This is a genomic window from Bartonella sp. CL100XZDX (assembly GCF_042195375.1).
Lineage (GTDB): Bacteria > Pseudomonadota > Alphaproteobacteria > Rhizobiales > Rhizobiaceae > Bartonella.
In genome coordinates this window covers 1-57671 of the sequence record NZ_JBHIOH010000054.1, presented here as the reverse complement: position 1 = coordinate 57671, position 57671 = coordinate 1, and the positions used below count along the sequence as shown (strand labels likewise).

Here is a 57671-nt window from a genome sequence, read left to right as displayed (position 1 = left end):
CGTTGTTTTTTATCCTTGGGGCAATTTCATTGTTGGTAAGGGGGGCTATTGTTTCTGCGGGGATAAGCACTCCTTGCTGGTTTTGAATTTTTGGTGCTGTAAAGGAGAGGGCGTCACCGATTTTTAATGTCTGTATTTGCTCTGGGGTGAGATCTTTTTTATTTCCCAAGATGAAAATCCCGTTGGCATCAAGCATGAAGCCATTGGGTCCACTGCCTCTGTAAAAGCCTTTATAGGTATGACCTTCTTTCGCTGTTGTAACAAGATGATGATGAAGACTCTCAAATCCGATATGTTTCATATTATCCATGAATTCTTTTAAAATAAGTATTTTTTCTGGATTTGAGATATCCTCAAGCAGATGTTTCATCTCTTCCTTATCGTTATGTTTTAGCGATGCAATGCTGGCAAGATTCATGCGTTTTTCTGTTACAAGAGAAAAGTCGAGTGTGTGGCCAGCAACTTGCCCAAGTTTTTCAAAAAACATTCGTTGTGTGCGTCCATTACCTTCTCTGAAGGGATGCGTATAGTTGAGCTGTATCAACATTTCAGTGACATGTTCAATAAATGTTTCGCGGGTTAAGCCTTTTAAACTATTCGTTTCAGCAAGTATTTTATCTAAATTTTCTAGTCCCTCTTGTATCTGTTTTGCTGAGGCAAAAGAAATCCCAGCTTTTTTCATCATTGGCATATAAGCAACGGTACCATCTTCAAATGTAAATGGTTTTTCGCGTGTTTGTCCGGCCCATTCAAAAGTATTTTTAAATAGGGTGTGATGAATATATTGGAGATATGTGGAAGTTAGTTTTTGCGGTGGCGCTTCTTGGCGTAGATGAATGATTGCTTTTGTTGTATCATGGGCACATTGCACTTTTAATTTTTTATAGTCGTTTATTCCATATTTATTTTTTAAGGTGATACTATTAGGGCAAAAGAAATTATGGTACATTGTCTTATTTTCTTCGGTTTGAGGCGATGAGGATAATTTCTCCTGTAAGGTGAGAGGGACGGTGTCCGTTTTTTTTGTACCAGTGTCCCAGTATGCCATTGCTTTTTTTGGGGGCTGTTTCATTCTTTCTTGATGATCAGAGCGTTTTTCCTTTGTCATTTGGACAGATATTGGATTATTTGTCGCTGTATTGCTGGTCTGTAAAATGTTTTTTTGGAAATCTTTTTGCATTTGCCTCATAGAGGAAGCAGATTGAGCAATTGGTTTGGTCATTTGTTCTTGTTCTTGCAAATTTTCGGGCATAACTTCAATGCTGTCATGTAAAGCATGAGGGGCACTCCATGGTGAAAAATGGGCTTTTTCTTTTTTCTTTGTTTGAATGGATGCGTTGTCTTTGCTCTTTTCAGTTATTTCATCGTTTGTGAGAACGGCTCTTTTTTTTCTGGAAGCAATGTTTTTTTCTGGGTTTTGAGTTTTGGGCGCTGTAAAGGAGAGGGCGTCACCGATTTTTAATGTCTGTATTTGCTCTGGGGTGAGATCTTTTTTATTTCCTAAGATGAAAGTCCCGTTGGCATCAAGCATGAAGCCATTGGGTCCACTGCCTCTGTAGGTACCATGATAGGTTTCTCCTTCTTTTGCGACGACAGTGAGATAATAATTTTTTTCATCCAATCCAAGCTTTCTCATAGAGTTGGTAAATTCTTGTAAAATGAGCAATTTTTCTGGATTTGAGATATCCTCAAGCAGATGCTTCATAGGCTCTGGATCGCCATGTTCCATGGCAGCGGCGCGGACAAAGTCTTTACGTTTTTTGCTCACAAGAGAAAAGTCTAGCTCATGTCCTGCTGCTTGAGCGAGTTTTTCAACAAACAGTCTCTTTGTGCGCCTATTGCCCTCTCTGAAAGGATGCAAGTGGTGCAAATCTATCATTATTCCAGCGGCTTGTTCAACGAATTCTTCGCGCGTTAAGCCTTGTAAATTATTCTTTTCAGAAAGCGTTTTATCTAACTTTTCTAGTCCCTTCTGTATTTTTTTGCCAATCGCAAAAGGTTTTGTAAATTCTTTTCTTTTCAAAATGGGCATAGAAGCAACAGTACCATCTTCAAATGTAAAAGGCTCTTCGCGTGTTTGTCCGGACCATTCAAATGCACGGGAAAAGAGGCGTTGATGAAGATATTTTAGATAGGAGGAATTAAACTGCTCAGGTAGAGGTTCTTGACGCAGTTTTATCATTTCTTTCTTTACATCATCACAACATCGTTCTTTTAATATTTCTTGCTCTTTGATGTGGTATTTATTTTTAAGCACTTTGCTATTGGGATAAAAGAAATTCTGCGATGCTTTATTGATTTGCTTAGAAATGGCTGCACTAATTGCAGAGTGTTGTTCTTGCAATTTTTCCTGTGAGGAAGAGGCATAATGTTCTGTATTTTCTTTCATGCATATTTCCTTTCAAATGTTAACATTATTTTTTGAAAGCTTTTTTTATATTTTTTGCCTTTTATTATTTTATGGTGTTTTCTTTAAAGAAGAATGCCTATTTGAATGATTGAAAAAATTGACCTTATTCGCATGGAACAAAGTTAAAGTGTGTGATTTTTATGAAGTATTATCGTGAAATTTTATCAATGAATTCTGTAAAATAATGGGGTGTCTTATTCAAAGTTTTCTGTATTTCATACACCGTCTTTGATGCAATCTTGGCAAGATAATTGCACCAAAGTTTTGTATGAAAAGCCAACAATTGGGAGATTTATTACGACAAAGCTATAGCTTTTGATGCTTCGGCTCTGCGCTGTCGAATATGCGGCTGGTCTTCTTGTCTACAAGTTTCTGCAACTTCTTGATGCCGCTTTACTGTTGAGCGTTCAGGCAGCTTCGGGGGCTGCGATAAGCTTTGCTGCTTTTGTAATTTTTTATCGAGATCGGTAAGTGGTTGATGACGTTTTTGTTGTTCTTCCTGATGGTTTTGCACAATGGTTTCTCTTAACTGTTTTATTGTATCAGCATAGTCCTTAATGGCGGTACAAAGGGTAGGGATATTTTCTTCAGCGGCTTTGCGTGCTCCGTTTTTTATGCCAAGGGTTTTTCTACCAGCAAGTGGAGCAAAAGATGTAGAATCCTTTTCAATTTGAAATACAAGCTCTTCTCCCATCTCTGGAATTTTGTGCATATCTTCCATTCTATATTGTAAAATAAATGGATCATCATAAACAATTTGGCACCAATATTGGATCTCTCTTTGACCATATTGAACCGATGGATCTTGTTGAACTCTGCGGGCAATTTCCTGATTTGAGAGAGGCTTTATTTTCTTTTCTGAATTGAGCGAATTTTGTAAATGTTGATTTATTGGATCTTTCTCTTGTGCTTGTCGCTGATGTTGTTGTTCCGTGTGAAAACCTTGTGAAATATTTTCACTTTTTGTATATTTTGAAGTATACATATAACCGTTAATAGCAGCACATAGGGTAGGAAGAGTTTCTTCAGCTTGTTTGCGCGCGTTATTTTTTATGCCGAGAACTTTTCTACCAGCAAGCTTAGAAATAGACTTAGGCTGTTCTGTAATATCCCATAAGAGCTGTTCTCCCATATTGGGGTTTTCTTTGATTGCTTCTATTCTTTCTTCTAAAATAAGCCTGTTGCCATAAACCTTTTCGCACAAAAATCGTATTTCTTCTTGATATGCTACGAGTAACAGCTCTCTTTCCATTGTATTAATAGATGATTTTTGTCCGTGAGACGGTTTTGGTTGTTCAATTGCTGTGTGTGGAGAGGCAGGTTTTGGGACGATAGTATCGCTTTGTTTTCTGTTTTCCATACGGTGCGGTTTTCTTGAAGGAGGGACGGCATATGTTCCACTGTTTTGTGATGATGAACTGCTTTGCTGTCTGACTTTCATATGTGATGGTGTTTTGGGTCTAACACTTGGGTCGTATGTTTCAGGATTTTGGATTTTTGTACCGTTTTGCACTCTGTCTCTCATGCGTGGCGATGTTTGCGAAGTAGGCGTTGCATAGAGGTGTTCTCTCTCTTGAACCGTTGTTTTGTTTTGTCCTCTATCTTTTGCACGTGGTGGTCTTTGTGGAGCTGCTTTTGTGTGCGGAGAGGAGTTTTCTTGGATTTGTGAGCTGGGGATTTTTGTTCCGGTTTGTGCTTTTTCCCTCATGCGTGGGGGTGTTTGCGAAGTAGGCGTTGCATAGAGGTGTTCTCTCTCTTGAGCTGTTGTTTTGTTTTGTTCTCTATCTTTTGCACGTGGTGGTCTTTGTGGAGGCGTTTTTGTGTGCGGAGAGGAGTTTTCTTGGATTTGTGAGCTGGGGATTTTTGTTCCGGTTTGTGCTTTTTCCCTCATGCGTGGGGGTGTTTGCGAAGTAGGCGTTGCATAGAGGTGTTCTCTCTCTTGAGCCGTTGTTTTGTTTTGTTCTCTATCTTTTGCACGTGGTGGTCTTTGTGGAGGCGTTTTTGTGTGCGGAGAGGAGCGTTCTTGGATTTGTGAGCTGGGTTGTAGATTTTCTTTTGTGCGTGGGGGTTTGGGCGGAGCTACTTTTGTTTGTAGAGGAGGTATCTCTTGGGTTTTGGTGCTGGGGATTTTAGCGCTGGAGGGCATTGTGCTGGTTTGAGTGTTTGCTCTCATGCGGGGGGGGGGCGGTGGCGCAACCTTTGGGTGGTGTGATAAATTTTCTGGGCGTTTTTCTACAGTTGGTTTTGGCAAATTTTGAGAAACTTGGGAAGGAGGGGTTCTGGTGGGGGATTGTTCAGCCGGTTGTTGAAATTTTTCCATCATTTCGGTGATAAAAGGGGAGGGATTTCTTTTTTTCATGCATGTTCCTTTCAAACTCTTCCAATATTGTTTTTAAATACTATTTAAAAACGTACGTTGGTTTTTATTCTGTTTTATGCTTTTTTACTCGGTCTTTACGAGAGCAGATATGAAACTGAATGGTTTCACAAGATGGGGCTTTCTTGGCGCAAACACCTCTTTCCTGTGTTTCGCCAAGATATTGGATTCAATGTGAAAATTTATGTCTGTTTAGCTGGCAAAAGCCATCGCTTTTGGGGCGGCAGTTTTGCGAGGACGAATATCTGTTTCTCTTTGTTGAGTAGAAGTTGTTGCTTCTTCAAAAGTTACTGTTGAAGGCTCGGGGCGTTGAGCAGACTGTGAGACGCTTTGTTGTTGATGCAAGTTTTGCGCTCTCTCAGAAGGTGCTTCATTGTGTTCTTGTTTTGTCTGCTGAGTTTTTGAAAGGCTCTCTCTTACTTGTGCTACAGCTGTTGCATAATTGTCAGTGGCGTCAATGAGGTGAGAAAGACCCGCTTCAGCATGTCTGCGTGCTTTATTTTTAAAGCCACAAAAGTTACGACCAGCGTACTTGTGAAAAGATTGAGGATTTCCAGCAAGTTGTTGTGCGAGTGCTTCTATTGTTTCAGGGTTTTGGAAAAGTGTTTCCACCTGTGATTGCAAAATGTTTGTGTTGCCAAAAACAACAGTGCACCAATATTGGATTTGGGCATGGTGTCTTTTGACTTTTGAATGTTGGTGAATTTTGGTAGAAACTTCTGCCTCTGAAAGACTTTCTTTTTCACGATGATCTGGTTTTTGTAGCAGTTTAGTGACAGCTTCCTTCCCCATTAAGCGTTCATAGTTTTTGAGTTCTTGCTCTGGAGATTGTACGAGGCTCTCTCTTGCCTGTTTTACAGTTTCTGTATAACAATCAATGGTGATACTGAGAGCGGAAAAACTCTCTTCTGCTTGTCTACGTGCTCGATTTTTGAAGCCCAACATGCTGGTGCCTGAAAGTTTAGCGATACTTTCAGGATATGCTGCCATACGCCATGAGAGTTCTTCTCCTGCAGCAGGATTTCTTTGAATTTCCTGCATTTTTTCTTTCAAAATGTTTGGGTTGCCATAGGCACTTGCGGATAAACGTTGGATTTCTTCTTGATAGGTTCGAAGCAATGAATGGTGTGGAAGCAATTGAATGATTTCTTCCTCTGAGAGAATTTTTGCTGCCCTTTGGGTAACTTGTGAAGTAATTATTGAGTGTGTCGTTTCAGGTTTTTGCTGCATTTTAGTAGAGCCGCCTCTTGTTAACGAAGCTGTTGGATTTGTTGATGCATGTACAGTTTCTTCTCTTAAAAGAGATTGTCTTTCCTCACCTTCTTCCGGTATCGTTGATAGTCTTTTGCTTTTTGAAGACGTTTCTTTAGGGATGGGTTCTTCGCCTGAGACTTCTGCTGCTACTTTTTCATAGAGCGCTATAAGTTCTTGTATTGAAGAGGATGGAAAAGGGTGAGAGTGATCTTTTTTCATGCATGTTTCCTTTCAAAAATTGTTTTAGAAAACCTCTTTGGAGCACTCTTGCCTTTTATGTTTGGATCGCTTTGAGACAAAGGAAGATATCGAACTGAATGAGCTCCAAAGATCTGCGCTATTTGCAATCAGCCTAAGGGACATTTGTGTCTTTTATACAGTTTTTTTGTGAAATATTATCAATAAGTTATCAATAGTTATCGTGAACTACAGGCGCCATTTTTAGGACTATTTTTTGTAACATTCTAAAACAATTCTTGGCGCAATCGCGATGAAACGATTTGCGCCAAGAAACTCACTGAAAAAAAATTACATGAAAAACAAAAACTATCTGTTTTTACGTCTATGCCTCCTTACATGGCATAAGAAAATCCTTTTTCTCCTTGTCTTTGTCGTTGAGGGCTGTGCTCTGGACTATTGTGTTCTTGTCCTCTTGTGTGATGATGATGACGATGATGGTGTCTCTCAACTTGCTGAGAATTTTCTTGACGGCGTCTTTGTTCCGCTAGAGGGGTGTGCAATAGCTGTTCCGTTGCATTTTCTACAGCTTTCGTATAACCATCAATGGCATCAACGAGCAGTTTAAAACCGTCTTCAGCTGCTTTGCGTGCTTGATTTTTTAAGCCAAGTGTGGAGCGTCCAGCAAGCCTATGCATAGATTCAGGATTTTCAGCAAGTTGATTTGAAAGCTCTTTTCCTTTAGTGGGATCTTTAAGTATGTCTTGCAAGTGCTGTTGGAAAAGCGTGTCACTGTTATAAACAGTTGTACCCCAATGCACGACCTCTTGTGCATATGCTTGAACTTGTGGATTTTTTAAAAGTATGACACTTATTTGATCAGCTGTGAGGGAAGGTGAAGATCTTCCTCTTTGGTGCGAAGAAACCATTGTATAGTCGGTTTCAGATTCTTGTTGCCTTTGATTATGGTGTCTCCCTTTGGAAGGAGAAATACTGCTAACAGTTGCGTATGTAACTTCTTCTTCGCGTTTTGTGGGAGCAACCATTGTATAGTCGGTTTCAGATTCTTGTTGCCTTTGATTATGGTGTCTCCCTCTTGAAGGAGAAACACTGCTAACAGTTGCGTATGTAACTTCCTCTTCTGGGGTTGGACCGCGCTGGTTTCCTCTGGTTGGTTTCTTAACTTGTGCATAGAGGGCTTCTGGATTTGCAGAAGGGTGTGGATGATGTTTTTTCATGCATGTTTCCTTTCAATATTTTTAGAAAACCTCTTTGGTGCATTCCCCACTTTTAGTTTTGATAACTTTTGTACAAAGGAAGATATCCAACTGAATGACCTCCAAAGATTTTGCGCTATTCAGGGTTAGTGTAACGGACATTTGTGTCTTTTATACAGCTTTTTTATGAAATTTTATCAATAAGTTATGATAAATTATAGGATTCTTTTTAGGATTATTTTTTGTAATATTTTAAAACGATTCTTGGCGCAATCGCGATGAAAAGATTTGCGCCAAGAAACTCAATGAAAAATAAAAAATTATGTACTTTTACGGGGGCTCACTTACATGGCATAAGCCATTCCTTTTTCTCCATGTCTTTGTCGTTGTGGACTGCGCTCTGGACTATTTTGTTCTTGTCCTCTTGTGTGATGACGACGATGATGGTGGTGATGTCTGTGTTCTGGGTCTCTTTCTGGACCTTCGTGTTTTTGACCTCTTTCATGTTCATGTGTAAATTGTTGATGGAGTTTTTGTGCAGTCTTTACATGTCTCTCAAGAGCTGAGCAAAGGTGGGTAAACTCCTCTTCAGCTTCTCTGCGGCTTGGAGATTTTACACCAAGTATTTTGTGACCTGCAAGTTTACCAGCGCTTTGAGGATTTTCTGTAAGGTCCCATAAGACGTTCTCTCCTTCTCGAGGATCGTCAAGAACTTTAGCCAATTGTTGATTCAAAGCATGCTCGTTACCATAAACAACTTTGCATCGCTCTTGGATTTCTCTTACACCATATTGAAAGTCTACGTTTTGTAAAAGCCTTGTTGTAACCACATCTTTTGGGGTTCTGGGAGGGGACATTGCCCCTTCGCCAACACCTTGGTAGATAGGGTTTTCTAGTTGTTCAGATTCTTGTCCACCTTCAGCTCCCATGCCAACCGTTGCATAGACAGATTCGAGTGATCTTTGGGGAGAGCGCCCACCTTCTATACCAAATTCAAGTTCTGCATAGAGATGTTCTGGCTCTTGGGGATGTCGTCCACCCTGTGCACCTCCACCAACTGTGTCGTAGGGTGTTTGCCAACCTTGCGCTTCCAAATCCGTTACTTTATAGGGATCTACGAGTCTGTCGGTGCGTCGCCCATCACTTGGTTCCCCACCAAGTCTGTCATAGGGATTTCCTAGTGGCTTTTGGGGAGCATAGATCGTTTCTGCTGGTTGTTGAAGTGTGTATTGTTGTTGGTTGCGCTGTTCTTTGGGTGGTTTATTAACCTTTGCGTAGAGCTCTTCTAGATTAGAAGCTCCTAGATTTTGTTGCTCAAGTGGCTTTTTGGGAGCATAGACTGTTTCTGGTGGTTGTTGAAGTGTATAGTGTTGTGGGTTGCGCTGTTCTTTGGGTGGTTTATTAACCTTTGCGTAGAGCTCTTCTACATTAAAAACTCTTGGATTTTGTTGTTCAAGTGGCTTTTGGGGAGCATAGACTGTTTCTGGTGGTTGTTGAAGTGTGTATTGTTGTGGGTTGCGCTGTTCTTTGGGTGGTTTATTAACCTTGGCGTAGAGGTCTTCTAGATTAGAAGCACCTAGATTTTGTTGTTCAAATTGTCGGCTTAGTTCATCTACATTGCTAGAAGGGCTTGGGTGACTTTTTTTCATGGCTGTTTCCTTTCAATATTTTTAGAAAACCTCTTTGGCACATTCCCGCTTTTTGATAACTTCAAGACACAGGTAAGATATCGAGTTGAATGACCTCCAAAGATTTCGCGCTATTCATATTGATATATAGTGGACATTTATGTCTTTTATACAGTTTTTTTTATGAAATATTATCAATAAGTTACAACAAATTACAGGATTCATTTTTAGGACTATTTTTTGTAATATTTTAAAACAATTGGTGGGTGCAATGGAGGTAAAATGATTAGCGCCAAGAGTCAGTTGGAAGGCAAAAGTTCATGCGTTTTTAGCCGGTAAGAGCAAGCGATGAGAAACGACTAACTTTTAAGCTGCGGGCTTGATATTGTGCTTCTTTGGTGTTCTTTACAGTTTTTGCAATTTCTTTTGCTTTGCTTTCCGATGTCCCAAGGAGGCAAGCTAGTCTGGTATAATCTTTTTCTTGTATGGCTTTACGATCTTCTGAGGAGAGACGATTGTGTAGTTGTCGTGAAAAGTGATGGAGTTCTTGTCGCAGTGAATGAGAATGGAATAAAGCTTCCCTTTGTTGTTCTTCTGGTAAGGCAAAAAGGTTTTGTAAATTTTTTCCAGGTTTTTCGACAGTGTGGTTCAGGCGATTTTGTTCTCTTTGGTGTTGCTCTAGAATTGCATCTTTTGTTTGTTGTGTTATTGCGCCATAATTTTTAAGGGCTTGGCTGAGTTGTGGAACAGTCTGTTCCGCTTGTCTGCGATTTGAACTTTTCATGCCAAATATTTTACTCCCAGCAAATTTAGAAATTGATTGAGGGTTTTGTAAAGTTTCATCGGCAAACTGATTTCCTAAGTTTGGAGCTGCCGTTATGATATCTAATGTTGTCTTTAAGGCGTGGGCTTTACCATAAACAATCTTTGATAAATTTTCGATTTCTTTTCGGCTCCCTTCAACATAAGCGTCATTTGAAATCCTTTCAAATAACTCTTCATGGGTAAGAGGGGCTAATGTTTCTTTTGGGATCAGTGTTTCTTGTAAGCTTTGAACGTTGGTTTTTTGAAAGCAGAGGCGGGCACCGTTTTGTAATGTTTTGACGAGTTCTGGGGTGAGATCATCTTTGTGTCCGACGACGAAAGCCCTTTCTACTTCCATGACAAAACCTTCTGCTGAAAAACCTCTAAAGATACCTTCATAGGGGATCCCTTCTTTTGCGGCAACAACAATACGATTGTTAATTTCATCCAGTCCAGCATTTCTCATTTGGGAGATGAATTCTTTTAAAACAAGGGATTTTTGCGGATGCGTGATATCTTCAAAAATATCTTTCATCGGTTGGGGATTGTCATATTGCATGGCTTCAATACAAGCTGCTGTCATGCGTCTTTTTGTGATGAAAGAAAAGTCAATGGTATGTCCTGCTGCTTGTCCAAGTTTTTCCATAAACATTCGATTTACGCGCCCATTCCCTTTTCTGAAAGGATGTGCGTGCTCGAGCACCATAAAAACTTCAGCGGCATTTTTAGCAAATTCTTGGCGCGATAAACCTTTTAAACTGTTCTTCTCATTAAGTGTTTTTTCGAGTTGTTTTAGTTTTTTTTGAATCTGCGGTCCGATAGCAAAAGGAACTTCGTAACCTTTGGGACGCATCGCCGGCATATGAGCAGAGGTGCCGTCTTCAAATGTAAAGGATATATCGCGGGTTTTTCCAGCCCATTCAAAAGTTTTGTGGAAGAGGCTCCAGTGAATTAATTTTAAATAAGTGGAATCAAATTTTTGTGGAAGTGGTTCATGGCGAAAATTGACGACTTCTCTGGCGGTATCATGAGCACAGCGTTCATACAGTTTTTGGGGGTCTTTTATGCCATATTTATTTTTGAGTGTTAAGGTACCTTTGTATAGATAATTTTGCTCTAACATATAATCTCTCCTAGATAGGGTGGTGGTTGATGAGCGTCTTAAACGCTATATGTGAAAAATCCCCATTCGCGTGTTCTTTTGAAATTTTGGGTGTTATGAGAGGGAGTGCTTTTTCCTACAGTGTACGTGGTTGTATCGATCGTTTTGTGATACTTTTGGAAGTTTTTTGGTGTGAGAGATGCCAAATGTTCTGTTGTGATTGTTTTCGTGTATATTTTCTTTTTTCGTTTATTATCCTGTTGTGCTGTAAAATACTGGTATTGAGGGTGCTGATGTGAATCCCATTAGCGGTCAAAAAATGGATTTTCTACAAATTGACTCTGGAAAAAACCTTCATTCTTTGAGGTGTAAGGAAGAGGTCAAAAAGAAAAATATTGCTTAAAATTGTTGTCTTTTTCCTTTAATAAAGTTGTTTGCAAGAGCGCTTTGATGAGGGGCGTGGATATGGCGGGTGCAATCGCTCTTGGTTTGCGGATGGAGTTGGTACTTTTCATACACAGTACTCAGATTAGTGAATCTATGGGCAAAAGCAGTCATCAAGAATTTTTCTCCATTACGCTTTTCTTATCGCTCCATATGAACATCTTGTTTGTATTTGTTTGAAACAAAATGTTTTTTATTTTTGTATTGTTGCTTTTATTGTATTGCGCTGCTTTAAGCTTCATAAGAGAGGGAACTCTTTCTTTGGTTAGGGAGAAAAGCCTTTTTTCAGCGCTTTATCATTAAAATAGAACACTTTATGATATCGTAAAGGGGGAAAAGCTTGTATAAGAGTGATTTATTCATTTTGATGTATACCTTAAATGTTTTTTGCGAAAAATCGATATTCTTGAGTGGAGGTGTCTTGAGAGTTCTTGTCTCAAAGAACAAACTTTTGTTTTTCTTGAGTCTTGATATTGGTGATTAGCGTTGTGAAATGTTTTTGGTTGTTTGTAGGGGATAAATTATACACAAAAAGCTTTGTAGGAATGTATTTACAGGACTTTCTCAAGTGGAGTATGTCGGTTTAGTTATAGATGATTTGAGGGGATTGGTCTTTTTTATAAAGACGAAGGGCGCTGGTAAAATAATACATAAAATACAAAAAGGAAAAAATACGGATTTTTTTATCATGATTTCCTTATGTGTGTGAGGAAGTGGGCATAAGCTTTTTGTTAAGGGGCTTTTAAAAAACAAAAATGTATGTTGTTTTTGTTCTTTTCATAGTCAAGATCTCATAAATAGGGAGTTAGTTTTTCTTTTGTGGGGCAAAGCGGTTTTTTGCAGCAGCAGCTAACATTTCTTTTCTTCTGAAATAGATGGCGCGACCACATCGCAAAGGGGGGTGTCCTTGCATAAGAATAATTTGTTCATCTTGACGCATTTCTTGAATAACCTCATGGGGTAAAATCAGGGCTCTTTGTTGGTAATTGACGTTGTATGAACTCTTTCCTAAAGATAAGCCTCTTGATTTGCTTGTTCCGGTTACTTCAACGGTCATTTGCCCACAGCGTTCTGAAATGTCTTTGGCAGTTTGGAGGTCTTTAATGGCAGCATAGCTGACAAAGGAGCAGCTTTCAAACCATGAGCGTGCTCCGGCTTCTCCAAAGTGATTGACCAACTGACCAGAGGATTGGTAAAAAAGCATTAAGGATGTACCGTATTTACGTCCACGATCGCGCGCTTCTTCTAAAATATTCATATAGCCTAGAAGATCAACTTCATCTAAGACAAATAAAACACGCTTTTTATAGTTACCGTCTGCTGTAACCATGGCATTGAGAAAGGCGCCAATAATTACACGTCCAATAGCTGGATAACTGTTTAAAATGCTTGCGGGGAGATTGAGAAAAACATCTGTATTGCCATTTGCAATATCTGAGGAAAAAAAATCATCTCCGCAGACAAGATCTGCGTAATTGGACAAAGAAAGCCATTGGGTATCTTTTGAGGCGGTTGTATAGACTCCTGAAAAGGTTTGTTCTGCCATTTCTGTAAAAATACCAACCATTTCACGAATAAAAGGAGAAGGTGTTGTTTCTTGAATCATGCGTAATTGATTAACAACAGCTGTTTCTGATTGAGAGAGAATGCCACGCAATGTTTTTAAATTGCGCTCGCTGTCTTCATATTCATCAGAAAATACAACGTGAGCAAGAAGAGCTGTTAATAAATTATGGGCTTGTGTCGAGAAATATTCTGCTGAAGAATTGTCTGATTTTTTATCTGTAAGGAGCAACTTGGAAAAGCTTACAATATTCGCTTCGCGTTGTGTGCGTGGTACGCTGTCGTCTAAAAGCCAATCGATGACATTAAAATTTTTTGTTAAAAATGAATTGGGATCGAGAACAATGACATTTCTATTCCCCATCTTTTGACGCGCAAATTTGACCATTGGGGCAACTTCTGTTGAAGGATCAAGACAAACAATAGACCCTGGATAGGTTAAACACGTAGGAACTACTGTACTTGTGGTTTTATAGCCACCAGAACCAGCAAAAAAGATCATATGAGTTGAACCAAAATCAAGATTAAAGGTTAGCAAAGGGGCTGTTCCACCCTTTCCCCATGTTGTTTTATTGCCAGGCGCAAAGGGAATTTTGCACACATTATCTTGATCAACACGGTATCTTTCACCCACAACAATTTGCCCATTAGCAGGAAAGATTTTTGCTGCCTCTCTTAAATTCATCCAAGAGGCCTCACCAAAAACACCTTTTTTTGCACGCTTGACCTTATTTTTAGGTGGAGAGGTTGTTATGAATTGAATGATGGAAAGAAAACCACCAATGATGATGCCAAAGACAACCATGGGGTCCATGAATTGAAGCGCATAGCTCCACGTTATTCCTTGTTGGCCAACATAGGGACTTAAACGTTTTATTTCACCACCAATATAGTAAAGAGCGGTTGTTCCAAAAAAAACAACGGAGACAAAAGTGATTATTTTACGTAAGTGCAGTTTTTGCGACAGACTATACAACAATGAAACAGCAGCCGTTAGTGCTAAGACTAATAAAGGCTCAGAACGAAGAGTCCAATAAATTTGATCGCTCTTTAGTCCATTTGTTATTAACAGTAAAAAATGAGGGACAAGGAATATCGTTAAAGCACCTAAAGCGATTGGTGTTAAAATAAGTACCATTTGTGTTTTGGTATATTTCATTGTATTTTACTCTCAATTCTATCAGAATATGTTGCGAAATGCTCTTTTTCAGGTACGTGATATTAACTCTCATCTCTTTTTGCAAAGGTGCAGATAACGCCAAACAGTTTTCGTTTATGAGCCTTTCTCATCAAGGAGGAAGGTTTTATCCATTCTTAGCAGGCCATAGCGAATGCTTTGGAATGGCGCATTGTGCATATTTGTGCTTGCTGATGTACTTCTTTGGTTTGCTTAATAATTTGTGTAATTTGTTTGGCTTTATTTTCTGATACACCAATGCTTTGAGCCAGTGTTTCATAATCATTATTTTGAACTGCTTTATGTTCATTTGGTGAAAGACGGGTGTTGATCTTTTTTACAAAGTTGCTGAGCTCTTTTTGACATAAAGGATTTTTTGCTAAAGCTTCCTGCTGTAATTCTTTTGGCAAGGCGAAGAGATCTTGCAAGCTTTGACTTGGCATTTCTATTGTTTTTGCAAGGCGACTTTGTTCTGTTGCATGTTCTTGCGTGATTTCCTTTTCAGCATATTTTACAGCATACGCGAAATTTGCAACGGCAGTACAGAGCATACCAATATGATTTTTAGCGTTTGCACGTGCCTGATTTTGTAGTCCACATAAACTGAAACCTGCAAGACGAGAAACAGAGCTCGGTGCCCTTTCAATCTTGTTGGCGAGCTGTTGGCCTAAGCTTGGATTTTTGATGATTTCTACCATCTGTTTGTCTAATGTTTTTGTATTACCATAAACAATTTTTGACAGTTTCTGGACCTGTTTTAGGCTTACGTGGACACAGGCATCTTCTGCAACCATTTGGGCCGTTTCATTTTTTGTCAAAGGGGCTAATTTCTCTTCTGGAATGAGAATGCTTTCAAGCTCTTTTGTTTTGGGAACGGTAAAGGTAAATTTATCACCGGGTTTTAATGTTTTGAGTTGTTCTGGTGTGAGATGTTCTTTATTGCCGATAATGTAAGCTCCTTTTACATTGCAGGCAAAGCTGTTAAGACCAGCACCTCTATAGGTGCCCGTGTAGGTTTCACCTTCCTTTGTGACCATAACAGGGCGATCATTCACACTACGCCCAAGTTCTTTCGTGTTGCTCATGAATTCCTTTAAAAGAGGTATTTTATTGGGATTAGAGATATCGTCAAACAGATGTTGCATTGGTTCTAGATTGTCATTTTGTATTGCTGCAACACTAGCAACCAACATGCGTTCTTTTGTAACCAGTGAAAAATCAAGCTGATGCCCTGCGGCTTTGGCAAGATTTTCAAAAAAGATCCGTTGTGTACGTCCGTTGCCTTCTCTAAAGGGGTGTGTATAGTTGAGAGAGGCAAATATTTTGGCTGCTTCATAAGCAAATTCTTTGCATGATAAATCCTGCAAATTATTTTTTTCGGCAAGCGTTTGATCTAATTTTTGTAAACCTTCTTGTAATTCGCTACCGACTGCAAAATTTGTTATTTTTTTCATTACTGGAGCGACGGCAGTAGTACCATCTTCAAATGTAAAGGGAACATTGCGGGTTTGTCCAGCCCATTCAAAGGTATTTTCAAATAGACATTGATGAATAAGGCATAGATAGGAGCTATCAAACTTTTCTGGTAAGGGGGCTTCACGCAGATTAACCATCGCTTTTGCTGAATCATGCGCACATCTTGCCGTAAAAGCGTCAAGGTTTGTTATTCCATATTTATTTTTTAATGTTTTGCTTTTAGGATACATATAATATTCAGGGGAAGGCACTGTGGATGTCACATCTGTTTTTTTTAATTTTGCTTTTGGCATTGTAGCTTCCTTATAATGTCGTGTTGTCCATAAGAGTATTAAATTCCTCGAGTGAAATATTCCCCTTTGCGTATTCTTCTAAAATTTTCAACGTTTTGGAATGAAGCGCTATTCCCTCTATTGCATGGGTGCTGATGGCTGCTTCAACGGCTTCACGGCGTTTTTTCAATTCTTCTTCTGTCATCGATAAAAGATTTTCTCTGTTTTCTGTTTCTTTGGTTTTCACGCATTTTTCCTTTTATTTGCAATCGTTTCTTTAAAAGAGCCTTTAGCAGCCGGTGTGATCTTCCTTTAGTCCCCTCCAAAGATGTTTCGTTGTTTGAAGGGATCGTAATAAATTTCTGTGACTTTAAATTTTCCTTCAATCCGTTTGCATTGGATGATGATATCAATCATTGAAATCAACAGTCCTCGAATATCATCACGCTCTAAATCACCACCGCCTTCACTTTCTTTGACCAAAAGGGTCATCTGCTCAAAGGCTGCAAGGGCTGTTGAGGCATGAACCGTTGTAATGGAGCCTGGATGACCTGAATTGACATTGCGGATATAATAAAAGGCTGTACCATCTCGAAGTTCTTGCAAAAGAATACGATCAGGACGCATCCGTAAAGATGATTCAAGCAACTCTTTGGGGCCAACGGAGGCTAAGCCTTGTCCATCTTTTGAATAGAACATTGAGACATGGTTAGGGTGTGGTATCACCAATTCTTGTGTGTCTTCGATGGTGATAATACGCTCTTCTTGAGGGATTTTTGCGATTAATGCTTTTGATAATGTTGTTTTACCCGAACCGGTTTTTCCCGCAATTAAAATATTTTTTTGGCATTCTACAGCTTGATTTAAAAAGGAGACAAAGTCTTTATTACAGTAGGCATGAGCTAAGTTATGCTCGATGATTTTGAGTTCGTTAAAACGAGAATGATAGTCATGCAAGGGCGTGAAAGATACCCGTTCACATAGCGAGAAGAGGCCCTTATTTGCGAGCTCTTCGAGAGAAAAACTCTGCGATGACGGTTTACGAATTGTCATACTAATCGTGTCTTTTTCGACAGCGGGCGGAATGACAATTTGAATACGCTCATTGCCTGGTAGCGTTGCAGATAATATTGGGTTTTTGTCCGATATGTTTTGCTTGGAATAGGATGCGACAACTTTCGCAATCCCCATAAGCTCATTAAAAGAGAGAGCCGGAGCTTCTATTGTTTTCCATCCATCAAACCCTTCAGTCATTACTTGATAGGGACGATTGATAACAATTTCAAAGAGACTATCATCTTTCAAAAAAGTACTGATGGGTTCAAGTTTTGTGAGAACAATCGCAACGGTTTCATCGCTCATGGTATGTAAGTTTGAGTTCATTCTAAAGTTACCGCCGAATTTTTGTAAAAGTTTCTTGAAACAGCTCGATTGATAATCTGTTTTTTGTTTTCGATGACTTTCAATTTATAAACGCTGGAAAAATCTAAATCGCGGGCAACAAAGATATTCACCATTTCCCCTTGGTTTTTGGATAATGTTGGAGGAATATTGGCGTAATTTTCTACGAGAATGTTTGCGATGTTTTGTCCTGAAGAGACTGTTTCAGTTTCTTCTTTTTCCTGTTTTTTTGATAAACGTTTATTGGCATAGTGTGTTACATCTTTTATTAGTGATACAAGAAGCGCAGACCCAATCCTCTCAAGCCAATGGTTATCAATATCTCCATCCATACCAGAACGCCCTAAAGCATCCGTTGCCGGTGAAGCTAAGGATATAATGATACCATTGGGGGTTTTTGCTCTATTCCATAGTACAAAGAGACGTGTTTGGCCTTTTTTCAATCCGGCGCGATATTCACCAACAATTTGGGTGCCTTTATCAAGAAGGACAACACGACCATTGTCTGATAAGATATCTCTGGAAACAATACAACTGGCAAAACCTTGTTGATCACTGTTGATGGCTGTTTCTAAAATACAAGGGATAGACGTTCCCATCGCGATGATGTAGTTTCGATTGCCAAGGGTTGAAGCACGAATACCTTCAAGCACTGTGGGTTTAAGAAGATGATTAAAACGTTGTGTTATTTCATCAGGTTTGCTTTCAAGTTGGTGAGGCAAAACACCATTATTTGTTTGTGAATCTATTTTGCCTTGTTGTGTACTTGCATAAGCTAATACAGGAGCACGTTGTGCTGCTTCCAGCAGTGAGTTATCAGAATTTAATTGATTGATGTTTGGTGTTGGTAGTTCGACTTTTGGTAATAGAGCGTTATTTCGTTGAGGTTGTTCAAAGGGGGGAGGGGTAGGCTTTGCAGGGCGAAAAAGCTCTGTTTGTTTTATAACGTTTCCTTCTTTTGAAGATTCAATTGGTTGTTTTTTGTCTGTAACAAGTGTTGAATAGGCTAAATAAAGACAGACACTGAAAAGAATAATAAGAGCAATAGCTTTCCCCACATTGTTCTGTTGACTTTTCCCTTGAGCATTTTTTATTGTATCGCGATCATTAATGCTTTTTTCATCCACGGTGTTATTCATGGCTGCTTCCTAGGTTCATTTTACGTTGTACAGATGGTGATGTCGTACCTGTTTCAGGATTAATTCCTTCTGGTACGAACCTTTTATTAAAGATGCACAATACTTCATTCCCACGTCGTAACGTGAATTGTGCACCTGTTGCATGAACAATAACTTTGTTGCCTTTAATCGATTTGGGAATAAGCGCTTCTTGCCCATCAGGCGATACAATGTAAATGGCAGGGATTTCAATGTTGCCTAAAAAGATAAAGGTTGTTGTTTTCCCATTATCATAGACAGAAGCGGGTTCAATAAGGGAAGAGCCTTGGGCTTCATAAGCCCAATTGCGTGGTCCAAAATCTTCATGGATATTTAAAATATCATTGACAAAGTTTTCTTCACGTTGTTTTTCTTTTTCTGCTTCGGCTAATTTCTTACGTAATGCTTCATCTTCTGGGTAACGAAACTTTACCAAGAAATACGTCTCATTGCCGGCTGAAACATCACCTTCACGGACTTGTAGCTCGAATTGATAAGAGCGTTGTGTTCCATCTTGGCGGCTTGTGACAATTTGTAAATTGGTCACAGGTTGGACTTCGCGTGGTTTGAGAAAAACAAAGTGTCCAGCCGGAGCAACTTGCCAAGCAACCGAATTTCCAATTCCTACATAGGTTACTTCTTCATCAACGGCAAATTCTAGTTGAACCGAAGAGCGAATGGAGCCAATGATTTGTACGACGTTGTAGGGGTCATAATTGACAAATCTGATGCGGTTATCTTTACGTGCACTGACAGGCGCTGTTTCTGCAAGTGAGAGAACTGTGTGAAAGCTGAGAGTGATCGTAAAAATTAAAGAGATTGTTTGTAAAAGTCTGATCATTTTATCACCTCTGGATCAGATCTATATTCCGATACTTGAAAACCAAGAGGGTTGATAAGACGATCAGACGTTGAAATGTGTGCGTTCACGTAGGAAAAATTTAAGATTGAAATCCAATGGGAAATATTTTCTTTTTCATTAAAGTCTCTGATCGTTTTATAGTAACGAACTTGGATAAGATCTTTGCTTATAAAAGAGATTGATTTGATTGTGACCGTAGCAATCATGTTATGATAAATATTTTGCGGACTTTCTGGATTATTGCCCGCGTACCATTTTGCAAAACGGTTTTGTTCTTTTGGAGAAGATAAAAGAGAAACTAAGCGAAAATTGTTTTCTGCTTCGGATGCTTGAAAACCTTCACGAGCACGAACATATTGGCTGGCAAAATAACGCGTTATCGCTTCATCATAGTCGTTAGGGGATTCTTTTAGGGCGCTTACAGTATCAATAATGCCTGTTGAGTTATCAACGCGGATAACAAAAGGCTCTACTGTTTTCAAAGGCGTCAAAGCTGCGACAGCTAAAGCCAGCGCAATCGTCATCAATCCCAAAAGCACTGTTAAAGCCATGGAAATTTTCATCCGCACGCGCATGCTATGCATGCGATCAATGTCAAATGAGCGCGCTTCTTTTATATATTCTTCAAGGGCATCACTTTTCACGCATAACCTCCACTTTTTTATCAGATCGTGCTTCATGAATAACCGGCTTTAATAAAGCTGAATTGAGTGCCAAATTGGCTGTTACCTTTTCACTTTCCAAAGTATTGAGAATGATGGGAGTGGTAACAGGCTTTACGCTCTTTTCTGAGTGGACAACGTTTTTATTGTCCCAATTCCACTTATCTTTATTTAAAGCACGTGTATGTTTGCCATTACAGCGTGGTGGTTTTTTAGGGCCACTCAAAGAGGCACAACCAGTAAGAGCGATTGTTAGGACCATAACAAAAGTTATTTTTCGTTTCATTTTTTGAACTCACAAATATCTTGGAATACAATGCATGAGAGCCTTTATTCTGAACATTTTTACAAATTTATATGATGCAAGATTTTGATTGGTTTTGTTGTAAGACCCAAGATGCTAGATCTTTCATGGAACAAGATCATGGTGCGTGCGCCAAAGGGCGCACGCAAGGCAAAAACAAAAATGCTTATTCTTTTAAAGAGGTGCTTTATCTTAAAATCGACCACGTCCACCTCCGGATCTTCCTGCTTTTGCCGCCGCACCTGCCGCACCTTTACCGGCAGCTCCTGAGATTTGTAAAGTGGCACTTTTTATTGCATTCCCACTCGCTCTTGCACTATTGGCAAGCATTGTGAAAACCTGTCCTCCTGAAGAGACAGCAGTGTTAAAGTATGGTCCGCCAGAGGCCAGCGCTGTTGCAATACCGGGAAGCGCACGGAAGATAATAACCCCTATGATCGAAATGACGATGACAGGGGGGAAAAGAACATAGATTGATTCATATGAAACTTTGAGAACCTGTAGGATAACTTGACATATAATGGTTCCAAGCATGATCACGAGAACTTGTAAAATGGTAAAATTGATCAAAGTTGTAATCCATGCATCGGAGTATTTTCGCGTTGCATTGAACAAATACAAACTAATGAATAGAGGACCAAGACCTATAATCATGACGAGTGCAACTTGTGCAAACATTTGCACAATAAAACCACCTATACAAAAAAGAATAACCGCGAGAAGCATGATAGAACCAAGAAGACCCACAATGATCTTTTCAAAAAACCAAGCATTGTATAAGACTTCTTGATAGCGCGAACTTGCCTTTAACAAAATATAATCAAAAACATTGGAGCTTGCAGGATTGCTGTTAAGCGCATTCCCAATAGCGTTGGATAAATCTTTGAAGAAAATATCCTTGACGTAAGTATTAAATGTATCCGCATTCGTTGCCATTGTTGTAACAACAACGATTTTAACAACATTATTGAGAAGACTATGCATGGAAAGCGCAACGCGACCTGTCATAACATTATAGCCATAAAGAAAGATAAAAATGATTGCAGCGAGATTTAAGGGCGCTGAAATAGCAGAAGATAGCCCACTCACCGTTGTGTCCATCACATTATCTAAGGGTTTTAAAATATACCCAGAAACGCTTTCAAAGGGAGAAAAACTAAAGTCTGACATTTGTATTCGTACTTTCAAGTTTTTCTTTTAATTGTTTTTCTTTTTCTTTTAATTGTGCCTCAAGATGTTTATGCTTTTGTTGTTCCTTTTCTTCACGTAATTCATCTTTTGTTTTCGTATCTCTTGCTTGAATCATATCGAGAGACTGAAGTTTTAAAGAACTTACTTGAAGATCTGCTTGAAGAAGAGAAAGCTTTACTTGAATCTCTTGTCGAAGGGTTTGCAATTCTTCGGGTTTTGTGTCTGGTTTTGATTTAATATTTTCAAGTTGATTACTTATTTCTTTAATTTTTTTTGCAGTATCTGTTGCACTTTTATAAATGCTTTCAGCTGTTTCTGATTTTGCAGTATTTAATTTTTGTGTGTTCTCGAGTGCTTGTTTATAATATTCCTCCGCATCGGGTGTCGTTTGTGATATTGCATGAGAAATAAAAGAAAAAGATAACAGTGTAACTAAGCCATATTTTTTCATTGATTTTTTCTCCTTTGATAAAATATGGGCAGCCATTTGTCAGGGTCAGCTCCATATTCGTTGATAATTTCATTCATGAGTTCAATGTTTTTTGTTGTGCCGCTTAAAACGGCGATCTCATCATTCATTCCACGTAAGTTAAGTTCTGCAACAACGGAACTTTGCCCCTGTTTGACGAGAAAACGACGGGATTCTCTGCTTAATTCTGACTGTATCAGTTCAAATTCACGCTCAGTAAGTTTGAAAGCTTCGACATAATCATTATAATTTGCTTTTTGATTTGGAAAAAATATTTGAGTGGGGCACTGCTCAATAATTGTGTGCGCGATTGTTGAGTTCAAAGCGTCTTTAGGGCTTTGTGTTGCAAAGAGCATCATGCCATTTTGTTTACGGATTGTTTTTAGCCGATCTTGAGCAAAAGCTTTGAATGAATCATCTTCCAAAGCTTTCCAGAATTCATCAACGACAATAATGATGCGCCGCCCATCAATCAAATCAAGAATGCGGTGAAAGAGATACATCATTAAGGGACGCCGAATTTCTTCATTGTCTAAGAAATCGGTCATGTCATATCCAATGAATTGCGCATTTAAATTGAGATCATCTTGATCATTATCAAAAACCCATCCTAAATCATTGCCTCTAATCCAGCGTTGCAGCCGTATGGCAATCCCTTCTTTGGATGTGTTGTCAAAAAACAGTTGAAGTGCACCAAGAGAGCGCTGGGTTGGGGGTAAGTTTTCTAAGGAATCAATAGCTTTGGCGATATCTTGTCGCTCTTCTTCTGTTACGATTTGCCCTTCAGCGCTTACCAGCTTTAAGATCAAATTACGAAGAAAGATTTTATTTTTTTCGGTGTATTCCATGCCCTTTAAGGGAGCAATACCCGTGGGCTGCCCATTTTTTAAAGGTTTGTATTTCCCTCCTCCAGCCCGTACAAAAATCTCTGCTCCTTGATCTTTATCAAAAAAAACCATTGTTGGATTGTGTTTTTGTAATTGTGCAAGAAGAAAATTAACAATCACTGTTTTACCGGATCCCGATGGACCACAAACAAACGTGTTTCCAAGATCGCCATAATGAAAATTAAAATAGTAAGGTGAACCAGCCTGTGTTTTTAGCAATGCGACAGCAGCTCCCCAAACATTATCTTTCAGTTTGCCAACGGGAAAAGAATGGAAAGGCGATAAAGCGGCAAAGTTTCTGCTAGTAATGGCGCCTGAACGCGCCCGATAGCTAAAGTTTCCAGGAAGCTGTGCCCACCATGCTGCTTCCAATCCTAAATCTTCTCTGGCAATCACCGCTCCTCCATTGGTTAAATGGGAACGTGCTTTTGATAAGTTTTCAGACAATATTTTGGGATGATCAGCAAAAACAGCTAAAGAAATGTGGTGTTCTCCCAAAACAAAACGGTTTGATTCTAAATCATCTAGCGCTTCATCTAGTGCATCGATTTGTGAGCTAGCACGATCAGCTGCATTGATCATTTGATTTTGTTTGCGGCTCATAATTGCACTGGCGGCTGCCTTACTTTTAAAGACAAAGGATTGTGTTAAAATGAATTCAAATGGCACCGTAAGCAGACCATCAGTCATACCTGGGCGTGTTTTAGAAGGATACTCTTTCCATCCAAACATGCCCACAAAGCGTTCATTGCTTTCATGGCGAATTTCGATAATTTCTTTCCCAAAAATAACACGATCCGAGTAAATTGTTGAAGCAATAGTTCCAAATGTGAGAGGAATACGCTCACGTCTTCCCCCTACCAGCTGGTGGAGAAATTCACTTTGTTCGGAAAATAAAAGTCCTTCATGTTCATAGATTGATAGCAGACGGACTTCATATTCTTCCAAACCTTGCATAAGATCTTGACTTAACTCTTCGAGTTTACGAATAGCTTCCTCATCGGGTTCAGATTGTGTTTTCTTCGCTTTGCTCAAGCGCTGAAAAAATGAAACCAGCTTTTCTGTTTTATCCGCTGCCGGATTCCAAAGCAGTGAAATAAACAAATCATTTCTATACAGTTCTTGTGAAACCATTTTCTTTTTATATTTTTCATCTAATGTTGTTGCAAAAGATGAAAGAAAATGACCTTCTGGGTATATCGTTTCACGGCGGCGGATGATGTGAGAATATAAAGCAAGCCGTTCGTCTGCGATATTTTTTAAAAGGGTGTTTAATTGGTTGTGTAAAGAATTTAATTGATCAATATCCGCAGTGTCAAAATTTATACCCTCAACAGCCAACACAACCATTAAACAACGTGAATTTAAAGCAACGACATGTCGGTTGATGTAGCGTATATAGGGAATATATTCTTCAGGCAAAGTTTCCCGTTTCATTATTGACATCTGTTTCACCGGCTTCGTTCCTTCAGCTTAGTTCCTTATAAGTGCGGATAAGGCGTAAAGGGGAGGTCGAACCTCCTCCCCATCTGTTGAGGTTTTTTTGTTTTCCTCGGGTATTGAGCCATGCAAATAATACGCGAAATTGGTTGTGATCATACTTTGTCACTTCTCGCAAAATAAAGTGCATCCCAATCCCAAGACCAAACATGGTAAAATCACTGGTCAAAATGAAAAGAATGGATGTCGCCATGACATTAAGCGCCATCGCTTCCATTGTAACACCAGCAAACATGGCTGGGCGCGTACAGGCAAGGAAAAGAGTATCTTCGTTCATTTATGTTGTGCCCGCTAATTTACCAACGAGAGCAGGGGCACCAAAAACAATAGCAATCCCCAGAACACAGTAAGCTGCTTTGCGTAAGTCAATAAAGCCGTACATCCAACCAATCCCCACAGCAGCAACACATATAATTGCAATAAGCTTTGCCGTTGCACCCGTCATCATTGCGACAATGTTGCCTAAAACACCATCAAGATTCCCGAAACCACCTTCACTAGCAGCAGGAGCAGCATAAGAAAGATCAGATACAAAAACTGCCGTAAAAAGCAGCATGGTCACGATAAAAATGATGTTTTGGAATCTATTATCTGTCATTTTACCTCTCTTTAACAAATAATATTTGTTCATATGTCGACATTCCATTGCCTCTAACAAACTGGAGAGTGTTGTCATTTGATGACAGTTTAATTCTCCTCATTTGTTTGTTTTTAAAGCCTTGATCGTGGATCTGTTCACTCTCAAGCTCTTCTTCTTAAAGAGACAGAAGTCTTTTCAAATTGAGATTGTGCTACATGAAAATGGCAATTTTAAGTTGTACTCGTTTGTAAAAACAACAATATTAAAACAATGCAAGAAGGAATATTATTCTTTACAAAGTGTAGTTAATATGCAACACAGATATTTGAATTTTTTCTTTAAAAACAAGGGGATTGCTGATAAATAATGTGAAAGGATAGAAAAACAATGAATTTTTTGAGCGAGCGTGTTAAGAAATGCTATTTAAATTGATTGTTATTGTTTACATTATGGGTTCCATAGTGTGGGGATTAAGCCAATATAAAGATAAAATGGATTTCAGCATTCTTAAAACATTTGAGACGCAAGATATACAAGATATTGTCGATCTCTATCGAGAAGAAAAAAAGTTGGGTAAATCTATCACCAAACAGCAATTAGAAAAAAATGAATCAGCTCTCGATTTGCAGAAGAGTGTTTCATTAAATGATGTTGCAAATAATGCTGTTGTTTTTCATGGTAAGGCTTCTGTTACAAGTGGGGTTACATTTAAATTACTGACGCCTTCTGCACAATCTTGGCGATCACATATCATCCGTGATATTCATCTTTATGGTGTAGACACATGTGCACCCCGTCAAAAAGCAAGATTAAATGATCAAGAATGGCCCTGTGGTGTGGTTACAACGGCTTGGCTTGTCACCAAAACACTTGGGCAGGATTTATCCTGTAAACAGGCTTTGATGCACAATGGTGTTTATTATGCGCAATGTTTTGTTCAAGGGGTTGATTTAGCTGAGGCAGGTCTTACAGAAGGTATGTTGGTACTCTCAAAAGAGGGAAAAAATCCTATTCCAGCCCAGTATCATCATGCGGAAGAAAAAGCACGTGGCAACAAGATTGGTCTTTGGTCAAGTGATTTCACTGAACCTTTAAAATGGCGGAGAGATAATGGATCTTACAACCCCTTTGCAAGTCCGTGATTGGTTTTAACGAACATATTTACTTAAATCTTTATAGAGAAAGCTTTATCAATAAAATTGTACCAAACCATAGAGCAAATGTGAATAAACCGTGAGATTATTTTCGTTTATGAAGTAAATGGATGATACTTCCTTTTTCAGGGAGGTTTGCTCTCAAAATCGCTCTTCTATTTTTACTTATGTGTTTTATACAAGCAGGAAAACTTCATTGTTGGTGGCAAAGCATTTTTGAGTATTTGTGTTTGAAGGAGAAAGTGAGACGATAAAAAACGCTCAAGAAACGGATTTCTAGAGCGAAGTTGAAAAAGTGAAAAATGAACAGCCCCCAAAATGGGATAACGTTTGATATAACTGATAGAATATTTTACAATGCCTTAAAAGAATTCCTAGCAAAAGTTTTCTTCATCAGAATTTTATCTTCAGGATTGGATCACGTTTTTTACTTCTTTAAAAGTGATCAATCTGTTGCATTCCTTGAAAAACTTTCATAATTATCTGCTTCTAAATTCAGATTTCTAAAAGATGGATGGATTTCAAGTAGACTCTACACGAAGAAATCTTCGTAAAAATGATTTGCCTTGTTGATTGTTTTCTATGTACCATAAAACGTTTCTATTTAAGCATTCGATGGGGGAACAATAATCAACATACAAATAGGTAAAAAGAGCTCATACTTTTTTGTTATGGCTTTGTGGTTCAATGATCGTGAGACTTAAGTATTATAATGCTCATAGGCTTTCTATAGGGCTAGGGGCGATGCCTATTGCAATGTAACTATTTGAAATCAGTTGGACAAAAGCATTAATGCGCCTTCTGATTTCGTCATTTGTGTTCAGTTTTGGCCCTTTCCCTTCTCATTGTATTTTATGACAAACTCATATGATAGCTATTGTGAGCTCTTCTTTGCGTTATTTTACTCAGAGTGTTCACTTTGAAAGCAAGTCAGTGATAGTGAGGCTGTATTCTCATACAGTGTGAAAATTCAACCCTCATTTGGGGGGATGATATTAACAGATAAGATATTTAAAGAGGGATAAAATGAAAAAAAAATTATTTTATTATGCACGGCTCTATTATTCGTCGTGGGGTGTAAAAAAAACTATAGCGTAGAAGATTTTAAAAAAGATGCAAAATTAAAAGAAGAATGGGGAATGAAGTGTTTTTTTTCAGGACAAGCTGTTAAGGAATCTAAAAACTGTCAAAATGTCTTACAAGCAGATACTGAAATGTTTTTCTCGCCAAAGCTTGATGTTACAGACAGTGGTCATGCATCTCAACAGTAAAGTGTGATATAAAAATTCTAAAATAAAGAAGTTACGGCTCAACGAATACTCGCTTCTTCAATTGTTATAGCGGAATTTTTTATCATTTTTCATCTTTCAGATGAGCTCCCTAAATCATATTCGCAATCCTATTGTTTGTTTCAACTTTATCAGATTGAGGATTATGATCATGAGAGAACTAGATACATTGTCTTATAGAAATATCTCTCAAGGTATCCAAGCCTATTTTGCGACGCTGTTCGTAAAGGGTATAACGGTAAAGCCATTGAGCCCCCCATCTTTACGCTTCATAACGGAGTAAGCCTTGCACCATCACATAGTTTGCCAGCTCGTGGGTGTTGCTTACAGCTCTTGGTACTTGAGACGGTTCATTAGAGGCATTTTTAATTCTTACTTAATAGTTTTTATCCATACGCCTCTTCCCACTTGTAACCTGCAAGAGATATAGTTTTGGTTGTTTCAAGATAGACAGATTTGAAATGAAAGAATCTTACGATATTCTGGATTCTCATTTAACATGTACAATAATGAATACTCATTATAAATCAACATGTTGCCTTATGATAGAGTTGCTGTAGCATTGAGATTTTAGAGGAAAAATATGCCTTTAAAACTTTATAACAGATACTAAGTCTTTATAGCAGGTATATTAAATGCACATCATCTAAAATAAAGAGAGCGTCCATAGCGAAAAGGTAGCCCCCTTTAAATACGGATAAATGCTTATTCTGTTGTGCTGTAAAACGCTATCGTTTGCGGGTGTGGTGATATAAGACATAAGACTTTATACATGGGGTGTTTTGATGAGAGAGTGTGATGAATATTCAAGGGATGGCTTGCTTGTATAATTTTGTGAAAGGAACCATATGAAATGGGAATCTGAGAAGGAGCTATTTTTGAGAAGGCGGATTATTCATCAACCGGTTTAAGAAGGGGGTTGCATCCTTTGAAGGTGTGGGGAGAAAGCCAAGAATAGGGCATGTAGTACCCTATAGCTATGCTTTTAAAGCGTTTTAATTTTGATCACAAATTAAGTTTAAAATCGCTTTCTGTTTGACAGATGTGAGGACTCTAAAACTTTTTAAAAGCAAATATTCCTCTTTGCTCGAGGCGATTTCATCATAATGGTACGGGGTGTTGTCTTTTTTGATGATATCAGTGTAAAAAAAGGCAAGTGGAACATTCAAAATATCGGAAATTTCCTTTAAACGCCCTGCGCTCACGCGATTTAAGCTTTTTTCATATTTCTGGATTTGTTGGAAAGTGACACCTAAATAATGCCCTAATGTTTTTTGAGACATTTTTAGCATTTTTCCCCCACCGGTTGCGAGCGCCCTCGCATGAGTATTCCGGGAGTTAAAAGTACTGAACTCAAATCAGCATTTTTCTTTTAGTGCTGAGAAGCACTTGGACATAGCAAAATCTCCCGGAATTCCGGGATATCCGCAAAGCGGGGTCAATTCATGTTTGAGTTTTCAGGCTTTTAATCCCTATTGGTCGTTGCGTATGCGACCAAGACACTTTCTGACTCATAAAGTAATTTTAGGAGATTGGCAATAAAAATAGTTTTTCTTGAGACGGACAGATTTTTCCAAATGAGAGGTTGTTTGCCTTTCAAACTTTTAAGGTTTGCTTACTAAACGCATGACATCAGATATGCATTTTACGAAGGTAAACCTTGGTTTTTAAGCTCAAGGCACCGCTTACGGTGTTGCTCTTAACCAATAACCAAAATGGCTTGTTTTGATGCGTCTGAGATATCATGATGATAGGGGAAAGCTTTTATGAGTAAAGAGCCCTCATGCAAAATAAACTCAAAACATTATAGATCTGATTGTTGTATATTCACACATTTTTTTAAGAAGATATTTCTCAATGTTAGCGCCTATTTTACAATGGTGCTTCGTAAAGTATATAGCGTAAAAGCCTCTATGAATGGGATAAAAGCTATATTGAAAAAAAGATGCTCGGACGGCATATACTCTCGGCCAGTTCAAAATATTACGACAGTTTTTGCCTTTGAAAGGGAGCATAAGAGCTATTTTTTCTTTCTTCACGTGTTTTTATCTGTAGGCTCTCCGCTTATAATGTGTAAGTCAATAGTTTTGATTGATTCAATATAAACAGATTTGAAATGCGAAAATATATTGGGCTTTCTCATGATGCATGTTTTTAAGAGGGGGATACGTTTATTTTCTCAGTGAAGAATTTGAGTATTTTAGATCAAAAACTCTACCAACGTCGTTGTTGTTAGAATTAAAATTTTTATGAGAAAAATGAGCATTGGGGAATGATAAGCTTTTGTTATCAAGCATTTTAGAATTTTGCACAACTTAATGATAACTTAGTTATTTTATCATTTCTTATGATCTCTATAGACGATAAAAAGTTGGGATATGGTTTGAGAAAGCAGATGACACAAGTATTATCTTTCGGTAAGTAATTTTGAAGTAAAAGACAGCTTTAAATGACAAATAGAGATAGGTGCACCATGAATGAAGTTACCCATATTGAGACTATTATAGCGCATTATGATGCTGTTTTTTGTGATGTGTGGGGTGTTGTGCATAACGGTGTACATGCATTTGAACCAGCGTTGAAGGCGTTGTATAAAATCCGACAAATGGGAAAAACTGTCATTTTATTGACCAATTCTCCTCGGCTACGGGAAGATGTTGCTGCTCAATTACAAAGTATGAATGTTCATAGCGACTATTATGATGCCATTATCACTTCAGGGGATGTAACGCGCGATCTTATTCTGACTGCTCCGCGTAAAGTTTTTTTCATTGGTCCACAGCATGATTTGGTGCTGTTTGAAGGGTTAGAGTGTGAATTTGTTGAAGAATGGGAGGCTTCTGTTGTCGTCTGTAGCGGTTTTCTTGAAGATTTTGACGAAGAACCCTCTGCTTATGAGGAGATGTTTCGTCGCATGCGGTCGCGGAATTTACCTTTTATTTGTGCGAACCCAGATGTGATTGTCCATTATGGAAATAAAGAATTTTGGTGCGCTGGTGCATTGGCTCGTCTTTATCAACAATTAGGGGGGGAGGTGCGCATTGCTGGAAAACCTCACGCGCCTATTTATGAATGTGCCTTTGAAAAACTTCAAAAAATACGGGGAACAGTAGAAAAAAGTCAAGTTTTAGCTATTGGTGATGGTCTTTTAACGGATATTAAGGGGGCGGCTCATTTTGGTCTTGATGCCCTTTATATTATGGGGGGGATTCATCATTATGATTATACGCAAAATGGTGTGGTTGATAAGCAAGCTTTGCATTCTTTTCTTGAACGTCATGGTTATAAACCACAAGCAATCATGTGGGTACTTCAGTAATGACTAATTTTTTGCGTCTTCAGGGAATTCATATGTTTCCCTCGGCTTGGCGGGGAGCAGTGTTGGCACTTGGAAATTTTGATGGTGTTCATTGCGGACATCAGGTGGTGTTGCAAAAAGCGCTTGATTTCGCCCGTATAAAAAAGAAACCAGCAGTTGTTTTAACCTTTGAACCCCATCCAAGAAGTTTTTTTCAACATTCAGCTCCTGTCTATCGTTTGACAGAGGCAGCTGAAAAAGCTGAAATTTTTAAAACCCTTGGCTTTGACTGCGTGATTGAACAGCCGTTTGATGCACAGTTTGCCGCTCTTTCAGCGGACGAATTTATCAAGTCGTTTTTAAAGGAAGTTTTTGATGTTTCAGTTGTGGTGACAGGCGAAAATTTTCAATTTGGTCATCAGAAAAGCGGAAATGTACATCTTCTTTGCCAAAGGGGAGAGAAATATGGATTTGAGGTTGTGCAAGTTTCTTGCGTTTCTCGTTCTCAAGATTCACAACCTTTGATCATTTCTTCTAGTTTTATTCGGCAACTTCTCTCACAAGGGGAAGTGGACAAAGCAGCCCATTTATTAGGGTATCACTATCGGATACGCTCCAATATTATTCAAGGTGAAAAACTTGGACGTCTTTTGGGATTTCCTACCGCTAATCAAATGTTGCCTCCCCAAGTTCGTTTGGCTCATGGTGTTTATGCGGTACGTTTGCGTCGTGCGAACGGTGTTTTGTATGATGGTGTTGCAAGCTTTGGTTGTCGTCCAACGGTTGTTAAAGATGGTGCTCCCCTTTTGGAAACCTATTTGTTTGACTTTAACGACGACCTTTATGGGGAAAGCTGTACCGTTTCTTTTTTCCAGTTTTTGCGAGGACAAGAAAAATTTGATGGGCTTGAACCTTTGATTGCGCAAATGCATCGTGATGAAAAAAAAGCAAAAGAAATTTTAAAGACAGTACAACCATTATCAACGTTGGATAGGCTGCTTACTTTTAAAAATATGTCCTAAACTGATCTGAAAAAGAGAGAAGAGCTGTAAAAATAGCACTTAAAGTGATTATAATCACAAACATATATTCCAAAACATCGTGGAATATATGTTTTTTCCGTTGTTGAGAGGGAGAATCGAATATCTGAAGATCTGATTTTGGCATCATTTTTTTCAAAGTTAACTTTATGGTTTTTGTTGTCATTCAAAACTTTACTGCTTGTTTCTTTCTGATACGTTAAAACTCGTCATAAAAGATGCAGTAAAGAATAAGCAACCAGCCTATTTAGCAATAATAGACGTGAAGAAGGAGAAAGGCTGTTTTTAAAATTTCTTGCGATTTTAAGCTTATAGTTTGATAAAATTTAATTGATGACTTTTTTTATTTTAAAAGTTTATTGTTTCTTTTTTCTAATTTGGCTTATTATGTCATTTATGCCGTATCATCGTTTATGATGAGAGTTGGTTCGTGTAACCTTACGCATGTGATATTTTGTATTATGTAATGAATATTTTTACAAAAGTTTTGTTTGTCGAGTCTTGTGAAGAAGATTAGTGGTCAGCAGCAGTTTTCGTGCTAACCAATCACGTAAACGAGAATGAAGCTGCTGGAAAATGCTTTAAGTTTCGTTTCTCTTGTATATTGTGATGGGGAATTCACATTAAGGAGACTGCGATTGATTGCAGATAAAAAGAAATCATTGCGAGAAAGCAGGTATATTTGTTTCAAAATTTCTAATGCTTTTGATGGATAAAGGCACAATTTTGTTGTCGTAACACGTCAATCTTTCAGATTTTCAAGTTAAAAACTATCCATATACTTCCTTTGTCTTTCACAAATGTAACGCCTATAATGAAAAGGAAAGACAGTCTTGTAAGGATATGAAAACACAAAGCCAATAATGTTTTGTTGTTTTTTGATAGAAATATTGGATAAAAGTTAGAACATCTTTCCAATCTATGTTCGGTCTATTCATGACTTTATGGTGTTGTTTTTCTTATAAAACTTTTTCTTTAGTGTTCCTCAACGCGAGCAGTATGTTTGAGACAAAGATTAAAGCGCTTTAATGCTCTCTCTACTGTTACAGCTTTTGTATGCTAGATGAGGAGAGCCCTATTGCATTATCCATTTGCGTAATCTCTGAAACCGGTTTACAGCTTTATTGGGGAAAATATGAAGTTATAAAGGGGAAAATCAGTCCAGATGACAGTCTTTTTTAAATTCGGCTTTGCTACTTTCAAAAGGGTCCAGAGCAATATCTCTTAAATCATGAAAATAACAGCTTCAGGCTTTTGTTGTTCTTTGAATAGGATATCACGCCCCACAGGTAAAATAAAATGCTGGAATATCCTTGTTTTGCTAATTTATGCGCTTCTTTTGAAGAAATATCTCTCAACGCTTCCCATATTCATTTTCATGATGGCTCTCATGAATGGTATCGTGCAAGCTTCGTTGAGCGCTATCATCTTTATGCCTAATAAAAGAGCAATCCGACACCATCCGTTATATTGACAAGCCTTCAGTTTTGTACAGTCTTGGCTATTTGAGAGCGTTTATGAGAGTTTGTTCTTAACTCGTTTTATTTCACACGAATACTTCCTGCTTGTGACATGCAAGAAACACGCTTTTGATTGCTTCACTATAAATAGACTTGAGAGAATCTTACGGTATTAGGATTTATCATTCAACGTGCAAAATAATTAATTGTTATAAATCAATATGTTGTAGTTAATCATAGATTATGGCTTACGGCTTTTTTTATAAAATACTCTGCACGCCTTTTATTCGGAATATGGGGTTTTCTTAGTGGTTTTACTGTCGTTTTAGGTGTCTGTGGCGTACGAATGAGCTCGTATTGGTAAAGGAAGAGAAAAAGAAGGTGGAGCAGTGATAAAAAGTGAGGTGAAAATAATTTTCTTTGATCATCATATGAATTTTCACGCATTTTTATGGCGTCGGGTGTGCATGCTTGTTGTATATTGAGGAGCAAAGCTTGCTTGTAGAGTTTTATGAAGTGGCAAGCCAAGGGAAAGGCGCAAGACAAAGATTATTGACAGATTGTTTTTTACAAATCGATGTGTATTTAAGAATTTTCGTCTTTAAAGGCGAGGAGGAAGTGTGCGAACCCTCTGTTTAAAGACGCGCTAAACGATAAAGATGCAGCGAGCGTGATCCGTGATGACAATAGGCAAGAAGAGGCAGAGAGGCTGTTTTTAAAATTGTTTGCATGGCTTCAACAGCTGACTTTTCTATAGTTGGAGGAGAAATGGGAATGTGATAGGCTTTTATGCCATATTCATTTGCGACCGTTTTAATGCTAGAAAAGTCAGGTTGATGGAGCTCTTCGTGATCGGGGCGGTTACAGATAATTGTTTTAAAACCAGCTTGTGCCAATGTTTTGATATTTTCTATGCTAAGTTGGGCGCTGATAAAAATATCAGGTTCAATTTGTTGTAAATTCATTTTTGTTTATTCCCAATTGCATGATCTTCACGATACCCTCTGGTCTGGTATATAGAAAGAACATAATGAAGGTAAGTTTTTCAGTGGCATCTTAACAAAAATATTCTTTTTGTCGAGAAAATCTATTTGGGAAAAATGAGCTATAAGATGCAAAATATCTCACTCCGCAACATGTTCGTTATGCGATTTATGAAAGACGGATGTTTGGTCTTTATGGATAATCTATAGTGTTTACTAAACATAGACATTTCATTGTGTTGCTTGTTTACGCGCTTGCTAGAGGCACCCTTATTTCTCTTAAGCCCATTTTACTCTGTCGAGCGTCAAAGAGTATAAAATTCATGGATCACCACCCTTTTTACGCTTATGAAGAAGGAAGTCGGCACCTATTATATTTGCCAGCCCCCAATATTGTAATAGTTCTTGGTACTGGAGATTCTGCATAAGAAGCATTTTAAATCCTTTCTTGTACAGTTCTTGCCCACACGCCAATCCCGCTTGTAACGTACAAGAGATATGATTTTGATTAATTTAATATAAGAGGCATGAAATGAGAGAATCTTCCTGATTTCAGCTCTCTCATTCAACGCGTAAAACAATGAATTCTCCTTATAGTTTGTTGTATATTCAGAGTGGAGCTTGTTTGTAGAGTTGTATTAAGTGGATAGCATGAAGGGAGAAGCCCAAAAGGCCGGCGCAAAATAAGAAGCTGGATCATTTACAGCGCATTGTTTACAGATCGACATGGATTTAAGAATCTTCGTTTTAGGGAGGGGGAAGAAGAGCATGCCTCTTTTAAATTTATTTTGTTCTTTTCAAGAATATCATCTTCATAATGTTTTTGCTCATGCTAAAAGAATATTATAAAAAATTGCGGGCTATTGTTATTTATCCTAAAAATAGGAGAAATGGTTATTTTGCACGTATTGGATGCTTGTTTCTTTTATTACTTTCTGTATAATCGTAAAAACGATAATGCTGAAAGGCGTAATAAATGATTATTGGACTTTTGAATCAAAAGGGAGGTGTCGGAAAAACGACGTTGAGTGTTAATCTTGCGGCCAGTTTTGCCCGTACCGGTGCACGGGTATTGCTTATTGATGTTGATCCACAGGGAAGCGCATTGGATTGGGCTGCTGCGCGTGAAGATGCACCTTTGTTTTCGGTTATTGGTTTACCGCGTGCAACGGTTCACAAAGAGATTACACAGATTGGTCATGGTTATGATCATATTATTATCGATGGTCCTCCGCGTGTAACTGATCTTGCTCGTAGTGCTCTTATGGCTTCGGATTTGGTGCTTATACCTGTTTTGCCTAGTCCCTATGATATTTGGGCAGCGGATGGAATTGTAAAGCTGATTGACGAAGCACGTGTTTATAAAGAAAATCTCAAATCTGCTTTTGTTATTAATCGTAAAATAGTCAATACAGCGATAGGGCGTGATGTGAACGAAGCTCTTGGCATATACCCTGTGCATGTTCTTTCTTCTAGCGTTGCGCAGCGCGTGATTTTTGCAGAAGCAGCAGCACAGGGGAAGGCGGTTTATGAAGTTGATAAGCAAGGACCAGCAGCAGCAGAGATTGAAGCGGTTGCAGCCGAAATCAAGGAGTTAGCGCGATGAATAAAAAAATTAAAATCGGCACAAAACCAACGAATAAATCAATTCCTTTAACAGCGGATGCATGGGTAGGAAGCCACAAAGGGAGCATGAGTGGAGGTATGAAGCGCCTCACGATTGATATACCAGAAAGTTTGCATCGGTTGATTAAGGTCAGTTGTGCAAGTCGTGGAACTAAAATAGCTGATGAGGTCCGCGAATTGCTTTCACAAAAATACGGAAAAGTGTAAAAAATGATACGATAATTTCGTTGGTTTGAGTGCTCTTCCTTTTTCACGATGGTTGCTTCATTCAAGTTGTTTCTCATAAGGTTCTGTATCATCGCATGAAAGAGCTATGAGTTTGCGAAAAATTCTCCGTTTCAAACTTTTCCCTATAAGTGTGATAATCATCATACTACTTGTGATCTTATCCGCTAGATGAGTAGATAAGTTTATTCTTCCATAAAAATTATCTTGATAATGCTTTTAAACATCAGGTTATTTTTTTGTTTATTGTACTTAATACATGCGTAAATAATGTAATTAAGAGTAGCGTTGATTATTTTTTTCTGTTATGCAGCAATCCATTTTATTAAATTATATTCATGTTTATAAAAGGGGGGGGATAAAAATAAGTAAAATTTACTGATATTGATGCGCTATAAGTTATTCCTAATAAACAAAAGAAGTCATTGAGCATATTATAGACAATATTTCTTACATTTATATGATTTTATAGTCTTAAATAGTTAATGCCAGTCGTAATGGTACGCAAGGAAATAGGCTTTTTTCTTCAATTGGAATGTATAAGATCGCTTTTTTAGCATTTCTATTGGCTTTTAAAAAGTACAGGGGGGACTTAAAGCTTTCTTTCTTTTCCGGTGGTTTAGAAATGATAAGAGCGCAATCTGTTGATTAAAAGGTGTATTTTTTCGTTTGCAGGGAATTTGCAATGAATATAGGCATGACGAATTTTGGGTAAGATATCGTGCTGCTTCTCGTTACCAAGAGGTTCTTGAAGGAAAAGAAATGATTAAAAAGCTTTTTGAGAGTGTCAAGATATCAGAATTTTTGCTGAAGTTTTAACACTTCAAATACAAAGAGCTGCCGTGCAGATAATGTTACAAATGCAAGTCTGATAAATGAAAGGCAGTTTTCATGATTTAACATGTTTGTGTTGGAAGTGTACGTATTTGCAAAGGAACGTAGACGCAAGGTCACAATATAGGAGGGGATGTGAACCCAAAGATATTGTTAATAAAATATAAAACAAAGAGAGGGGTTAAATCATGAACAAGATCATTATAACAGCGCGGCTGCTTTGCGTGGGACTTGTCGTTTCTGGTTGTGAAAAAACTTATAGCGTAGCAGAATTTAAGAAAGATAAAAAATTGATGCAAGAATGGGGAAAGAAATGCGATAAAATGGGCCCCTCTGCTTTTGAAACCAAGAATTGTCAAAATGTCATGCAAGCCGATATGGAACTTTTTCAAGAGCATTATAGAAATCTTGCAAAGGAACTTCGTGAAAGTAGCAAAAAGGGGAATGAAACTGAAAAACAGCAGGACAACAATTAAATCATAAAAATATATTGATAGCGGTATTTTTCTTTGTACGCGATTTATCATCATAGATTGGGAAAAATCGCGCACAGAAGTGGATTTTAAAATTTTTGAAAATGCACAATGAACCGAATGTACAATTTTAATCGGGTGCTAAATTGTGTCCTAAACTTTGTAAATTTGAAAAAGGGGAATTTATTGATGAATAAAGCCATTATTATAGCATTGCTGGTTTGTACTGGACTTGTCGTTGCTGGTTGCGAAAAAACTTACAGCGTAGCGGAATTTAAGAAAGATAAAACATTACTCGAAGAGTGGGCAAAAAAATGTGAAAAGCTGGATCAATCTTCTATGGAGAAATCTAAAAATTGCCAACATGCCAGACAAGCATATATGGAACTTATGTTTGGCATTCATTAAAAACATACAGTTCAATAAGTAAGGAATTGTTTAGTTCTTGATTCTATTGCGTTTTTTAGGATCTCTCTAACTTTTAGAGAGTCTTTTTATGGCTTCAAGAATTAGTCGTTTACGATCTGTACTCTTTGTGTAAACGGATGCTATACTGTCATTTGTTCAGCCCAAAAGTGCTTTCAATTGTAGATAGTATTTCCTCCCAATGAGTTGTTACGTGTTACTACTAATTTTTTAATGTTTTGGTTACATGTATTTAAAATATGAGATTAAATCTATCTTTGGGGTGTTTTTTTGCCTTTATCACAAATAAATGTTTCATCACACTAAGATCGTCTTTAAGCGTTGCGGCTAATTTCGGAAAAATTGGGAGGAAACATTTGTTTGGAAATTACTTTTCTCTGTTTTAATAAAGAGAAAAACATTCTGAATGTAATTATTATCGTTTTATACTCAAATGTTTTTCTCAAACTATTTTAAAAAATTGCTTTTGATTTGAGAATATTATAACATTAGTTAAGATATGAGGCAGTTTTGCTAGGACGGTTTTGCCGGATTTGTGAGGAATTGAGCGCCTTCCACACCTTTTTATTTTTCCCCTCTCTTTTCTGAGTTTGCAAGGGTTTCCCTTGTTATTTTTTTATCTTGATTGTGTCGTGATATTATCATGTTGAGCGGTGGAGCTCATATAAAAATTTACGTATGAGGTGTTTTTTGTTCTCGAGTGTGTGATGAATATTTTTTTGAATAACACTTTTATTTATAAAAATAATTTAATTATTTTATACTGAATAATGATCTCGAATATAGTAAGATTCTCTTATTCCAAATCTGTTCTAGGTTGAATCAATTAAAACCATCTGCTTGCACGTTACAAGCATGGAGAGCCGTGTGGATAAAAACTGTTGAAGAAAGAAGTAAAAATGCCTCTTATGAACGATCTCAAGTGCTAAAGATTGTTGCAACATTTGGGGCTGGAAAAGTGTGTGATGCTGCTGGTTTATTTTCTCATAAGGGTAAAGATGGTGTTCAATAGATTTATTATAAGCTTCATGAAATATTATCCTTTAGAATTGTGATATGCCCTTGAAGGGGGGAGCAAGAGAAACTTACTCAATAAGGAGACAAATGATTTACAGATCGGATCTGGTAGAAAATTTCGTTTTTTAAGGTGGGAATGAAGTTGAGATTCAAGATAGCGTGAAAAGACGGACACTGATGGTTAAAAATGCATACAAAAAGCAGAGTTTACACTCAAATAGTTGCAAGCGATGTTTGAAATTGGGTGTGTGGTTTATCTGTAGAATTAAAATTTTGCTTTGCTCTTATGTGAAATTAAGATGCTTATTTGCGCAAATTACAATAAGCCAAGAGAGTATGCTTAGTATATTTCTATTACGAGAACTAAAATAACAACAAAAGCATTGATGGTGATAATCAAGGTTGAATAAAGCATAGCGGCTTTTACGAGATCAGCCATAAAAACCTCTTTCTGTTCTTTTTGAGGTGATTTTATGAATAACAATATGTTACATATCTGTAATATATGCTGCTACAATATATTCGGCAAGCTTAAAATCGTTCCTTTTTTATAAAAGCTTAAGGAGTGGGAGTATTGTGAATCCTAAAAAAGAAAGCTTTAAAAGGACTATTGATTGCTTTTGTAAGTTTTGTGTTGCTGGAAACTTTTTTTTCCTGTTATGCTATAAAGCACTGTCATTTATAACGGTAATATAAGGCATATAAGTTTTCTTGGAACGTTTAAGTATTTTTTAGTGTGCGATGAATATTTGTAGGTTTATTTATTGAGCCTTTCGTTTAAGTGAATCACAAGAGTGGAAGTCAAGAGAAGATCGTTTGACAAAAATTCGGACTGCGTACAGAGCCGATTGAGTTAAGATCTTGGTCCTTTAAAGTGAGCGGAGGAAGACAAAAATGTTTTTTGATCGTTTATCTCATAGCAAGATTGGTTAATGCTGTTCTAATGGGGCATGTTTTACACAAAAGTAAAGAACGTTCCAAACGAAATATACTTATGTTGTATATTAGTATTGCATATTTATGTACTTGTTTTAAAGAAACATCTCTCAACGCACACGACAGACATTTTACGATGACATTCGTAAATGGTATAACGGTAAATGTGACTAGTATAACAGTAAAGCTCTCGTGAAATAATATAAACTTTGAATAATATAAAAATCTGTAGAATGCTATCATCTTTATACTTATGAAAGAGCAAGTCACAATCATCGTACGCTTGCTTCCAATATTTATTATAGTTCTTGGCATTTGCTAAGGTTCATAAGAGGCATTTTTCTTTCAGCGTATTTTATCAACACATCAGGGCGTTGTTTGTGATGTGCAAGCAAGTGATGTTAATTTATTCAACATGGAATAGATTTGAAATGTGATGATTATGAAAGAGAAGAGCCGCATTTAGAAGGTTAAAAACGAGAGAAAGTTCGTAACAAAAATTGTACCTTGATTATAAAATGATTGTTTCTCTGTTTTTATACTAGTAGCGCATGTAAAGCCGCGATATTAAGAGCAAACTGTTTTATGGAGCGAAATAATCTATAGGAAGATACTGTGGAAATTCTGAAAATATCAATGTGGGGGAGCATTAAGCATTATGCATTGGATAATATTTTGATTTATAATGATAATCTATCGTTATTCAACTTGAATTAGAGCCCTGAATACTGGAATTTTTTTCATTCCAAATCTGTTTCGTGGTGAATTAACTAAAACAATGTCTTTTGCAGTTACAAGCAGGGAGCTCCCATGCGCAGAGAAATTGTACAAGAAAGGCCACGCTTTATGAACCATCTCAAGTGCCAAGGGTATCAGAATATAAGGGGTTAGCAAAATATATGATGGTGCTGGCTTGCTTCTTTTATTAAGCGTAAAGATGGAAAGTGCTCAATGGATTTTATACATGTCATGGAAGATTTATCATTATACCATTCATGGGCCGCGGCGCGAAATAGGCTTGGGTGCACTTACGAGATGTTTCTTTAAAACAAGCGCGTGAATATGCGATTGAAGACGTATCGAACTGATTGGCTAAGAAATTCTTGAAAAGGTTCAAAAAATCTTATATAGTCGTTCATTGCAAAGAAAAGCGAATGATAACTTAAAAAAGGAAGATTGATGGCTGTTTAGCTATTTTAAGATGTCTTTTTTTATATTGCTGTATGGCTGATCTGTTCAAAAGAGCATTCTTTTTGTGTTTTATGCGAAATACTGCATGTGTGCAGAAAGAGCATGGGAGAGGGGATGTCTTTTTGAATGGGTGCAAACTGATCTTGTAGGGTGCCATCTTATGGGACGCCAGAAGGTATACAGGTTTAGGTGCAGAGAGAGCCATACGGTTATGGAGGGTAAAATGCTGCTATCGGTAAAATGCTGAAATTTTTAATGGGCTTACGTTTTTATATGCTGCAAGATAGGCTGCGGGTTTTTGTCGGCAGATAGTTTTTGTGGCCGAAGTTTTCGTGAGAGCATTGTTGTTTTCTGTTGAAGACGTACTGGTGATAAAATAGGCAAAGATAAAATCGGTAAAGCGAAATAGACAGAACAAATATGGAAGTTTCGATATTATCGTAAGGTTTGAGTTTATAGCGTTTTGATGAATTAGTATAGCCGCAATGATGGTTTTGGAGCAAAGCAAGAAAAATATTTGAAGAGAATGCGTTGAAAGTTGAAGTGGTATACGCTTTGAAGGATTGTCGTGCTGTTGTTTGAGCAATGTTTGCACCACGAGCTTGGTTGAGTGTATCAGCATTGAAGAGAACCTGTTTAATCTCCCTCATTTGAAAGTAAGATTGAACAATAGTGTTGAAGGGGAAGTAAAAATGTCTGTAGTGCAATATGGTGATGATAGTTTTGCAGCAAAAGCAAAAGTTCTTGATAATAATCTTATTGATCGTGATTGGGCGATGACAAAATTTGTTGCTGCTGTTAAAGGATTAGCTCAAGTTGTTGATTATGAAAGCAATATGCTAGAGAGCAGTGGTGTTCCAGATTACGAAGAAATAAATTTGCGTAAAATACGTGGTTTGCGTGATCTTAATAAATCCATGAGTGATGTGAAGCGCTACATGAATCAAGATATTGAGCATGAGGTTGAAAGTTTGTTGTCTGATTTACAAGAAAAATTACAGCGTAATAGTGAATTACTTCAAACACATTTAAATGCAGTTAATGATCTTTCTAGAGCTATACAACTATCTGGACTTGCAAAAGAAATAGAGGAATGATTCAAATCTGCTTAATACGGGCTGTTCTAAGTCATGACAATGATTAGGTAGGGCAGTTGATTTGGATAAATAGTGCGTTTAGTGAGTAGACTTGTTTTAAGTGCATTTGGGTATTTAAATTATTATCCTGTTGTACTGTAAAATGCTGTTCTTAAAACAGTGTCTTTTAAGGTGTAGTGATGTGAACCGCATGTTTTGGGAAACTGGCTGAAAGAGAACTCAGAGAAGGCGGATTATTTACAGAGAATTGTTTGCAGACTAAGTTAATAGGGGGCTTCATTTTTTAGTTTAGGGAGAGGCGATCAAGAGGATATTTAGACCAGCCTGTGATGCTTTAAAAACAGCTTCCTTGGGGCTGTGGTAATGTAAGGTTTATACATTAGAGTCTTTTGCATGCGCATTTAGCAGACCTAGCGGCGACTTACTCTCCCGTGCCTTAAGGCAAAGTACCATCAGCGCTGGAGCGTTTCACGGCCGAGTTCGGGATGGGATCTGGTGCATTCACTCCGCCATAACCACAAAGTCAGCAAAAAGCATGAATGATGAAGAGTATGTGATGAATATTGCTTATAAGCCTCATGGAGTATTGTTCTTTGAAGTGTGGTGATATGAAGCGGTTCGTTGTTTAAATCTATATGTTTGAGACAAAAATTAAAGCGGTTTAATATTTTCTTTCTGCTGTTTTTAGTTTTTGTATGTCAGATTGGAGAGAGCATCCAGATTTGAGTGGATATATTGCGTATATCTTTGTTGGCGTAATATTTGAAATGGGGCGGCAATCTCATTGGGAAAGAATAAAGGGGGAGAAATCAGCTTCCCTCTGTCCTGCCGTCCTTTAATTTAGCTTTATGTCTTTCAAAAGTATCTAAAGCACTATCTGTTAAATAATGAAGATTACGTATTGTTTCACGCTTTTTTTATTGTATTTTTTACTGGGGGCACGTCCTTCATGCACGACAAAATGCTCAAAATAGAATGGATTTGTTATTCCTAATTCACGGCCTTGTTTTAAAGAGATATCTAAGCTCTCAAGTCTATTTCGTGATGGTGGTTGTGGGGCGCAACGACATCTTTGATGCAACGGCGCTTGTGAATGGTATAATAAAAAGTCCCCATGGAAATAATATAAAATCTATAGGGTACGACCATCTTTATGCTTAATAAAAGAGCAAGTTGATATTGTTATATTCTTTGCTTTCTTCCAATGTTGCTACAGCCCTTGGCACTTGAGATAGTTCATTAGAGGCATTTTTAATCCTTTCTTAATAGTTTTTTATCCCTATGGCTCTTCCCCCTTGTCACTTGCAAGAGATATGGTTTTTGTTGATTCAACATGGAACAGGTCTAAAATGAAAGAATCTTACGATATTCTGGATTCTCATTTAACATGCAAAACAATTAATTGTCTTTATAAATCAAATGCTTGTCTTATGATGGAGTTGCTGTAGCATTGAGATTTTAGAGGAAAAACATGCCTTTAAGAATTTATACCAGATACTAAGTCTTTATAGCAGGTATATTAAATGCACATCATTTAAAATAAATAGAGCGTCCACAGCGAAGAAGGGGCTGACTTTTTTAAAAATATGCATGAATGCTTATTCTGTTGTGCTGTAAAAACATCATCGCTTGAGGTGTGGTGATATAAGACATAAAACTTTATGGGGTATTTTGATGAGAGAATGCTAAGATATTCAGTTTTTTATTCAATATGCAAAAGAAATATTATAAGTCAAAATCTTCTTTGATGTGATAATGATTTTTGAGAATTTAAAAATATATATAAATTTAAATAAAAAAGCAGCACTTTGTGCTGCTTTTTTATTTAAGTTAAAATTAACTTCTGCTTTAGAAACGATAACGTATTCCGCCAGACAAATTGGTGCCAGATACACCGGCTTTTTGCAGTTTTTGCCGATAGCTGATATCGGCGTTTAGTACGATATTTTGAGAAAGATATGCGTTCACCCCCATGCCTCCCTCAACTGAAGAGCCGGTAGGATCAACATGAAAGGTATCAGCAATTTTTATTGTTTTACCATCGCCAAAAGTTCTGATAACATTCATTTTACCATAGAAGGAAACAGCCTTGTTTTCCTCAACAGCCATTATCGTTTTTGTTAAACGTCCACCAAAACGGATCAACCATTGATGTGGATTGCCCATGTCTACTTTTAAGCCATTGGTATCTGAGAAAATATCAAACATGAGATTTTGATAAATGAATTGAGCTTGTGGTTCAAAGACCAGCCCTTTTGTATTGGTTGCTAATTTCTGACCAATGGTTGCAGATATATTAAGCATCTCGGTACCATCCAATTTTGCGGCATTCCCAACAAGAGCCGTGGTAATATTTCCTTTTAAGGTTCCGTAAGAAAGAAGTGTGTTTAGATATATACCATTGCTATGTTGGATGCTGCTGTAAGCGGCAAAAGACCATTTATCAAGAGTTGTCTTTTCAGAATCTTGCATCTCTTTTGGCGTAAAGGCAAGTTTTCCGTATGTTCCTAAAAGACCAAAATGTGTGCTTATGTCTTTACCTTCCAAGGCGGCTAATATGACACCTATTTGTAAAGCAGTATAGTTTACATCAGCACCATAGCCATAATGTAATGGATCGCGGTTGGAAGATAAGGTGACTTTCTCGCCGTAGGAAGAGAAAAAGATACCATTTTTTTTATTGTCTTTTGCCCCAAATACTGTTGTGCGCATATTATCTAACAACGCGTTTTGATTGTTTACATCAGTAAATCCAGCAGAAAACAAAGTATTAGATATGGTTAAATAGTTTGCTACCTGTGGTAAAAGGGCTCGAACCTTTTTATCCTTATCAATGTAGGCATTCTGTAAGCGAAAATCCCAGAAATTACTGTTTTTACCAAAAAGATTTTGGCTCTCATGAGATGTTCCAGGTTTATAGCCTGTAATTACATACTTATAAGGTTGTTTCCCTATTGTCATATAGTTTCCTGCTAACGTGAAGGAATTTTCATTTGCTTGTCCGGAAACTTGAATGATTGAAATCCCATGTGTCCCTAAAGGAAGTGACGCCATGCGTTCTTCCCAAACAGCAGAGCTATCGGTTATTTTTTTATCTGTTTCTTGGAGATTGATGTGAACAACAGTACTCCCTGAGACATCACCATTAATCACAATGCGATCAGTCTGTTGCTCCGTGATAGGAGAATGTTTATTCCATTGAGTATTTACATAAATTTCTGCAACACCTGTTGCACTGTAAACCGCTGCTGTGTGGGTCGTTTCGTCTTCTTGCGAAAGATTAGGTCCTATAAACAGAGTTTGATAATGTCCCTCCATTGGCTTGTCAAACATAATGACACTGTCTGTAAGGTGCAATTCAGAAAGATTAGAGTATGATTTTTCATCAACATCAAACTGTCTATAGTCATTTAAAATATTATCATTATTTGTGGCATTTTTATTCGCCTTTAAAAGCCATTTCGTCCCCTCTTTTAGATCAAAAACTGTTCTATTATCTTTAGAAGTTCTTACCCGACCTTCTAAAGAAGAGTGGTCTGCAACTAATGTAATAGTGTTTGTGGAGGCACTTTCGTTCTTTATATTTTTTAATAAAATATCGGCATGGACTTCTGAATTTTTAAGGTTGACTTCTCCGTCTACGCCTGTTCCATAAAGGTTGATACCGCTACCATGTTCAACAAAAAGCTTTGTATTCTCTAGGGTTACTTTATCTTTATTAGGAATAGCTTGTTCTTGAACGACATTGTTATTCCTTTCAGCATTGCGTGTATATTGTTTTCTAGGGGTATAGTATTGATTATTGCGGAAAATAATACCGTCTGCTTCATAATTTCCCGTGACATGTACGCTTGAATCCTTAAGTTTGATTGTGCCCCTCATGTTTAGCAAACCAGCTGTTTCTGCTGTTGCAGTAATACCTGTAGCATCAATTTCTCCACCATCTGATACGCTTAGTGCAACAAAACGTGCATCAACTGTTCCCCCTATCATGTTGACTTTTGAATTATTTCCATCTGCATGTACAGCAAAACCATTGTCTTGAATTTTTTTGTTATGTAGCGTTATGGTCTGACCGTTTGTAGCCTCAACTCCAGAGCTTATATCCTCAGTTTGTGTAGACTTTTCAGGTTGTTTTGTTGGTGATATTGGTTTTTCAAGCTCTGATTTTGCAGATACCTTTTGTGTTGAGGCAGATTGCACGGGCGCTGGTTTTACAGATTTTGGCGGTACCGGTAATGCTGATTGTCCAGTTTCTAGTCTTAAAGATATTGGCTGTGCGAGTTCTGGTTCTTTAGGCGTTGGCGATAGCTCTGTTGTTAGTCTTGTAGCTTCCGTGCTTGTAGGTTCTGACTGTGAGGATACAGCAGAATTTTCGGGCGTTTTTTTTCTGGAAGAGTTTGTAGAAGAGGATGGCACCCCTGAACGTCTTCTAGATTTTGCTTCCATTTCTGTCGTTGAAGCTGTTCCTATCGCTGGAGATTGTGTAATAGTGTCTTGTGTGGCTGTAGGGGTAGATTGTACATCTTCTGTATTTCCTTCAAGTTGTGTTTTGGGAGGTAGAGTGCTCGTGGAAGTAGGCGTTGTAGATTCACTCCCTGTAGGAGAAGAGCTTCTGGTCGTTCTTGTAGACCTAGATGTTGAAGGTGGATACGAAGATGATGCATTTGAATAGGGATTAGAAGTTCTGGATGCACCTATTTGATGAGTGGGTTGCAGAGAAGAGAGAGCTATCGTAGGTTGTGTATTCGTATCATGAAGAGCATTAGACAAGCTGGTGGAAGAACAAAACAGAACTCCAGAAACTGTGTATAGTAAAAAACTTTTTTTCATATGGATGTATTCCTAAATGTTTCCCCTCTCTTAATAAAAGATAAAACCTTGGCCTCATTATGTTTATTTTGTAAGAGACAAAACGAAACATAATGAGAGCACGTTATATTTCAAGATAGGAATATAAGTATTTTTAAAAGTGATAGCGCATTCCAGCGGAAATATTTATTGCAGAGATGCCATCTTTTTTGAGTTTATGTTGATAGCTGAGATCACTATGAAGCTCGATATTTTGCGATAAGTGCGCCTGAAAACCAAAACCACCTTCGATTAAAGATTCCATAGCAGCAAACGGAAAGTTTTCACTAAAAGTGTTGATCATGTTCAGTTTGCCGTAGAAGGAAAAGGCATGGCCTTTGTTTTGTGTCAAACGTCCACCAATACGGAGCAACCATTGATGAGGTTTGCTTATGTCTATTTTAGAGTTATCGCCATCTGATTTAGAGTTATCGTCATCTGAGAAAGAGCTCCTATCTGATAAAGAACCAAGCATGAGACGTTGATACACAAGTTGTGCTTGCGGTTCTAGGATTACACCTTCCAAACTGGTTGACAGTTTTTGACCAATAGTTGCAGCGGCTCCTAATGTTTTACTATTCTTCACTTTTGAGGTATGTTTGATGAGAGCTGTGGCGTTATTTTCTTTGAAAATTCCATAAGAGAGAAATGCACTTGCATAGATGCCACTGTCATGCTGAATATTTCCATATGCGGTGAGTGACCATTTATCAAACATATTTTTTTGAAAGCTCTCCTTGTTTTTAGGAGTAAAAGATAATTTTCCGTATGTTCCGAAAAGGCCAAAGTTGCTGCTGCTATTTTTATCTTTTAGCGCTATTAATGTTGCTCCTGCTTGCAATGCAGCATAGCGAATATCTGCTTGGACACCATCTTGTTCTGCTTGAACCTTGGAAGAAAACGTGCTCTTATTGCCATAAGAGGATAAGAAAACGCTTCTTTCTGGATGATCTTTGGGTTCAAACATTGTTATTTGCATATTGTCTAACAAGATATTTTGATTGTTGACATCACTAAACCCAACAGCAAACATCGCGATAGGCATGACTAAAGAGCTTTCTTCTTGTGGTGTAAGAATTGTTCTTTTTGCTGTCCCTTCAAGAGAAGTAGAAGTTGCAGTTGCTTTATCATCATCTGTAAGTTTAAAGGTGCTCTCTGTAGCCGCGGTAGCGGTATTTCCAACTTTTGGGAGCAAATTCATATGCGCTTTTTCGGATGGAAGAGTCGTTTTCGATTCCGAGGAAGTGGTGTTTGTTTGGGGATTAATATCAGATTGCGAATTTTCATTTATTTTAGGCTGTCTCATTCCATGATCTGTTCTTGTGAATGAATTGTCCTTTGAATTATCCTTGTGTTGGGCAGCAACATGAGCGGGTGGTAATTTATCACTAGAGCGTCTTTGTCTTGTACTGGAGACAATAAGAGGTTGTCTATTCTCTTCAGATGAAGGAGAGGTTATATCTCCTTTTCTCTCCACGTTGGTTATTTCATTATTGTTCAAAGCTTCTAATACCGCTTTGCGTAAAGTATTGGAAAGTTCCTTGTTGTGTTCTTGTAAAGCACTATCTATTTGTACTGCTTTATTTTGCAGTTCAAACCAATTATGATTGTCTTGGCTCACCCATTGTTGGCGCGCGGTATTAAAACGCTGTTGATTATCAGCATCAAGAATTTTTTCTGCTTGCACGGCATCGGAAACTACTTTGTCGTAGCCACGTAATAAATTTTCTCTTGTTTTTAATCGGTTCTGACGTAATTGTTCAAGGTATGCTATGGCTTGGTCACGTATATTATCCATTTCGTGGTTCACCACGTTCATATGTGCATCAGAACCGTAACGACTTTCACCTGCAAAAGAGTTGTTAATCGTATCTCTTACACGATCCATATGATTTTCAAGTGCTTGGTTGAAGTGCGAATTATCTTCCATCATGGCGCCAGAGGCTATCTTCTCAAGATTTTTTTCTGCTTGTGTTGGTGTGTTTATTGAATCAATGGCATGGCGATATTGTTCAGGTAATTTCATGATCCCTTCAAGAGCATGGCGTTCCTGGTGGCTTAGACCAGAAGCGGTACTGGTAGACGTAAAATTAAAAGAAGAAAAAAACAAAGCACCAGCGGTTGTACATAATAAAAGATTCTTATGCATAGAGATGTTCCTTAAGATATTTTTCTTTGTTTTGCTAAAAATGAACCACTTTTTGACACACTACAATTTTTGTAATGTAGTAAAATATAAGCAGCACTGTTTTCATCTCAGCGCTGCTTATGCGTCAAAATAGAGAGCTAAGATTTCTAAAAGCGATAACGCATTCCACCGGAAAAGTTAATTCCAGAGAACCCAGCTTTTTGAAGTTTATGTTGGTAATTAACGTCAGCATGAAGTGCGATATTTTTAGAAAGTTGCGCGTTAATGCCAAGCCCACCTTCAAGGGAAGAGCCCATAGAATCGAGATGGAAAGATTCAATAACATCGATAGTACGCTTCTCACCAAAAGCTTTGATGACATTTAATTTACCATAAACAGAAAGAACACGATCTTTTTCAATGGGAAGCATTGTTTTCGTTAAACGCCCTCCAATACGGACCAACCATTGATGAGGGGTTTTTATATTAACTTGGAAGCCATCAATATCTGAAAGAAAGCCAAATGCAATATGTTGATAAATAAGTTGTGCTTGTGGTTCAAAGGATACTCCTTCAACACCAGTAGCTAGTTTTTGTCCAACGGTAGCTGATATATTTAATGTATCCGTATTATTTAACTCTGTAGTGTTGCCGATAAGGGCTGTTGTAATATGTCCGTTTAAAATGCCGTAAGAGAAAAGTGCATTAACATAGAGACCATTATCATGGTGGAGGTTCCCATATGCCGTAAAGGACCATTTATCCAGTATGCTTTTGTCAGAACCTTCCATACCCTTTGGCGCAAAAGCGAGCTTTCCATATGTGCCTAAAAGACCAAGATTCGCGGTCATATTTTGATTTTCTAACGTTGCTAATGTCATGCCTGCTTGTATAGCAGCATAGTGAACATCAGCACCATAACCATATTCCAATGGACTACGGCTGGAAGATAACGTCATCTTGTTGCCATAAGTTGTTAAAAATATCCCTTTCTGTTTATGACCTTCTAATCCAAAAATTGTTGAGTGCATATTATCTAACAGTGTATTTTGATTGTTTATATCAGCCAAGCCAGAGGAGAATATTGCATTATGCATAACCAAATAGCTTGCCATTTGAGGAACAAGAGCTTTGATCTTTCCTTCATCATCGAGAGTCGCACCTTGCAAACGGAAATCCCAGAAATTCTCATTTTCTTCCAAGGGAGCTTGTCCGTTATTTCCTTTTTCGAGGGATGATGCATTGGTGTTTTGTGCATCTTTCTGTTTTGATTCTTGTGATATTCCGCTTAAATGACTTTGTGCTCTATCGGCTTTTCCACGGCGGGACGTTGGTCCATAGGCATTTAAGACATATTTATAAGGCAAACCGCCCATTGTGGTGTAGCCATGGGCCAGTTTGAAGGAATCTTCATTTGCTTGCCCAGAAACTTGAACAAGTGAGAGCCCACGCATATTCAAAGGAATTGTATTTTCTTCATCATCGAATGGTTCTGCATGCTTTGAAAGATTATTGAAATAGATTGTTGTGGTGCCTGAGACATCACCATGAACGAGAACACGGTCAGTTTTTTGTTGTTCTTTTGTAAGACCATTACTCCATTCGGTATTAAAGTAAATCCTTGCGTTGCCCAATGCATTGTAAACCGTTGTTGCATCAGAGCTTCTGTTTGGCTCTGTTTTTTGTGGATGTTTTCCTACATGCAAGGTTTGATAATGATTGTCTGCTAGTTTATGCGGCGCATTAAATATGATAGAGCTATTATTAAGGTTTAGAACTGAAACGATTGATTGTGCTCGGTTCTTAAGATCAAGGAGCTTGTAATCAAATAGACTAAAACTGTTTTCTAATTCAAATAGACTAATTTTTAAATGCCACTTGCTGTTATTGTTTAGAGTGAAAACCGTTGTATTTTGAGGAAGCGTTTTGGCTCTTCCTTCCATAATCGAATTATCAGCATCTAATGTAAAAGTAGTAGGTTGAATCTCGACGAAGGGTGAGACTTCATTTTTTAATAACATATCAGAACGAATTTCTGAGTTTTTAAGGTACACTGCATTAGTTTTGGGATAATAAGGTCCGAAAATACCTACACCGTCGTTTACAAGAAGTTTTGTATTATTAAGAATTGCTTTGTTTACAACTTCTTCTCCTTCTTTTATTGTAGAGCTCAGAATATAACCAAAGTTGATACCATAGGCTTTGCTGTGGCCTATGACGTTTAATGTTGAATCTTCAATATGGATTGCGCCGTTTGTGAGTGACAAACCATGCTCTTCTGTCTTTCCCACAATTCCTTTGGCATTAATTTGACCACCTGACGTTGCAGAAAGCAAAGTAAAGCCTGAGTGCATTATTGAGTTTGTAATGGTAATATGACCTTTCTTAGCAAGCACGGCATCATACTTACCACGAACAAAAACATTATGAAGGCTCTTCTCTTCTCCATTAGCTACTTGGACCGTAGAAATCTCAAGAGGTTGTCTATTTGCATAAGTTGGAGCAAAATGAGAAAAAATGAAAGTTCCAGCAATTGTACATAACAAAAAATTTTTCTTATAAATATATTTCTTACACATAGATATGCCTTTAGTATTTGGTATGCTTAGATGCTTACTTCATTCCCCTGATGGCGCAAGTACCCAATCAGTTTTTATATCATTATGTTTTTATTGTAAATAACAAAACGAATATTGCGTTTTGTTATTTATCGTTTAAAAATTGGTCTTAGAAGAGCTTTTAAAATAGAAAGCGCAATGCAGCGAAGATGGATTTCAGAAAACCTAGCTTGCTAAGTATTTTTGTTTTAAAGTGCTAAGAATTAAAATATTTTGCAAAGATGTTTGTTACTTAAGGTTGTTGTTATGAAAACTTTACAAAGTTTTTGGAGAATATTTGTTGCGCGCTTGCAAAAAGCTTTCAGGTGGTTTTCTTGCATATAGAATTATTCACTATGAATTTTTTTGATGTAAAAAAGCTAAAATATTTTGTACTCTTTATCGATATACAACAGTTTTCATTGAATCCACTCGGTTTTTATAAATAAAAAAGGCAGCTCTCTTGAAATTTCAACAGTTATCGAGAGATAAAGAATTTTGTTGCATTTGGTTTGAATCAAATTAATTCTTTCAAGAAAGCTGTATAGAAAGAACCGTTATTGATGGCTCTTTTCGATAGATTGCAAAAAAGCAGTACATTCGTACTGCTTTTTTATTAAAAATGAATAGACTATAAGTTATTTTTGCTTTTTCTTAAAACTGATAGCGTATTCCGCCTGAAAAGCTTGCTCCAGATATACCAGTTTTTTGAAGCTTATGTTGATAATTAACATCAGCATGAAGGGCGATATTTTGTGATAGTTGTGCAGTTACACCAAGTCCACCTTCAACAAAAGCTCCTATAGAATCAAAGTGGAACGATTCACCAATCTGTATTGTACCATTGTTAGAAAAAGCTTTAACAATATTCAATTTACCATAGAAAGAAAGAATACTGTCTTTTTCGATAGAAATCGTCGTTTGCGTTAAGCGCCCACCAACACGCACTAAGTATTGATGAGGATTTCCCATATCTACATCAAAGCTATCGACATCTGAGAGTGTGCCAAGCATGAGACGTTGATAAACAACTTGTGCTTGTGGTTCAAAGCCCAATCCTTTCCTACTGGTTTCGAACTTTTGTCCAATGGTCGCCGATGCACTGAATGTATCAGCGTTTTTCAATTCTGCAGTCTTTCCTATGAGAGCTGTGGTGATATCTCCTTTGAGCATTCCATAGGTAACGAGAGTATGGATATATGTACCATTATTATGGCACAGTCCACTATATGCAGCAATTGACCATTTATTGAGTGTACTTTTGTCAGCACCTTCCATATCTTTTGGAGTGAAAGCTAATTTCCCATATGTCCCGAAAAGACCAAAATTGGTGGTCATGTTTTGATCTTCTAGAGCTACTAATGTAAAGCCTGCTTGTAAAGCAGCATAGTGAATATCGGCTCCATAGCCATATTGCAATGGTGTACGGTGAGAGGATAATGTCATCTTATTGCCATAAGTCGAGAAGAAGATTCCTTTGTTTTTATGATCTTTTGTCTCAAAGCCCGTTTCTTGTATCGTGTTCAGTAAAGTGTTTTGATTGTTTATATCAGCCAGTCCAGCTAAGAATAGTGCGTTAGGCATGGACAAATAGCTTGCCACTTGAGGAACGAGAGCTCTGATCTTTCCTTCATCATCGAGCGTTGCCCTTTGCAAGCGGAAATCCCAGAAATTCTGATTTCCTCTCAAATGGTTTTGTGTGCTCCCTATTTGCTCAGAATTTGGTGTTGATTCACCTTTTATATTATTCTCAATCTTTAAAACAGCACCACCTAATATAACGGGGGTCGTGTCGGTTTTTGAGGACTTTTCTTGTGATTGTTGAGTTACTTCTCCTAAATGGCTTTGTGTGCTCTCTGCTTCTCCAAGACGTGATGTTGGTCCATAGGCATTTAAGACATATTTATAAGGCAAACCGCCCATTGTGACATAGCCATTCGCTAGTTTGAAGGCATTTTCATCTGTTTTTCCAGATACTTGAATGAGCGACAGTCCACGCATATTCGCGGGAATAGAAGCTTCTTCTTTTGATGGCTCATCTTTTGAAAGACTATTGAAACTAATTGTTGTGGTGCCTGATACATCTCCATGGACAAGAAGACGGTCCGTTTTTTGTTGTTCTCTTTTTAAACCATCACTCCATTCTGTATTGAAATAAATCCTTGCATTACCTACTGCATTATAAACGGTTTTTATAGCGGAGTTCCTGTTTTCGTGTGGATTAGGAAGCTCAGTTGTTCGTCCTACACTCAAGGTTTGATATTGATTCTTTGCCAGCGCATGTGGCGGATTAAACACAATAGAGCTATTATTAAAGTTCAGTACTGAAACGGTAGACAGCGCTCGTTGCTTAATGTCATGGAGTGCATAATTAAATGAACTAACATCACGATTTATGTCGTATTGACTTACATTTAAATACCATTTGCTATTGTTGTTTAAATTAAAAACAGTTGTATTTACTGCTAAGGTTCTTGCTCTTCCTTCCATAATCGAATTATCGGCGGTTAATACAAAAGTCACAGGATGAGGATCTGAATCTGTTTTCTTTTTTACATTATTTTGTAATAGTACATCAGAACGAATCTCTGAATTTCTAAGTTGAACCTCGGCAATAGACTTTGAAGATGATGGTCCTAAAATACCGACACCATTTTTCACAAGCAGTCTTGTATTGTTAAGAATTGCTTTATTGATAACTTCTTCACCATCTTTTACAAAAACATCTAAAATGCTATGAAAAATAATACCGGATTTTCTTTTGCTTTCTATGAATGAATCTTCAATGTTAATGATACCGTTTGAAATCGATAGACCAGTATACAGGGCATTGACTTTTACTTCTTTAGCATTAATACGTCCACCTTGTGATACAGCAAAAGCAAACGAAGCTGAATGTATTGTTGAGTTCGTAATTGTGGCAATTGCTTTCTCAGAGGCGTGCACTGCGCTCAATCCATTGCGGATAAAAACGTTATTAAGAGTTTTTTCTTCTCCTTTCTCCAGTTTAAACTCACTAATAATTTCAGGAGGTTGTCTATTTGCATAAGTTGGAGCAAAATGAGAAAAAATGAAAGTTCCAGCAATTGTACATAACAAAAAATTTTTCTTATAAATATATTTCTTACACATAGATATGCCTTTAGTATTTGGTATGCTTTGATGCTTACTTCATTCCCCTGATGGCGCAAGTACCCGATCAGTTTTTTATATTATTACGTTTTTATTGTAAATAACAAAACGAATTATATTTTATGGTGTTCTCTATGATTTGAAGTTTTGCTTCAGAAAAACTTGTTCATGATCATAAAAAGTCGAGAAAAGTGGATTTCATAAAACCTAGCTTGGTTAAGCTTATGCTAAAAGCACTATGAAGTATGATATTTAAAAACTGTCTATTAAAGATAATCGCTATAAAAGCTCTATCGCATTGAGATGTATTATTTGATGTACTCACCAAAACGATCAGAAAATTTTCTCTGCTAGAAGAAGTGATGAGGGGGCTATTCACAGGCTTTCTTTAAAGAAGCTTTTCCTTAAGGGTAGCAAAGTCCATTTTTCTAAGGTCGCACAGCCCATTTCGCGATGGTTTTCATGAATGCTATAACGCTAAAGCTATAGAGTCCCATCATCTTTATGCTTACGAAGGAGCAAGCCGATACCTTTACGGCTTAATAAAAGAGCAACCCCATTACATACTTTGCTAGCTCCCAATGTTGTGTGGATAGCCTTTGGCACTTGAGGCGGTGCATGAGAGGAATTCTTAGGCTTTTCTTATATAACTTTGCTTCACACGCAGCCCCGCTTGTAATGTGTAAGTGAATGATTTTGATTAGTTCAACATGGAACAGATTTTAAATGAGAGAAATTTACGATATTCAAGATTTTAATTCAATAGGAATAACGCTAAATTATCATTATAAATCAATATTTTGAATATTTCATTAAAAACATCTTTTATTGATACAAAAAGAACTTTATTGAGTTATTTCATTTTATAAATGAAATAACTAGCTTTCTTGAGCGTTTTGTATGTGAAAGATAAAGCGCTTGTTGTTAGATTTTCTTTTCATGCATTAATTTTCTCAAAACTGTTTGTTTGGAAGAACCAGCAATGGAAGTGTAAATAAATCTTTATAGATAGCGACAACACATCGTAAAGAAAGAATTTATTTTATTGCTATAATAGATTGTAAATAACAAAAAAATACACTCCGTTTTTTTGTTAATAGTAAACGGATCAATATGCTTATTTTTTTATAATTTTATATTAAAATTGGTAGTGTATTCTATCAGAAAAACTTGTCTCGGCTATACGTCTTTTAAAATTTTTTCTGATAGTTTACATCAATATAGAAGGTTAAATTGTGAGATAACTGTGTATTGTGCTAAACGCACCTTTAATGGCAGGATCTATCGGATTAAGGTAAAAATGAATACCAATCTGTTTAGTATCATCAATATCAAAGTTTTTTAAGGAAGTTCACTTTCTCATACAAGGATGGGGTACGATCTTCTACGGTCCTAACAATAGTTTTTGTTAGATACCTACCTATCCGGACTAACTGGGGAGGCTGTCTGATTTAATTTTAAGATCATCAATATGTTAAAAGTTGGTAAAAATCAAATCCTTAGCACACAAATTATGTTCGTGGTTCAAAAGGTTAGTTCTCTGATTATTCTTTGCAAATTTTTGACAAATGATTGTTGAGGCAATTAACATTTTTACAGCATAACTTTAATAGTATTTTTTATAGAAGTTTTAGAGATATCTGCTGTACAGATATCACAAGGGAAGAGTGTAGCCATATGAAAACACCATTATGCTCTGTTATATTGTAAGCTATGATTGATGATTTATCCAGTGTGCTTTTTTTCATTTTTCTAATATCATCTTTGCTTGGACAGCTCTATGGCGCATATTAGCACCATATCTATCTTCAAAGAGGAGCATAATCAAACGGTAGAGTTTCTGTACTTCCATAAGTGAAAAAGCAAGAAATCTTCTATTTTTTAAGATTTATACTTAATGCTGTTATCTTTATATTATCTAAAAATACACTTTTTTAGCTTTATGGGCAAATTCGATGATGAATAGCTGCGCAACCCATGTGAAGAGGAGAAAAATCGTATTTAAGTGGAAAAGAAAACACTTCAGGAAAAAATGGATTTCATGTTCGAAAAGGCTGCATACTTTGTGACATATTCTAGATAAAAATACCTTATCTTTTATCTTGATAAAAATGGTATAATGTAATGATTTATAATGATAATTTATCGGTACTTTCATTGAATTAGAGTTCTGAATAACGTAAAATTTTCTCATTTTAAACCTGTTTGTCTTAAATCAAGCAAAACCATTCTCTTGCACACCACAAGCGGGGCTGGCGTGTGGGTAAAAAATGTATAAGAAAGGAGTAAAAATGGCTCTTATGAATCGTCTCAAGAGCCAAGGGCTTTAGCAACACCCACGAGCTGGAAAATATAATGATGGTGCCGGATTGCTCCTTCACAAACGTAAAGATGGGGGCGCTCAATGGCTTTACCGTTATACCTTTCACGGGGGGCGCCGGCGTGAAATGGGCTTGGGTGCCTTGAGAGATGTCCCTTTAAAACAAGCTCGTGAATTGGCAACTGGGTGGCGTGCTGTTTTACGTGAGGGGCGTGCCCCCATTAAAGAACGTGAGAAACGAAAACGTGAGGCAATGCGTAATCTCCATTACTTAAAAGACATTGCCTTAGATGCTTTTGAAAGTTGTAAAGCTGAATTAAAAATGATGGTAAAGATGGAAACTGGTTTTCACCTTTAAAACTCCATATTCTCCTCAAATTAGGCTGTCTGTCTATTTCAGAGATTACACAAACAGAAATACGCAATATCCTCGCTCCCATCTGTCATACAAAAGCTGGAGCTGTTAATACAGCACTGATGCGTCTAAAGCTTTGGTTTAAACATGGGCGTTGGGCGTGGATGTTGATTTTACAGGCAGTAGAAAAAGCAAGGGCTCTCTTAAGGAGGGATAGTGTAGTGTTATTAGGATTTATAAAGCGAAAAGGCAGCATATTGTAGCTGCCTTTTTTGTTAATGCATAGAAAAGAAATACGCTGTTTTGACAGTTTTATTTTAAAACT

36 protein-coding genes, 1 rRNA gene and 1 pseudogene (1 of these 38 running past the window's edge) are annotated in these 57671 nt (G+C 37.5%); 12 read left to right on the top strand and 26 right to left on the bottom strand.

Going from position 1 to position 57671, the window contains the following annotated elements:
• The 19 genes from ACFILU_RS06235 to ACFILU_RS06145 all read right to left on the bottom strand — a co-directional run.
• A protein-coding gene (locus ACFILU_RS06235) for a BID domain-containing T4SS effector (protein ID WP_375675210.1) crosses the window boundary here: on the bottom strand, window positions 1–2389 show its 5' portion. Its footprint begins 830 nt before the window's first position; only the first 2389 of its 3219 coding nucleotides appear in the window; the start codon lies at window positions 2387–2389; its stop codon lies off the left edge, out of view.
• A 316-nt stretch (window positions 2390–2705) separates the two neighbouring features.
• The gene (locus ACFILU_RS06230) at window positions 2706–4769 is read right to left on the bottom strand and encodes a BID domain-containing T4SS effector (protein ID WP_375675208.1); all 2064 of its coding nucleotides are present in this window, start codon (window positions 4767–4769) and stop codon (window positions 2706–2708) included.
• Between the two features lie 210 nt (window positions 4770–4979).
• Window positions 4980–6260 (bottom strand): BID domain-containing T4SS effector, encoded by a 1281-nt coding sequence (locus ACFILU_RS06225; protein WP_375675206.1) that lies wholly within the window; start codon window positions 6258–6260, stop codon window positions 4980–4982.
• Between the two features lie 353 nt (window positions 6261–6613).
• Window positions 6614–7456: a BID domain-containing T4SS effector gene (locus tag ACFILU_RS06220; RefSeq protein ID WP_375675205.1), complete on the bottom strand. Its 843-nt coding sequence runs from the start codon at window positions 7454–7456 to the stop codon at window positions 6614–6616.
• A gap of 323 nt (window positions 7457–7779) precedes the next feature.
• The gene (locus ACFILU_RS06215; RefSeq protein ID WP_375675203.1) at window positions 7780–9084 is read right to left on the bottom strand and encodes a BID domain-containing T4SS effector; all 1305 of its coding nucleotides are present in this window, start codon (window positions 9082–9084) and stop codon (window positions 7780–7782) included.
• A 307-nt stretch (window positions 9085–9391) separates the two neighbouring features.
• Window positions 9392–10990: a BID domain-containing T4SS effector gene (locus tag ACFILU_RS06210; RefSeq protein ID WP_375675202.1), complete on the bottom strand. Its 1599-nt coding sequence runs from the start codon at window positions 10988–10990 to the stop codon at window positions 9392–9394.
• A gap of 1228 nt (window positions 10991–12218) precedes the next feature.
• Window positions 12219–14135, bottom strand: coding sequence for a Ti-type conjugative transfer system protein TraG (gene traG, locus ACFILU_RS06205; protein ID WP_273790952.1), 1917 nt, complete (start codon window positions 14133–14135; stop codon window positions 12219–12221).
• Between the two features lie 155 nt (window positions 14136–14290).
• Window positions 14291–15922, bottom strand: coding sequence for a BID domain-containing T4SS effector (locus ACFILU_RS06200; protein ID WP_375675201.1), 1632 nt, complete (start codon window positions 15920–15922; stop codon window positions 14291–14293).
• Between the two features lie 10 nt (window positions 15923–15932).
• Window positions 15933–16106 carry an antitoxin VbhA family protein gene (locus ACFILU_RS06195; RefSeq protein WP_275065231.1) on the bottom strand — a complete coding sequence of 58 codons (174 nt, stop codon included), beginning with the start codon at window positions 16104–16106 and terminating at the stop codon, window positions 15933–15935.
• A 107-nt stretch (window positions 16107–16213) separates the two neighbouring features.
• Window positions 16214–17284, bottom strand: a complete 1071-nt coding sequence (gene virB11, locus ACFILU_RS06190) for a P-type DNA transfer ATPase VirB11 (RefSeq protein ID WP_273790955.1) — start codon at window positions 17282–17284, stop codon at window positions 16214–16216.
• Window positions 17281–18441 (bottom strand): type IV secretion system protein VirB10, encoded by a 1161-nt coding sequence (gene virB10, locus ACFILU_RS06185; RefSeq protein ID WP_273790956.1) that lies wholly within the window; start codon window positions 18439–18441, stop codon window positions 17281–17283. Before virB10 ends, virB11 begins: the two co-directional genes overlap by 4 nt.
• Window positions 18434–19300, bottom strand: coding sequence for a P-type conjugative transfer protein VirB9 (virB9, locus tag ACFILU_RS06180; RefSeq protein WP_375660912.1), 867 nt, complete (start codon window positions 19298–19300; stop codon window positions 18434–18436). Before virB9 ends, virB10 begins: the two co-directional genes overlap by 8 nt.
• Window positions 19297–20001: a virB8 family protein gene (locus ACFILU_RS06175; RefSeq protein ID WP_273790958.1), complete on the bottom strand. Its 705-nt coding sequence runs from the start codon at window positions 19999–20001 to the stop codon at window positions 19297–19299. The genes virB9 and ACFILU_RS06175 overlap by 4 nt, the downstream gene beginning before the upstream one ends.
• Window positions 19955–20269 carry a type IV secretion system protein VirB7 gene (locus ACFILU_RS06170; RefSeq protein WP_273790959.1) on the bottom strand — a complete coding sequence of 105 codons (315 nt, stop codon included), beginning with the start codon at window positions 20267–20269 and terminating at the stop codon, window positions 19955–19957. The genes ACFILU_RS06175 and ACFILU_RS06170 overlap by 47 nt, the downstream gene beginning before the upstream one ends.
• Before the next feature lie 210 nt (window positions 20270–20479).
• Window positions 20480–21457, bottom strand: a complete 978-nt coding sequence (locus ACFILU_RS06165; RefSeq protein ID WP_273790982.1) for a type IV secretion system protein — start codon at window positions 21455–21457, stop codon at window positions 20480–20482.
• Window positions 21444–21929, bottom strand: a complete 486-nt coding sequence (locus ACFILU_RS06160; RefSeq protein ID WP_375637741.1) for a type IV secretion system protein VirB5 — start codon at window positions 21927–21929, stop codon at window positions 21444–21446. The genes ACFILU_RS06165 and ACFILU_RS06160 overlap by 14 nt, the downstream gene beginning before the upstream one ends.
• Window positions 21926–24280, bottom strand: coding sequence for a VirB4 family type IV secretion/conjugal transfer ATPase (locus tag ACFILU_RS06155; RefSeq protein ID WP_375675227.1), 2355 nt, complete (start codon window positions 24278–24280; stop codon window positions 21926–21928). Before ACFILU_RS06155 ends, ACFILU_RS06160 begins: the two co-directional genes overlap by 4 nt.
• Before the next feature lie 22 nt (window positions 24281–24302).
• Complete coding sequence (locus ACFILU_RS06150) at window positions 24303–24611, bottom strand: type IV secretion system protein VirB3 (protein ID WP_212112790.1); 309 nt, start codon at window positions 24609–24611, stop codon at window positions 24303–24305.
• Window positions 24612–24932, bottom strand: coding sequence for a TrbC/VirB2 family protein (locus tag ACFILU_RS06145; protein WP_375675199.1), 321 nt, complete (start codon window positions 24930–24932; stop codon window positions 24612–24614).
• Between the two features lie 398 nt (window positions 24933–25330).
• Here ACFILU_RS06145 and ACFILU_RS06140 point away from each other — a divergent pair, with 398 nt between their 5' ends.
• A complete protein-coding gene (locus tag ACFILU_RS06140) occupies window positions 25331–26056 on the top strand; it encodes a hypothetical protein (RefSeq protein ID WP_375675198.1) in 726 nt (241 codons plus the stop codon).
• 1049 nt (window positions 26057–27105) lie between these two features.
• On the top strand, window positions 27106–27339 hold the full coding sequence (locus ACFILU_RS06135; RefSeq protein WP_375675225.1) for an EexN family lipoprotein: 234 nt from the start codon (window positions 27106–27108) through the stop codon (window positions 27337–27339).
• Window positions 27340–28352: 1013 nt separating this feature from the next.
• Here the strand turns inward: ACFILU_RS06135 and ACFILU_RS06130 are convergent.
• The gene (locus ACFILU_RS06130; RefSeq protein ID WP_375675197.1) at window positions 28353–28640 is read right to left on the bottom strand and encodes a helix-turn-helix domain-containing protein; all 288 of its coding nucleotides are present in this window, start codon (window positions 28638–28640) and stop codon (window positions 28353–28355) included.
• A gap of 1190 nt (window positions 28641–29830) precedes the next feature.
• On the opposite strand from ACFILU_RS06130, the gene ACFILU_RS06125 reads away from it, so the two are divergent.
• The 3 genes from ACFILU_RS06125 (at window position 29831) to ACFILU_RS06115 (ending at window position 33135) form a co-directional block, all read left to right on the top strand.
• On the top strand, window positions 29831–30676 hold the full coding sequence (locus tag ACFILU_RS06125; RefSeq protein WP_375675196.1) for a TIGR01459 family HAD-type hydrolase: 846 nt from the start codon (window positions 29831–29833) through the stop codon (window positions 30674–30676).
• Window positions 30676–31677: a bifunctional riboflavin kinase/FAD synthetase gene (locus ACFILU_RS06120; protein WP_273790966.1), complete on the top strand. Its 1002-nt coding sequence runs from the start codon at window positions 30676–30678 to the stop codon at window positions 31675–31677. Before ACFILU_RS06125 ends, ACFILU_RS06120 begins: the two co-directional genes overlap by 1 nt.
• 1317 nt (window positions 31678–32994) lie before the next feature.
• Window positions 32995–33135: a hypothetical protein gene (locus tag ACFILU_RS06115; protein WP_375637739.1), complete on the top strand. Its 141-nt coding sequence runs from the start codon at window positions 32995–32997 to the stop codon at window positions 33133–33135.
• A gap of 655 nt (window positions 33136–33790) precedes the next feature.
• On the opposite strand, the gene ACFILU_RS06110 is transcribed toward ACFILU_RS06115, so the two are convergent.
• Window positions 33791–34120: a TIGR01244 family sulfur transferase gene (locus tag ACFILU_RS06110; protein ID WP_375610590.1), complete on the bottom strand. Its 330-nt coding sequence runs from the start codon at window positions 34118–34120 to the stop codon at window positions 33791–33793.
• Window positions 34121–35114: 994 nt separating this feature from the next.
• On the opposite strand from ACFILU_RS06110, the gene parA reads away from it, so the two are divergent.
• The 6 genes from parA to ACFILU_RS06080 all read left to right on the top strand — a co-directional run bounded on the left by parA (window position 35115) and on the right by ACFILU_RS06080 (window position 41963).
• Window positions 35115–35744, top strand: a complete 630-nt coding sequence (gene parA, locus ACFILU_RS06105; protein WP_273790968.1) for a ParA family partition ATPase — start codon at window positions 35115–35117, stop codon at window positions 35742–35744.
• Window positions 35741–35971 (top strand): plasmid partition protein ParG, encoded by a 231-nt coding sequence (locus ACFILU_RS06100; protein ID WP_273790969.1) that lies wholly within the window; start codon window positions 35741–35743, stop codon window positions 35969–35971. The genes parA and ACFILU_RS06100 overlap by 4 nt, the downstream gene beginning before the upstream one ends.
• Window positions 35972–37011: 1040 nt before the next feature.
• Window positions 37012–37299, top strand: coding sequence for an EexN family lipoprotein (locus ACFILU_RS06095; RefSeq protein ID WP_375675194.1), 288 nt, complete (start codon window positions 37012–37014; stop codon window positions 37297–37299).
• 186 nt (window positions 37300–37485) lie between these two features.
• The gene (locus tag ACFILU_RS06090; protein WP_273790972.1) at window positions 37486–37704 is read left to right on the top strand and encodes an EexN family lipoprotein; all 219 of its coding nucleotides are present in this window, start codon (window positions 37486–37488) and stop codon (window positions 37702–37704) included.
• 883 nt (window positions 37705–38587) lie between these two features.
• Window positions 38588–38734 carry a hypothetical protein gene (locus tag ACFILU_RS06085; protein WP_375653175.1) on the top strand — a complete coding sequence of 49 codons (147 nt, stop codon included), beginning with the start codon at window positions 38588–38590 and terminating at the stop codon, window positions 38732–38734.
• Window positions 38735–41558: 2824 nt separating this feature from the next.
• Complete coding sequence (locus ACFILU_RS06080; protein ID WP_375675192.1) at window positions 41559–41963, top strand: flagellar protein FlgN; 405 nt, start codon at window positions 41559–41561, stop codon at window positions 41961–41963.
• A 408-nt stretch (window positions 41964–42371) separates the two neighbouring features.
• Here ACFILU_RS06080 and rrf read toward each other — a convergent pair.
• The 5 genes from rrf to ACFILU_RS06055 all read right to left on the bottom strand — a co-directional run bounded on the left by rrf (window position 42372) and on the right by ACFILU_RS06055 (window position 54671).
• Window positions 42372–42486, bottom strand: a 5S ribosomal RNA gene (gene rrf, locus ACFILU_RS06075).
• Window positions 42487–43811: 1325 nt separating this feature from the next.
• On the bottom strand, window positions 43812–46796 hold the full coding sequence (locus ACFILU_RS06070) for an autotransporter outer membrane beta-barrel domain-containing protein (RefSeq protein ID WP_375675191.1): 2985 nt from the start codon (window positions 46794–46796) through the stop codon (window positions 43812–43814).
• Window positions 46797–46929: 133 nt separating this feature from the next.
• Window positions 46930–48963 carry an autotransporter outer membrane beta-barrel domain-containing protein gene (locus ACFILU_RS06065; protein ID WP_375675189.1) on the bottom strand — a complete coding sequence of 678 codons (2034 nt, stop codon included), beginning with the start codon at window positions 48961–48963 and terminating at the stop codon, window positions 46930–46932.
• Window positions 48964–49109: 146 nt separating this feature from the next.
• A complete protein-coding gene (locus ACFILU_RS06060; protein ID WP_375675187.1) occupies window positions 49110–51521 on the bottom strand; it encodes an autotransporter outer membrane beta-barrel domain-containing protein in 2412 nt (803 codons plus the stop codon).
• A 672-nt stretch (window positions 51522–52193) separates the two neighbouring features.
• A complete protein-coding gene (locus ACFILU_RS06055) occupies window positions 52194–54671 on the bottom strand; it encodes an autotransporter outer membrane beta-barrel domain-containing protein (protein WP_375675186.1) in 2478 nt (825 codons plus the stop codon).
• A gap of 2291 nt (window positions 54672–56962) precedes the next feature.
• On the opposite strand from ACFILU_RS06055, the pseudogene ACFILU_RS06050 reads away from it, so the two are divergent.
• A pseudogene (locus ACFILU_RS06050) lies at window positions 56963–57552 on the top strand (integrase arm-type DNA-binding domain-containing protein); the annotation flags it as partial.
• Window positions 57553–57671: the final 119 nt, after the last annotated feature.

Bases quoted from the DNA above. Each gene is read 5' to 3' on its own strand.
- ACFILU_RS06065 (WP_375675189.1), bottom strand. From the start codon at position 48,963: ATGCATAAGAATCTTTTATTATGTACAACCGCTGGTGCTTTGTTTTTT.
- ACFILU_RS06145 (WP_375675199.1), bottom strand. From the start codon at position 24,932: ATGACAGATAATAGATTCCAAAACATCATTTTTATCGTGACCATGCTG.
- ACFILU_RS06210 (WP_375675202.1), bottom strand. From the start codon at position 10,990: ATGTTAGAGCAAAATTATCTATACAAAGGTACCTTAACACTCAAAAAT.
- ACFILU_RS06120 (WP_273790966.1), top strand. From the start codon at position 30,676: ATGACTAATTTTTTGCGTCTTCAGGGAATTCATATGTTTCCCTCGGCT.
- ACFILU_RS06200 (WP_375675201.1), bottom strand. From the start codon at position 15,922: ATGCCAAAAGCAAAATTAAAAAAAACAGATGTGACATCCACAGTGCCT.
- ACFILU_RS06230 (WP_375675208.1), bottom strand. From the start codon at position 4,769: ATGAAAAAAAGAAATCCCTCCCCTTTTATCACCGAAATGATGGAAAAA.
- ACFILU_RS06140 (WP_375675198.1), top strand. From the start codon at position 25,331: ATGCTATTTAAATTGATTGTTATTGTTTACATTATGGGTTCCATAGTG.
- virB9 (WP_375660912.1), bottom strand. From the start codon at position 19,300: ATGATCAGACTTTTACAAACAATCTCTTTAATTTTTACGATCACTCTC.
- ACFILU_RS06220 (WP_375675205.1), bottom strand. From the start codon at position 7,456: ATGAAAAAACATCATCCACACCCTTCTGCAAATCCAGAAGCCCTCTAT.
- virB10 (WP_273790956.1), bottom strand. From the start codon at position 18,441: ATGAATAACACCGTGGATGAAAAAAGCATTAATGATCGCGATACAATA.
- ACFILU_RS06155 (WP_375675227.1), bottom strand. From the start codon at position 24,280: ATGTCAATAATGAAACGGGAAACTTTGCCTGAAGAATATATTCCCTAT.
- ACFILU_RS06125 (WP_375675196.1), top strand. From the start codon at position 29,831: ATGAATGAAGTTACCCATATTGAGACTATTATAGCGCATTATGATGCT.
- ACFILU_RS06195 (WP_275065231.1), bottom strand. From the start codon at position 16,106: ATGACAGAAGAAGAATTGAAAAAACGCCGTGAAGCCGTTGAAGCAGCC.
- parA (WP_273790968.1), top strand. From the start codon at position 35,115: ATGATTATTGGACTTTTGAATCAAAAGGGAGGTGTCGGAAAAACGACG.
- ACFILU_RS06165 (WP_273790982.1), bottom strand. From the start codon at position 21,457: ATGTCAGACTTTAGTTTTTCTCCCTTTGAAAGCGTTTCTGGGTATATT.
- ACFILU_RS06090 (WP_273790972.1), top strand. From the start codon at position 37,486: ATGAATAAAGCCATTATTATAGCATTGCTGGTTTGTACTGGACTTGTC.
- ACFILU_RS06160 (WP_375637741.1), bottom strand. From the start codon at position 21,929: ATGAAAAAATATGGCTTAGTTACACTGTTATCTTTTTCTTTTATTTCT.
- ACFILU_RS06110 (WP_375610590.1), bottom strand. From the start codon at position 34,120: ATGAATTTACAACAAATTGAACCTGATATTTTTATCAGCGCCCAACTT.
- ACFILU_RS06115 (WP_375637739.1), top strand. From the start codon at position 32,995: ATGCTGGAATATCCTTGTTTTGCTAATTTATGCGCTTCTTTTGAAGAA.
- ACFILU_RS06100 (WP_273790969.1), top strand. From the start codon at position 35,741: ATGAATAAAAAAATTAAAATCGGCACAAAACCAACGAATAAATCAATT.
- ACFILU_RS06215 (WP_375675203.1), bottom strand. From the start codon at position 9,084: ATGAAAAAAAGTCACCCAAGCCCTTCTAGCAATGTAGATGAACTAAGC.
- virB11 (WP_273790955.1), bottom strand. From the start codon at position 17,284: ATGAACTCAAACTTACATACCATGAGCGATGAAACCGTTGCGATTGTT.
- ACFILU_RS06150 (WP_212112790.1), bottom strand. From the start codon at position 24,611: ATGAACGAAGATACTCTTTTCCTTGCCTGTACGCGCCCAGCCATGTTT.
- ACFILU_RS06060 (WP_375675187.1), bottom strand. From the start codon at position 51,521: ATGTGTAAGAAATATATTTATAAGAAAAATTTTTTGTTATGTACAATT.
- ACFILU_RS06070 (WP_375675191.1), bottom strand. From the start codon at position 46,796: ATGAAAAAAAGTTTTTTACTATACACAGTTTCTGGAGTTCTGTTTTGT.
- ACFILU_RS06170 (WP_273790959.1), bottom strand. From the start codon at position 20,269: ATGAAACGAAAAATAACTTTTGTTATGGTCCTAACAATCGCTCTTACT.
- ACFILU_RS06055 (WP_375675186.1), bottom strand. From the start codon at position 54,671: ATGTGTAAGAAATATATTTATAAGAAAAATTTTTTGTTATGTACAATT.
- ACFILU_RS06175 (WP_273790958.1), bottom strand. From the start codon at position 20,001: ATGAAGCACGATCTGATAAAAAAGTGGAGGTTATGCGTGAAAAGTGAT.
- traG (WP_273790952.1), bottom strand. From the start codon at position 14,135: ATGAAATATACCAAAACACAAATGGTACTTATTTTAACACCAATCGCT.
- ACFILU_RS06130 (WP_375675197.1), bottom strand. From the start codon at position 28,640: ATGTCTCAAAAAACATTAGGGCATTATTTAGGTGTCACTTTCCAACAA.
- ACFILU_RS06225 (WP_375675206.1), bottom strand. From the start codon at position 6,260: ATGAAAAAAGATCACTCTCACCCTTTTCCATCCTCTTCAATACAAGAA.
- ACFILU_RS06095 (WP_375675194.1), top strand. From the start codon at position 37,012: ATGAACAAGATCATTATAACAGCGCGGCTGCTTTGCGTGGGACTTGTC.
- ACFILU_RS06080 (WP_375675192.1), top strand. From the start codon at position 41,559: ATGTCTGTAGTGCAATATGGTGATGATAGTTTTGCAGCAAAAGCAAAA.